The organism is Castellaniella sp. UC4447_H14 (assembly GCF_052978285.1).
This window is the reverse complement of the sequence record NZ_CM129666.1, coordinates 509,942-565,939: the sequence shown is the minus strand read 5'-3', so window position 1 is coordinate 565,939 and position 55,998 is coordinate 509,942. Positions and strand designations below refer to the sequence as shown.

56 protein-coding genes, 1 tRNA gene and 1 pseudogene (2 of these 58 only partly in view) are annotated in these 55,998 nt (G+C 63.8%); 21 read left to right on the top strand and 37 right to left on the bottom strand.

Annotated features, from left to right (window positions below):
- Positions 1-179, bottom strand: partial view of a recombinase RecA gene (gene recA / locus ACVCMJ_RS02830; protein ID WP_447079945.1) — the start only. Its footprint begins 895 nt before the window's first position; the window shows 179 of its 1,074 coding nt (coding positions 1-179); it begins with the start codon at positions 177-179; its stop codon lies off the left edge, out of view.
- Positions 180-449: 270 nt separating this feature from the next.
- Here recA and ACVCMJ_RS02825 point away from each other — a divergent pair, with 270 nt between their 5' ends.
- The 4 genes from ACVCMJ_RS02825 to ACVCMJ_RS02810 all read left to right on the top strand — a co-directional run bounded on the left by ACVCMJ_RS02825 (position 450) and on the right by ACVCMJ_RS02810 (position 5,469).
- Positions 450-1,151, top strand: a complete 702-nt coding sequence (locus ACVCMJ_RS02825) for a response regulator (RefSeq protein ID WP_447082647.1) — start codon at positions 450-452, stop codon at positions 1,149-1,151.
- 5 nt (positions 1,152-1,156) lie between these two features.
- Positions 1,157-2,602: a sensor histidine kinase gene (locus ACVCMJ_RS02820; protein ID WP_447079944.1), complete on the top strand. Its 1,446-nt coding sequence runs from the start codon at positions 1,157-1,159 to the stop codon at positions 2,600-2,602.
- A complete protein-coding gene (locus ACVCMJ_RS02815; RefSeq protein ID WP_447079943.1) occupies positions 2,599-4,281 on the top strand; it encodes an MFS transporter in 1,683 nt (560 codons plus the stop codon). The genes ACVCMJ_RS02820 and ACVCMJ_RS02815 overlap by 4 nt, the downstream gene beginning before the upstream one ends.
- A gap of 285 nt (positions 4,282-4,566) precedes the next feature.
- Positions 4,567-5,469: a recombination-associated protein RdgC gene (locus tag ACVCMJ_RS02810; RefSeq protein WP_447079942.1), complete on the top strand. Its 903-nt coding sequence runs from the start codon at positions 4,567-4,569 to the stop codon at positions 5,467-5,469.
- A gap of 59 nt (positions 5,470-5,528) precedes the next feature.
- Here the strand turns inward: ACVCMJ_RS02810 and ACVCMJ_RS02805 are convergent, their stop codons facing one another.
- The 6 genes from ACVCMJ_RS02805 to cysG form a co-directional block, all read right to left on the bottom strand.
- Entirely contained in the window at positions 5,529-6,821 is a 1,293-nt protein-coding gene (locus tag ACVCMJ_RS02805; RefSeq protein ID WP_447082646.1) for an aspartate carbamoyltransferase, read from the bottom strand.
- A gap of 94 nt (positions 6,822-6,915) precedes the next feature.
- The gene (locus ACVCMJ_RS02800) at positions 6,916-8,352 is read right to left on the bottom strand and encodes a tetratricopeptide repeat protein (protein WP_447079941.1); all 1,437 of its coding nucleotides are present in this window, start codon (positions 8,350-8,352) and stop codon (positions 6,916-6,918) included.
- A 90-nt stretch (positions 8,353-8,442) separates the two neighbouring features.
- Positions 8,443-9,774: a sulfate adenylyltransferase subunit 1 gene (locus ACVCMJ_RS02795; protein ID WP_447079940.1), complete on the bottom strand. Its 1,332-nt coding sequence runs from the start codon at positions 9,772-9,774 to the stop codon at positions 8,443-8,445.
- Entirely contained in the window at positions 9,774-10,688 is a 915-nt protein-coding gene (gene cysD, locus ACVCMJ_RS02790; protein ID WP_447079939.1) for a sulfate adenylyltransferase subunit CysD, read from the bottom strand. The genes ACVCMJ_RS02795 and cysD overlap by 1 nt, the downstream gene beginning before the upstream one ends.
- A 4-nt stretch (positions 10,689-10,692) precedes the next feature.
- Positions 10,693-11,424, bottom strand: coding sequence for a phosphoadenylyl-sulfate reductase (locus ACVCMJ_RS02785; RefSeq protein ID WP_447079938.1), 732 nt, complete (start codon positions 11,422-11,424; stop codon positions 10,693-10,695).
- Between the two features lie 106 nt (positions 11,425-11,530).
- Positions 11,531-12,967, bottom strand: a complete 1,437-nt coding sequence (gene cysG / locus ACVCMJ_RS02780) for a siroheme synthase CysG (protein ID WP_447079937.1) — start codon at positions 12,965-12,967, stop codon at positions 11,531-11,533.
- Positions 12,968-13,216: 249 nt separating this feature from the next.
- On the opposite strand from cysG, the gene ACVCMJ_RS02775 reads away from it, so the two are divergent.
- The 6 genes from ACVCMJ_RS02775 (at position 13,217) to ACVCMJ_RS02750 (ending at position 20,061) form a co-directional block, all read left to right on the top strand.
- Positions 13,217-15,073: an assimilatory sulfite reductase (NADPH) flavoprotein subunit gene (locus ACVCMJ_RS02775; protein ID WP_447079936.1), complete on the top strand. Its 1,857-nt coding sequence runs from the start codon at positions 13,217-13,219 to the stop codon at positions 15,071-15,073.
- Between the two features lie 76 nt (positions 15,074-15,149).
- On the top strand, positions 15,150-16,859 hold the full coding sequence (cysI, locus tag ACVCMJ_RS02770) for an assimilatory sulfite reductase (NADPH) hemoprotein subunit (RefSeq protein ID WP_447079935.1): 1,710 nt from the start codon (positions 15,150-15,152) through the stop codon (positions 16,857-16,859).
- An 83-nt stretch (positions 16,860-16,942) separates the two neighbouring features.
- Positions 16,943-18,331: an MFS transporter gene (locus ACVCMJ_RS02765; protein ID WP_447079934.1), complete on the top strand. Its 1,389-nt coding sequence runs from the start codon at positions 16,943-16,945 to the stop codon at positions 18,329-18,331.
- A 184-nt stretch (positions 18,332-18,515) separates the two neighbouring features.
- Positions 18,516-19,334 carry an SDR family NAD(P)-dependent oxidoreductase gene (locus ACVCMJ_RS02760; RefSeq protein WP_447079933.1) on the top strand — a complete coding sequence of 273 codons (819 nt, stop codon included), beginning with the start codon at positions 18,516-18,518 and terminating at the stop codon, positions 19,332-19,334.
- 156 nt (positions 19,335-19,490) lie between these two features.
- A complete protein-coding gene (locus tag ACVCMJ_RS02755; RefSeq protein ID WP_447079932.1) occupies positions 19,491-19,745 on the top strand; it encodes a hypothetical protein in 255 nt (84 codons plus the stop codon).
- A 91-nt stretch (positions 19,746-19,836) separates the two neighbouring features.
- Positions 19,837-20,061 carry a hypothetical protein gene (locus tag ACVCMJ_RS02750; protein ID WP_447079931.1) on the top strand — a complete coding sequence of 75 codons (225 nt, stop codon included), beginning with the start codon at positions 19,837-19,839 and terminating at the stop codon, positions 20,059-20,061.
- A 60-nt stretch (positions 20,062-20,121) separates the two neighbouring features.
- On the opposite strand, the gene ACVCMJ_RS02745 is transcribed toward ACVCMJ_RS02750, so the two are convergent.
- Together ACVCMJ_RS02745 and ACVCMJ_RS02740 are read right to left on the bottom strand one after the other, a co-directional pair.
- Positions 20,122-21,393, bottom strand: a complete 1,272-nt coding sequence (locus ACVCMJ_RS02745; RefSeq protein ID WP_447079930.1) for an O-acetylhomoserine aminocarboxypropyltransferase/cysteine synthase family protein — start codon at positions 21,391-21,393, stop codon at positions 20,122-20,124.
- A gap of 203 nt (positions 21,394-21,596) precedes the next feature.
- Positions 21,597-22,220: a TetR/AcrR family transcriptional regulator gene (locus ACVCMJ_RS02740; protein ID WP_447079929.1), complete on the bottom strand. Its 624-nt coding sequence runs from the start codon at positions 22,218-22,220 to the stop codon at positions 21,597-21,599.
- A gap of 130 nt (positions 22,221-22,350) precedes the next feature.
- Between ACVCMJ_RS02740 and ACVCMJ_RS02735 the strand changes: the two genes are divergently transcribed.
- From ACVCMJ_RS02735 to arsC, 5 genes and pseudogenes are all read left to right on the top strand, one after another.
- A complete protein-coding gene (locus tag ACVCMJ_RS02735; protein ID WP_447079928.1) occupies positions 22,351-23,652 on the top strand; it encodes an MFS transporter in 1,302 nt (433 codons plus the stop codon).
- A gap of 95 nt (positions 23,653-23,747) precedes the next feature.
- The gene (locus ACVCMJ_RS02730) at positions 23,748-24,086 is read left to right on the top strand and encodes an ArsR/SmtB family transcription factor (protein WP_447079927.1); all 339 of its coding nucleotides are present in this window, start codon (positions 23,748-23,750) and stop codon (positions 24,084-24,086) included.
- 12 nt (positions 24,087-24,098) lie between these two features.
- Positions 24,099-24,542, top strand: coding sequence for an ArsI/CadI family heavy metal resistance metalloenzyme (locus ACVCMJ_RS02725; RefSeq protein ID WP_447079926.1), 444 nt, complete (start codon positions 24,099-24,101; stop codon positions 24,540-24,542).
- A gap of 12 nt (positions 24,543-24,554) precedes the next feature.
- Positions 24,555-24,836, top strand: a pseudogene (locus tag ACVCMJ_RS02720) (arsenic resistance protein); the annotation flags it as partial.
- A 124-nt stretch (positions 24,837-24,960) separates the two neighbouring features.
- Positions 24,961-25,383: an arsenate reductase (glutaredoxin) gene (gene arsC / locus ACVCMJ_RS02715; RefSeq protein WP_447079925.1), complete on the top strand. Its 423-nt coding sequence runs from the start codon at positions 24,961-24,963 to the stop codon at positions 25,381-25,383.
- 273 nt (positions 25,384-25,656) lie between these two features.
- Here the strand turns inward: arsC and ACVCMJ_RS02710 are convergent, their stop codons facing one another.
- The gene (locus tag ACVCMJ_RS02710) at positions 25,657-26,568 is read right to left on the bottom strand and encodes a LysR family transcriptional regulator (RefSeq protein WP_447079924.1); all 912 of its coding nucleotides are present in this window, start codon (positions 26,566-26,568) and stop codon (positions 25,657-25,659) included.
- A gap of 108 nt (positions 26,569-26,676) precedes the next feature.
- Here ACVCMJ_RS02710 and ACVCMJ_RS02705 point away from each other — a divergent pair, with 108 nt between their 5' ends.
- Entirely contained in the window at positions 26,677-27,102 is a 426-nt protein-coding gene (locus ACVCMJ_RS02705) for a cupin domain-containing protein (protein ID WP_447079923.1), read from the top strand.
- Between the two features lie 75 nt (positions 27,103-27,177).
- Here ACVCMJ_RS02705 and ACVCMJ_RS02700 read toward each other — a convergent pair whose 3' ends face one another.
- From ACVCMJ_RS02700 to ACVCMJ_RS02685, 4 genes are all read right to left on the bottom strand, one after another.
- Entirely contained in the window at positions 27,178-28,455 is a 1,278-nt protein-coding gene (locus tag ACVCMJ_RS02700) for a TRAP transporter large permease (protein ID WP_447079922.1), read from the bottom strand.
- Positions 28,452-28,988 carry a TRAP transporter small permease gene (locus tag ACVCMJ_RS02695; RefSeq protein WP_447079921.1) on the bottom strand — a complete coding sequence of 179 codons (537 nt, stop codon included), beginning with the start codon at positions 28,986-28,988 and terminating at the stop codon, positions 28,452-28,454. Before ACVCMJ_RS02695 ends, ACVCMJ_RS02700 begins: the two co-directional genes overlap by 4 nt.
- 149 nt (positions 28,989-29,137) lie before the next feature.
- Positions 29,138-30,142 (bottom strand): TRAP transporter substrate-binding protein, encoded by a 1,005-nt coding sequence (locus ACVCMJ_RS02690; protein ID WP_447079920.1) that lies wholly within the window; start codon positions 30,140-30,142, stop codon positions 29,138-29,140.
- A gap of 60 nt (positions 30,143-30,202) precedes the next feature.
- Positions 30,203-31,195 (bottom strand): TRAP transporter substrate-binding protein, encoded by a 993-nt coding sequence (locus tag ACVCMJ_RS02685; protein WP_447079919.1) that lies wholly within the window; start codon positions 31,193-31,195, stop codon positions 30,203-30,205.
- 214 nt (positions 31,196-31,409) lie between these two features.
- On the opposite strand from ACVCMJ_RS02685, the gene ACVCMJ_RS02680 reads away from it, so the two are divergent.
- Positions 31,410-33,422 carry a PAS domain-containing sensor histidine kinase gene (locus ACVCMJ_RS02680; protein ID WP_447079918.1) on the top strand — a complete coding sequence of 671 codons (2,013 nt, stop codon included), beginning with the start codon at positions 31,410-31,412 and terminating at the stop codon, positions 33,420-33,422.
- Between the two features lie 52 nt (positions 33,423-33,474).
- Complete coding sequence (locus ACVCMJ_RS02675) at positions 33,475-34,065, top strand: response regulator transcription factor (RefSeq protein WP_447079917.1); 591 nt, start codon at positions 33,475-33,477, stop codon at positions 34,063-34,065.
- Between the two features lie 54 nt (positions 34,066-34,119).
- Here ACVCMJ_RS02675 and ACVCMJ_RS02670 read toward each other — a convergent pair.
- From ACVCMJ_RS02670 to ACVCMJ_RS02635, 8 genes are all read right to left on the bottom strand, one after another.
- Positions 34,120-34,196: transfer RNA gene (locus ACVCMJ_RS02670), tRNA-Pro, on the bottom strand.
- Between the two features lie 86 nt (positions 34,197-34,282).
- Entirely contained in the window at positions 34,283-34,840 is a 558-nt protein-coding gene (sufT, locus tag ACVCMJ_RS02665) for a putative Fe-S cluster assembly protein SufT (RefSeq protein ID WP_447079916.1), read from the bottom strand.
- Positions 34,841-34,861: 21 nt separating this feature from the next.
- The gene (gene sufU / locus ACVCMJ_RS02660) at positions 34,862-35,314 is read right to left on the bottom strand and encodes a Fe-S cluster assembly sulfur transfer protein SufU (RefSeq protein ID WP_447079915.1); all 453 of its coding nucleotides are present in this window, start codon (positions 35,312-35,314) and stop codon (positions 34,862-34,864) included.
- Positions 35,311-36,558 carry a cysteine desulfurase gene (locus ACVCMJ_RS02655; RefSeq protein ID WP_447079914.1) on the bottom strand — a complete coding sequence of 416 codons (1,248 nt, stop codon included), beginning with the start codon at positions 36,556-36,558 and terminating at the stop codon, positions 35,311-35,313. Before ACVCMJ_RS02655 ends, sufU begins: the two co-directional genes overlap by 4 nt.
- Positions 36,555-37,865 carry a Fe-S cluster assembly protein SufD gene (gene sufD / locus ACVCMJ_RS02650; protein ID WP_447079913.1) on the bottom strand — a complete coding sequence of 437 codons (1,311 nt, stop codon included), beginning with the start codon at positions 37,863-37,865 and terminating at the stop codon, positions 36,555-36,557. Before sufD ends, ACVCMJ_RS02655 begins: the two co-directional genes overlap by 4 nt.
- The gene (gene sufC, locus ACVCMJ_RS02645; protein WP_447079912.1) at positions 37,862-38,650 is read right to left on the bottom strand and encodes a Fe-S cluster assembly ATPase SufC; all 789 of its coding nucleotides are present in this window, start codon (positions 38,648-38,650) and stop codon (positions 37,862-37,864) included. Before sufC ends, sufD begins: the two co-directional genes overlap by 4 nt.
- 9 nt (positions 38,651-38,659) lie before the next feature.
- Positions 38,660-40,114, bottom strand: coding sequence for a Fe-S cluster assembly protein SufB (sufB, locus tag ACVCMJ_RS02640; RefSeq protein WP_447079911.1), 1,455 nt, complete (start codon positions 40,112-40,114; stop codon positions 38,660-38,662).
- On the bottom strand, positions 40,111-40,593 hold the full coding sequence (locus ACVCMJ_RS02635) for an SUF system Fe-S cluster assembly regulator (RefSeq protein ID WP_447079910.1): 483 nt from the start codon (positions 40,591-40,593) through the stop codon (positions 40,111-40,113). Before ACVCMJ_RS02635 ends, sufB begins: the two co-directional genes overlap by 4 nt.
- 202 nt (positions 40,594-40,795) lie before the next feature.
- Between ACVCMJ_RS02635 and ACVCMJ_RS02630 the strand changes: the two genes are divergently transcribed.
- Complete coding sequence (locus tag ACVCMJ_RS02630) at positions 40,796-41,311, top strand: sigma factor (protein WP_447079909.1); 516 nt, start codon at positions 40,796-40,798, stop codon at positions 41,309-41,311.
- Positions 41,308-41,844 (top strand): hypothetical protein, encoded by a 537-nt coding sequence (locus ACVCMJ_RS02625; RefSeq protein ID WP_447079908.1) that lies wholly within the window; start codon positions 41,308-41,310, stop codon positions 41,842-41,844. Before ACVCMJ_RS02630 ends, ACVCMJ_RS02625 begins: the two co-directional genes overlap by 4 nt.
- Positions 41,845-41,850: 6 nt before the next feature.
- On the opposite strand, the gene ACVCMJ_RS02620 is transcribed toward ACVCMJ_RS02625, so the two are convergent.
- The 11 genes from ACVCMJ_RS02620 to ACVCMJ_RS02570 form a co-directional block, all read right to left on the bottom strand.
- Entirely contained in the window at positions 41,851-43,131 is a 1,281-nt protein-coding gene (locus tag ACVCMJ_RS02620) for an ammonium transporter (protein ID WP_447082645.1), read from the bottom strand.
- A gap of 73 nt (positions 43,132-43,204) precedes the next feature.
- A complete protein-coding gene (gene glnK / locus ACVCMJ_RS02615; protein ID WP_447079907.1) occupies positions 43,205-43,543 on the bottom strand; it encodes a P-II family nitrogen regulator in 339 nt (112 codons plus the stop codon).
- Positions 43,544-43,818: 275 nt separating this feature from the next.
- On the bottom strand, positions 43,819-44,244 hold the full coding sequence (locus tag ACVCMJ_RS02610) for a MerR family transcriptional regulator (protein ID WP_447079906.1): 426 nt from the start codon (positions 44,242-44,244) through the stop codon (positions 43,819-43,821).
- Positions 44,241-44,549, bottom strand: coding sequence for an integration host factor subunit alpha (locus ACVCMJ_RS02605; protein WP_447079905.1), 309 nt, complete (start codon positions 44,547-44,549; stop codon positions 44,241-44,243). The genes ACVCMJ_RS02610 and ACVCMJ_RS02605 overlap by 4 nt, the downstream gene beginning before the upstream one ends.
- A 12-nt stretch (positions 44,550-44,561) precedes the next feature.
- A complete protein-coding gene (gene pheT / locus ACVCMJ_RS02600) occupies positions 44,562-46,967 on the bottom strand; it encodes a phenylalanine--tRNA ligase subunit beta (protein WP_447079904.1) in 2,406 nt (801 codons plus the stop codon).
- A 26-nt stretch (positions 46,968-46,993) separates the two neighbouring features.
- Positions 46,994-48,016 (bottom strand): phenylalanine--tRNA ligase subunit alpha, encoded by a 1,023-nt coding sequence (gene pheS / locus ACVCMJ_RS02595; protein ID WP_447079903.1) that lies wholly within the window; start codon positions 48,014-48,016, stop codon positions 46,994-46,996.
- 81 nt (positions 48,017-48,097) lie between these two features.
- Positions 48,098-48,457 (bottom strand): 50S ribosomal protein L20, encoded by a 360-nt coding sequence (gene rplT / locus ACVCMJ_RS02590; protein ID WP_447079902.1) that lies wholly within the window; start codon positions 48,455-48,457, stop codon positions 48,098-48,100.
- A gap of 13 nt (positions 48,458-48,470) precedes the next feature.
- Positions 48,471-48,668, bottom strand: a complete 198-nt coding sequence (rpmI, locus tag ACVCMJ_RS02585; protein ID WP_291771072.1) for a 50S ribosomal protein L35 — start codon at positions 48,666-48,668, stop codon at positions 48,471-48,473.
- A gap of 154 nt (positions 48,669-48,822) precedes the next feature.
- The gene (locus ACVCMJ_RS02580; RefSeq protein ID WP_447079901.1) at positions 48,823-49,083 is read right to left on the bottom strand and encodes an accessory factor UbiK family protein; all 261 of its coding nucleotides are present in this window, start codon (positions 49,081-49,083) and stop codon (positions 48,823-48,825) included.
- 29 nt (positions 49,084-49,112) lie between these two features.
- Entirely contained in the window at positions 49,113-50,651 is a 1,539-nt protein-coding gene (locus ACVCMJ_RS02575) for a YifB family Mg chelatase-like AAA ATPase (protein ID WP_447079900.1), read from the bottom strand.
- A gap of 236 nt (positions 50,652-50,887) precedes the next feature.
- Positions 50,888-51,088 (bottom strand): hypothetical protein, encoded by a 201-nt coding sequence (locus tag ACVCMJ_RS02570; protein ID WP_447079899.1) that lies wholly within the window; start codon positions 51,086-51,088, stop codon positions 50,888-50,890.
- Positions 51,089-51,745: 657 nt separating this feature from the next.
- Here ACVCMJ_RS02570 and ACVCMJ_RS02565 point away from each other — a divergent pair.
- Entirely contained in the window at positions 51,746-53,095 is a 1,350-nt protein-coding gene (locus ACVCMJ_RS02565) for an ammonium transporter (RefSeq protein ID WP_447079898.1), read from the top strand.
- Here ACVCMJ_RS02565 and ptsP read toward each other — a convergent pair.
- The 4 genes from ptsP to gshB all read right to left on the bottom strand — a co-directional run.
- Positions 53,084-54,775 carry a phosphoenolpyruvate--protein phosphotransferase gene (ptsP, locus tag ACVCMJ_RS02560; RefSeq protein ID WP_447082754.1) on the bottom strand — a complete coding sequence of 564 codons (1,692 nt, stop codon included), beginning with the start codon at positions 54,773-54,775 and terminating at the stop codon, positions 53,084-53,086. The two genes, ACVCMJ_RS02565 and ptsP, sit on opposite strands and share 12 nt — an antisense overlap.
- 94 nt (positions 54,776-54,869) lie before the next feature.
- Positions 54,870-55,139 (bottom strand): HPr family phosphocarrier protein, encoded by a 270-nt coding sequence (locus tag ACVCMJ_RS02555; protein ID WP_447079897.1) that lies wholly within the window; start codon positions 55,137-55,139, stop codon positions 54,870-54,872.
- Between the two features lie 16 nt (positions 55,140-55,155).
- Positions 55,156-55,572 carry a PTS sugar transporter subunit IIA gene (locus ACVCMJ_RS02550; protein WP_447082643.1) on the bottom strand — a complete coding sequence of 139 codons (417 nt, stop codon included), beginning with the start codon at positions 55,570-55,572 and terminating at the stop codon, positions 55,156-55,158.
- A protein-coding gene (gene gshB, locus ACVCMJ_RS02545; protein ID WP_447079896.1) for a glutathione synthase crosses the window boundary here: on the bottom strand, positions 55,572-55,998 show its 3' portion. 536 nt of this gene lie beyond the right edge of the window; the window shows 427 of its 963 coding nt (coding positions 537-963); its start codon lies off the right edge, out of view; the stop codon is at positions 55,572-55,574. The genes ACVCMJ_RS02550 and gshB overlap by 1 nt, the downstream gene beginning before the upstream one ends.

Below are 55,998 nucleotides of genomic sequence, written 5' to 3'. Positions count from 1 at the left end.
ACACCCAACGCCACGTCAAGGCCCAGCGAACCCGTGGAGACGACCTGGATGTCGTGCTCCACCTGGTTGTCGCCGTAGCGCATGATGGAGCCCTTGCCGAATTGCTTCTCGATTTGCGATAACGCCGCAGCCAGCGCTTTGGCGCGTTCGGTGTTGGCCTTGCCGGTGCGTTCGTCCATACGGAATTCCTTTTGAGAGTGAGGCTGCCGGTAAGCACCGCCGCGCGGGAACCAGACAGCACAGGTCGGGGAAATTATGGCATTAAATTATACTGTATGAAAATACAGTCGAGACAATTCGAGCCGGGCTGCGACTCCGCCCCCAAAAACAGCAAGCGTACAGTCCCACATCGTTAACCCTAAATGACCCATCGGGACGTCCGTGTCAGAATGAAAGCGTCCGGGGTGGACCCCAGACCACTTCCCTCATCCCTGAATGCCACACCCATCATGCGCATCCTGATTGCCGAGGACGACAGTATTCTCGCGGATGGGCTCTCCCGGTCGTTGCGCCACGAGGGCTATGCGGTCGACGTCGTCAACGACGGGTCCAGCGCCGATTCCGCTTTGCAACTGCAGACGTTCGATCTGCTGATCCTGGATCTGGGATTGCCCCGCGTCAATGGCCTCTCAGTGCTGCGCAAGCTGCGCCAGCGCGGCACACCGCTGCCCGTCCTCATCCTGACGGCCGCTGATTCCGTCGACCAACGCGTCGAGGGCCTGGACCTGGGGGCGGATGACTACATGTCCAAGCCTTTCGCGCTCAGCGAACTGGAAGCCCGCGTGCGAGCTCTGGTCCGCCGCCACGGCGGGGCGCGCGCTTCCGTCCTTCGCCACGCGCGGCTGGCGTTCGATCTCAATGGGCGGATCGCCACCATCGACGATGCGCCGCTGGAACTTTCCGCCCGCGAAACCAGCCTGCTCGAGATCTTCCTGTCGCGCAGCGGCCGGATGATCAGCAAGCACCAGCTCGTGGATCTGCTCTGCGAGTGGGGCGAGGAAGTCACCACCAACGCCATCGAGGTCTACATCCATCGGCTGCGCAAAAAGATCGAGCCGGCCGACGTCCACATTCTCACGGTGCGCGGCCTGGGATACTGCCTGGAAGCGGAGCGCCGCCCTCAGCCAGCCGACGCCATCGCGTCCGCCTGACCACCTTGCGGACGCCTCCCCAATCCGACCACAGCCGCCGGACCAGCCACCGGACGTTGCTGGGACGCATTCTGCTCTGGATGATCGTGCCGCTATTCATCCTGTGGACCGTCGGCATCGTCATTACCTATTTCATCTCGCTGAACCTCGCCAACTCGCCCTATGACCGCACGCTGGCCAGCCACCTCCGGCTGCTGCGCCACGAAGTCGAACAGCAAAAGATCTCCCAGGGCGTCATGCTGTCCGGTCCAGCGCGAACGGTACTGGCCGGCAGCTCGGACGAAATGCCCACGCGGTGGCAGATCCTGGATGCCAACGGTCACATGGTCGCGGGCGATCCGCGCGTCCCGACGCCGGGGAACTGGGGGTACGACATCGATGTCGTTCACTTCCGCAATGCCGACCTGAACCACCAATCCGTCCGGATGGCCTACGTCTGGGGCGGGCGTGATCGCGACGGCACGGGATTTCTGACGGTCGTCGCCGAACCCGGCGAGGCCCGCGCCACTCTGCAGCAGGAGATCCTCACCGGGATGCTCACGCCGCAGCTCATCATTCTGCCGCTGGCCGCCATGCTGGCGGGCCTGGGCCTGACCCAGGGGCTGGAACCGCTGAGCCTGCTGCAAGAACTGATGCGCCGCCGCAAGCCCAGCGACCTGTCTCCCCTTCGCGACGACCTGGCCCCGGCCGAAATCGTCCCTCTGATCGATGCCATGAACAGCGTGTTGCTGCGTCTGTCCGCGTCCATAGACTCGCAGCGGCGTTTCGTCGCCAACGCGGCGCATCAGCTCAAAACGCCCCTGGCCGGCATCCGCACGCAATGCGAGCTGGCCCTGCGCGAGCAGGATCCCGAGGAACTGAAGGCGAGCCTGCATCAATTGATCACCGGCTCACAGCGGGCCACCCGCCTGGTCAATCAACTGCTGTTGCTGGCGCGCGCGGAGTCCATCGATCCGAATCAGGCGCGGACGACGGAATCGCTGGACCTTGCGGCGCTGGCTGAGGACTGCACGGGCCAATGGGTCCAGACCGCGCTGGAACGCCATCTGGACCTGGGTTTCGAGGGAAGCGGCGAGCCGCTGCCCGTTTTCGGCAACCGTACCATGATCTGCGAACTGCTCAACAACCTGATCGACAACGCGCTGCTGTATACGCCTTCTGGAGGACAGGTCACCGTTCGGGCGTTGGCCGTCGACGACGATGTCTGCCTGGAGGTCCAGGACACCGGGCCGGGCATTCCGCCCGAGGAACGCTCGAAGGTCTTTGACCGTTTCTACCGCATCCTGGGCCAGCAGGCGGAAGGCAGCGGTCTGGGCCTCGCCATCGTCCACGAGGTCGCCGAACACCACCACGCCACCGTGGCCTTCCTGCCGCCCGGCAACCACCGTGACCCTGCCAGCGCCGGCACCCGTCTGCGCGTATCGTTTCCCCGTGACAGGACCCGCCCATGAATCGAGCCCGCCTCACGCCCCGGGATCCCGCGGCCGACCTCAACCGACCCATGACCCACGAGGAACGCCGCGTGGTCCTGGCCTCGTCGATGGGGACCGTTTTCGAATGGTACGACTTCTATGTGTACGGGTCGCTGGCCGCCGTCATTGCACGCCACTTCTTTTCGGGTCTGAACCCGACCGCCGGATTCATCTTCGCCTTGCTGACCTTTGCCGCGGGCTTCGCAGTACGGCCCTTCGGAGCCCTGGTCTTCGGCCGCCTGGGCGACCTGGTGGGGCGCAAGTACGCCTTCGTGGTCACCATCCTGATCATGGGGCTGTCCACCTTCCTGGTCGGCGTGCTGCCATCCTTTTCGTCGATCGGCACGGCCGCACCCATGATCCTGCTCGGACTGCGCCTGTTGCAGGGACTGGCACTGGGAGGCGAATACGGCGGAGCGGCCGTTTACGTTGCCGAACATGCCCCCAATCATCGGCGAGGCTTCTTCACGAGCTGGATCCAGACGACGGCCACGACCGGCATGTTCCTGTCGCTGGTCGTGGTGCTGGGCACGCGTGTCACGCTGGGCAGCGAGGCCTTCGAATCCTGGGGCTGGCGCGTGCCGTTCCTGATTTCTGTGCTGCTTCTGGTGATTTCGGTCTGGATCCGGCTGCGGCTGCACGAGTCACCCGCCTTCACCCGCATGAAATCCGAGGGTCTGCTGTCCCGCGCGCCCATCAAGGAAGCCTTCGGCCGCTGGCGCAACCTGCGCCTCATCCTCATCGCGCTCATCGGCCTGACAGCCGGCCAGGCGGTCGTGTGGTACACGGGACAGTTCTACGCGCTCTACTTCCTGACCGAGACTCTGGGCGTGGATGCCAACATCGCCAATATCCTGGTCGCGCTGGCCTTGATGCTCGCCTGCCCGTTCTTCCTGGTTTTTGGTGCACTGTCCGATCGCATCGGACGCAAGCCCATCATCATGGCGGGCTGCCTCATCGCCATCCTGACATATTTCCCGACCTTCAAAGGCCTCACGCACTTCGCCAACCCGGCGCTGGAGCGGGCCCATGCGAGGGCTCCCGTCTACGTAGTGGCGGACCCATCGAACTGCTCGCTGCAGTTCAACCCGGTCGGCATCACCGCCTTCACCAGTTCGTGTGACCTGCTGAAGTCCTTCATGGCGGACCACTCGGTGCACTACGTCAATCGGCCCGCACCGGCCGGCACCACCGCTTATGCGCTGATCGGGAATCAACGGGTCGACGCCTTCGAGGGCAGCCGCCTCTCCCGCGCCGAGTTCGCTCGGCGAGACCGGACGCTGCAGGCGCAGCTTCAGGATGCCGTGCGCGTCCACGGATACCCCGATCACGCCGACCCGACCCAGATCAACTACGTCATGGTGCTGGCGCTGCTGTTCTTCCTGGTGCTTCAGGTCACCATGGTCTACGGGCCGATTGCCGCCCTGCTGGTGGAAATGTTTCCCACACGCATCCGCTACACGTCCATGAGCGTGCCCTACCACATCGGCAACGGCTGGTTTGGCGGGTTCCTGCCCCCGGTCGCCTTTGCGACGGTGGCGACGACCGGCAACATCTATGACGGCCTCTGGTACCCGATCATTGTGTGCGCCATGACCCTGGTGGTGGGATTGCTTTTCGTCAAGGAGACACCGCATCAGGACCTGAACGCGATCTGATCGTGCCGCGAACACGCAGCATTCGGCCACGATCGCGTTCAGAATACCGTCAGCGGTTCGCCCCTAGAATGCAAATGCACGCCGGAAAGGCTGCCGGGTTCCTCTTCCCCTTGATGGCCCTGCCGCCACACTCCGCGTGCCGACATGGATGCATCCCCCGCGAGCCTTAACACTATGCATCCCTGATCGTCCTCCCGGCCCGGTCTGTCCGGGCCGTTTTTTTGAGCGCCCATCGGGTTCGCGTACAATCAAGGCCTTTTTTCCGCACCCGACTGCCGACCCATCATGTGGTTCAAGAACCTCAAGCTCTACCGCCTTGCCCCCAATACCCGTCTGACCGCCGCCGCGCTGGAATCCTCTCTGGAGTCCATGGCCTTTCGATCTGGCGGAAGCCAGGACAGCCAGGTATCGGGCTGGGTGTCGCCGCGCGACGACGGTGCGCTGGTCTACGAGATGAATGGCCAGATGCTGCTGCGGCTGCGCACGGAAAAAAAACTGTTGCCGACCACTGTGATCAACCAGGCCAGTCGCGCACGTGCGGTCGAAGTCGAGGAAAAGCAGGGCTACAAGCCGGGCCGCAAGCAAATGAAAGAGATCAAGGAGCAAATGACGATGGAGCTGCTGCCGCGGGCCTTCGTCATTGCCCACGATACGTGGCTCTGGATCGACACCGTGAACCGCTGGGCCGCCATCGACGCGGCCTCGACGGCACGCAGTGACGAGGTCCTGGGGCTGTTGGCCAAAACCCTGACTCCGTTTCCCATCGTGCCGCTGCATGTGGAGATGTCGCCTGCGGCGGCCATGACGCTGTGGCTATCCCAGGACGAGCCTCCGACCGGATTCACCGTCGATCAGGACACGGAGCTGCGCTCCACCGGTGAATCACGGGCCACCGTGCGCTACGTGCGCCAATCAATGGAACTCGATGAAGTTCGCCGGCACGTCCAAGCCGGCAAGCAGTGCACGCGCCTTGCCCTGACCTGGAACGACCGAGTGTCGTTCGTGCTCACCGAGGCGCTGGACGTCAAGCGGATCGCTCCGTTGGATGTGTTGAAGGACAACCAGGACGCGCAGGCAGCCAATGAAGCTGAACAGTTCGATGCCGACACGGCGCTCATGACGGGCGAGCTGGCCCGTCTGCTGGCCGACCTGGTGGACGCGCTGGGCGGCGAGCACGCCGCCTCCTGAGCATCCGGGCCGTCGGCGGCAGCCGCCAGTACGCAGCCGACCCGAATGCTCGTCCGAACTCAGTCTATCCCGTGAAAGACGCTGTCGTCCGGTCCGATATGCGACGGGGGCAGCCAAGTCACATCGCGCAACGAGTGCTGGACCAGGTTTTCAACACCCAGCAGAACGGCAAAGATGGCCATGCGCACCGGAATGCCGTTGTCGGTCTGGCGGAAGATCGCCAGCCGGGGGTCATGATTCAGGTCCGTGCTCAGGTCGTGCGCGCCTTCCCGGCTGTCGCGCGGCAGTGGATGCATGATGACCACGTCGGGTCCGCAGCAGGCATCCACGATGGCCTTGTTGACTTGAAACTCCTCTGAATAGCCCTCCATCTGCTCGCCGCTGAAACGTTCCTTCTGGACGCGGGTGGCATAGATGACATCGGCCCCCTTCAGCCCCTGCGCCAGATCGTGCGTCTGCTGGATGACATGATCATTGCGCGCGACGTGTTCCAGCACGTATTCGGGCATCTCCAGCCCTGGCGGCGATACCAGTGTGAACTTCATGCCGCGGTACAGCGCCAGCAATTTGATGAGCGAATGCACGGTACGACCGTATTTCAAGTCGCCTGCCAGGACGATATGCGCCCCATCGAGCAGTTTTCCCAGCCGCGAGAACTCGGTCAAAATGGTATAGAGATCCAGAAGCGCCTGGCTGGGGTGTTCCCCCGCGCCATCGCCGCCGTTGACGACCGGGATATTGGTCGCCGCCGCGAATTCCGCCACGGATCCTTTTTCCGGATGGCGAATCACCATGGCGTCCACGTAGCCGCTCATCACCCGGCTGGTGTCGTAGATGGACTCCCCCTTCACCATGGATGAAAAGGTGAACCCCGTCGTATCGCAGACGGAGCCGCCCAAGCGACAGAACGCCGCGCCGAAGCTCACCCGCGTACGCGTGCTGGCCTCGAAAAACAGATTGCCCAGCACAGCCCCTTCCAGGACCCGCGAAACCTTGTGCCGGCGAGCGATGGGCTGCATCAGATCCGCAACGCGGAAAAGATCCTCCACCGACTCGCGGCTGAACTGGTCGACCGACAGGAGCTGATGCTTGTTGTTGATCGCGATCCGCTCGCGCAGGGGCCCCGAACGTGCGCTTTGCGCATATTTTTGCAACAGGTCGCCATTGTCGACAATTTCGGTCACGAATCGTGTGACCACTTCGGGCATGGAACGGGCCTCCTGGGAACCTTCTGGCAACAGCCAGGTATCCAGGGCACGGCGCTTGACCCCGATCCGGGCCGCGAACACGTCACGAGTGAGGTTCAGGCGGCGCATGGCGTCGCGCAAAAAGACTTGCTGGGCTACGGCCATCATGGCTCCTATGTGCGCAATGCGCATATTTTGAGGACAGCCACGGCGAAAGGCAAGAAAAATTCATGCCTTGTGGGTTTTTAGCCCATTTGGATCATTTTCCCGAAGCCGCTGGGGTCGCATCGCCGCTGCGGGCGGCTTTCGGTACGCGATGGCCGGGCGCGAGGGCTGAAGCAAGGATTTGCCCGGGCAACAGGTCGTGGACGGAAGTCGGCGTGGTCACCAGAGAAAATGCGACGGACGGATCGCTCTTTTCCAGGAAGGCCTGAGCCTCGGCCGCAGTGGACGGTACGCTTTCAGGCCGCTGGTGCAAGGCGGAGGCGAGGAACCAGTGAATGGCTTCCGGGCTCTGCCAGGGCGATGCAGCCTTTTGCATGGCCGCCACGCCCACGCGGTACTGGGCCCCTGGATCGCCCTGCTTGGCGGCTGCCTGCAGCCACTGGGCGGCCTGGACCGGATCGGCCGTCAAGGCTCCCTCCAGACCCTGCGTATACAGCATCCCCAGGCAATACTGGGCTCGAGCCGAGCCGCCCTCAGCCTGTGTGCGATAAGTCTCCAGGCTGCTCGCCGCCTTCAGGTCACAGCTTTTGCTCTCGTTCTGATCCGCATTGTTGGCAGCCGTCAGCAAGAGCGTGACGGCCTGCATCGGATTCGCCTTTTCCACCCCGAAGCCCGTGGCGTACATGAGGCCCAACGTGGCACGCGCACGTTCACTCGCGTTCTTGGCCGCCTGTTCAAAGAGCTTCAAGGCCCGAGACATGTCCCTGTCGACCCCGTTTCCCTTCAGATACATGAGTCCCAGATTGAAATCGGCATTGGGATCTTTGGCGGCAGCCGCCTTCTCGTAAAACGCGACAGCCGTCGCCGGGTCCTTTTCCACGCCGGCGCCCAGGGCATACATGGCCCCCAGGTTCCCCAGTGCGCGCACATCGCGCCCCGAGGATGCGGCCAACCGGAACCAGTAGACCGCTTGAGCACCATCCTTCTTGACCCCCTCGCCCAGCGCATACATGCCGCCCACGCTGTTCTGTGCGGGGACGAACCCGTTTTGGGCGGCCGACAGATACCATTTGAAGGCCTGAGCATGGTCGCGCGGCACCCCCTGCCCCAGGTCGTACATCACGCCCAGATTGAACTTCGCCCGCGGAAAGCCGCGTTGCGCGGACGCATCATAAAGTTTCGCCGCGAGCGCGAAATCGATCCCCACGCCACGACCCTTGTCGTGCATGTAGCCCAAACCGTTTTCGCCAACGGAGTTGCCGGCGTCCGCGGCCTTTCGGAACCAGCTCGCAGCGTCTTCGACGCTGACATCCGCGCCGACACCATCCTGCAGCATCGCCCCCAGCATGGCCTGGGCATTGGAGGAGCCTTGCTTGGCAAGCCCTTGATATTGGGCGAACGCATCCTTGAAGTCGGACTGCAGGAAAGCGTCCACCGCTGCAGCCCGGACGGTGCCGGGCAGACACTGCAGCGCGACACACAACACGGTGCCGAGAACGCCGGATTCCAGTGCAATACGACTGCTACGCATACATTTGCTCCTCTACCACCCGATCGATCGGGAGGGACGCCACAATTCGTCCCCGCACCGACTCGGCACGGGTGATAGTGATAGCAGGCTTTACGCGTTGTGACTATCGGTACAAACAGCAACCCCCGTCCGGATCATGCCGGCGGCCGCGCTCTGGTGGCTGGCATCATCGATCAGAATGAACGCGCCTGTAGCGTGCTGGCTGTCATAGTCGTCCAGCGCGAGCGGATCCCGGGTCCGGATAAGCACCCTTCCGATGTCGTTGAGCCCCAGCGTCCCGCGCCAGGGCACGCTGCGCAGCTCGTGGATGTCGCGCCGAGCGGAAACCTCGACCACGCGCGCCTGGGTCACCCGGGACCCCTGCTTGAGCCAGTACCAGCGCGACGGATCCAGCGCCTGCCGGTCCAGCCAGCATAGATCCGCCTGAAACTGGCGCGACAGCTCGGGCTGCGAATCGGCATCCACGAGCAGGTCGCCGCGCGACACGTCCACGTCCCGATCCAGTACCACCGTGATGCTGTCGCCTGGGCGGGCCACCTCCAGCCGTTCGTCCCCACGCCACAGTTCGCGAATGTGTACCGCTTCGCCACCCGGGAGCACCTGGACCGCGTCCCCGACACGCCATGCGCCGCCCCGGAGCTGTCCCGCATAACCCCGGAAGGCCTGCGCGGTGCTGCCGTCGTGACGAATCACCCACTGCACGAAAAAGCGCGCGGCATCCGTTCCGGACCGGCCGTCCACCGGCAGTGACTCCAGCAGCGGCAACAGCGGCAACCCGTCATGCCAGGGCATGTGGCCGCTGGCGTGCACCACGTTGTCGCCGGTCAGCGCCGAAAGCGGCAGGCAGTGCAGCGCCGGGATCGCCAGGTGCCGCGCCAGGTCCTGGCAGGACGCCCGGATCCGTTCGAAGACCGCGCGATCCCAGCCGACCCGATCCATTTTGTTGACCGCCACCACGATGTGGCGCAGGCCCAGCAGCCGCGCCAACGTGGCGTGTCGCTTGGTTTGAGGGAGCAGCTCGCCATTCGCCGCCTGCACGGCATCGACCAGAATGAGAGCCACGTCGGCGGTCGAAGCGCCCGTTACCATATTGCGGGTGTATTGTTCGTGGCCGGGAGCATCGGCAATGATGAATTTGCGCGCCGGCGTCGCGAAATAGCGATACGCGACATCGATGGTGATGCCCTGTTCGCGTTCCGCTTCCAGGCCGTCAGTCAGCAGCGCCAGATCCACCGCGTGCGCGGGCGCGCGCGAGTAGCGCGAGCCTGAAATGGCCTTGAGCTGATCCACGAACACGCCCTTGCTGTCCAGCAGCAGGCGCCCGATCAGCGTGGATTTGCCATCGTCGACCGATCCGGCCGTCACCAGCCGCAGCACGCTGGTGTCCTGGCCCAGGGGCCAGCGTTCATTGACTGCATTCATCAGAAATACCCCCGCTTCTTGCGGCGTTCCATGGAAGCCTCCGAGACCCGGTCATCCATGCGGGTGGCGCCACGCTCAGTCAGCGTCGCGACGGCTGTTTCGGCAATGATGTCGGCTGGCGTAGCCGCTGTGGAGGCCACCGGACAGGTGCAGGACACATCCCCCACCGTGCGGAAACGGACGTCCAGTCGTTCGATCGTCTCGCCTTCACGCGCCGGCGTCAGCTCCGTCACGGGCGCCAGCAGGCCATTGCGGCGCACCACGTCGCGGGCGTGGCTGTAATACAGCGAAGGCAGCGACAGCCGTTCACGCTCTATGTATTGCCACACATCCAGTTCGGTCCAGTTCGAGATCGGGAACACGCGGATGTTCTCGCCCGGATGCACTTTCGTGTTGTACAGGTTCCAAAGCTCCGGGCGCTGGTTCTTGGGATCCCACTGGCCGAATTCGTCGCGGAAAGAGCAGATGCGCTCCTTGGCACGGGCCTTTTCCTCGTCCCGGCGCGCCCCGCCGATGCAGGAATCGAACCGGAATTCGGCGATTGCTTCCAGCAATGTCGTGGCCTGGGCGGCGTTCCGCGAATCGTTCGCGTGATGCAGAACGACGGTGCCGCGGGCAATGGAATCCTCCACCGTGCGGACGATCAGGGTCTCGCCCAACTCCGCCACCCGGCGATCGCGGAATGCGATCACTTCCGGGAAGTTGTGGCCGGTATCCACGTGCAGCAGCGGAAACGGGAACTTCCCGGGCCGGAAGGCCTTTTCAGCCAGCCGCAGCAGCACGCAGGAATCCTTGCCCCCCGAAAACAGCAGCACCGGACGCTCGCACTCGGCGGCGACTTCCCGCAGGATGTGGACCGCTTCGGATTCCAGCCAGTCCAGATGGGTTTGTTCAAGCAAAGTGGCAGTTTCCATGATTTCAGACAGGAGAATGAGGGGGATTTCGCGGGACGACGGTGGGTGCACGACCAGACCCGGCAGGCGCGACGTGCAGGCCGCACTCGCGGCTCTGGCGTTGTTCCCACCACCAGCGACCGGCGCGCAGGTCTTCGCCGGGGCGAACCGCCCGGGTACAGGGCTCGCAGCCGATGGAGGGGTAACCCCTATCGTGCAGCGGGTTGTAGGGCACACCCAGGGTACGCACCACGATCCAGACATCCTCCGTGGACCAGTCAGCAAGCGGATTGAACTTCTGCAATCCGAAGGATTCGTCCCACTGAGCTTCGGGCAAATCCGCACGGGTCATCGACTGCTCCCGACGCTGGCCGGTGATCCAGGCCGAATGCCCAGCCAATGCCCGGCGCAGCGGCTCGACCTTGCGAATCGCGCAGCATTCCTGGCGCAGCGCCACACTTTCATAAAAAGCGTACTCGCCGTGATCCGCCACATAGGCCCGGACAGAGACCGGGTCCGGATGCATCACCCGCACCTCCAGGCCGTATCGGTTCCGGACGGTATCGACCATGGCCAATGTTTCCGCATGCAGCTTGCCAGTGTCCAGCATGAAAACACCCAGTCGGTGCGGCAATTGCATCAACGCATGAATCAGCAGGCTGTCCTCCACGCCCATGGACGAAGCGAGCAACGCATCCGGATGAGCGCCGGCGATGCCGGCCAGCGTCGCCAGCAACGTCTCCCAGCGTGCAGCCACCCTGTCATCCAATCGGCCGTTCACCACTTCCACCCTCCGTCAGTACCGTTCACATCCCTGGCGCGCCTGCTGCCGTCTATTGGAGGCAGTCGCATCCCGCCTTCGTTCACGCAGCCACGGCATCGGGCTGACGCGCCGTCACGCAATCGGAAATACCGCCAGCAGCCAGGGTCTCGCCAAACCAGGACAACTTCCGTCCCAAGGCTGCGACCTCGCCCACGATCAACAGGGCGGGCGAGCGGACCGCGTGGCGGCCGGCGGCTGCCGCGATGCTGTCCAGCGATGCGTGAACCGCGCGCTGCCGTGGCCGCGAACCGTTCTCGACCAGCGCGCAAGGCGTGCCCGGATCCACCCCTTGGGCCATCAGTCGCGCGCTCAGCCCGCCCAAGCCTGCCACTCCCATGTAATACACCCGCGTCCGCGGGTCCCCGACATGGCCGTGATCTGCCTCGCCGGCGCGGCGATGGGCGGTCTCCAGGGTCAGGGCGCTGGCATGAGCCCGGTGCGTCAGCGGAATGCCCGCATAAGCGGCGCACGCCAAGGCCGCCGTGATGCCGGGGACCACTTCATAATCGATAGCGCGCGCACGAAGATATTCCAGTTCCTCGCCTCCTCGACCGAACACCAGGGGATCTCCCCCCTTCAGCCGAACCACGCAACGTCCCTTGCGGGCGTGACTCTCCATCAGGGCATGAATACGCTGTTGTGTCTTCTCGTGATCTTCGCCGGGCATTTTGCCTACCGCCACGCGCAATGCATCGCGCCGCGCCAGCGCAAGCACAGCCGGGCTGACCAGCCGGTCGTGCAGGATCACATCGGCCTCATTCAGTGCCCGCAAACCCCGCAACGTCAGCAGCCCCGGATCCCCGGGTCCGGCACCGACCAGCAGCACCCGGCCACGCACGAGCGCCGACGCTTCGGCCAGCGCCGCATCCAGGAGCTCCTCCGCCCGGTCGAGCCGGCCGCCGCGCAGTGCCGCCGAGACGGGCCCATCCAGCAACCAATCGTAGAAGCGGCGCCGGTCAGACACACCGGGCCGCGCCGCACGGATGGCGCCGCGCCGGCGCTGCGCCAGTCGACCCAACAGGCCGATGGCGGGATCAACCATCGCTTCGATCCGTTCCCTAAGGCGTCGCGCGACGACGGGCGCAGCGCCCCCTGAGGAAACCGCAATCGTGACGGGAGAGCGATCCACGATGGCCGGCACCTGGGCGCTGGACAGGGAAGCATCATCGACCACATTGCACCAGAGATGCCGAGCGTCGGCCGCGCGCGCAATCCTGGCGTTCAAGAGGGCATCATCCGTCGCCGCCACCACCATCCAGACGTTGGCAAGCTGCTCGGTTTCAAACTCGACTGAAAGCAGGTCGATTTCCGCCATCCGCGCACGAGCTTCGACCTGGGGACACGCCCGGGGAGCCACGACGACGATATGCGCGCCGGCCGACTTCAGCAGTTCGATCTTGCGATCGGCCACCAGGCCGGCACCGACCACCAGGACGACCTTGTCGCGAAGGTCCAGAAACAGCGGAAAGAGATTCATGGACCCATTCTAGGAACCCGTCCGCCGGTACAGAACGATCGTCTTGTTATGCCGTTATGCCGCCATAAGCACATGACAGAAACCCGCATGAACAAAGGATCTTCAGGCTTCATCCCGCTGACTGGAGGGATCGGCGAAAACTTATTTCCTTATGACGAATCATTCCTTCATCCGTCCGTTTCGACTCGATACCATCGTGGTTCACCAGTACCCCCCACTGGGCCTTTCATTGCCGATACGGAGTTCCACATGACACCAGCCAGTGAAGCAGCCATGAACGTGCTGCCCATCCCTGCGGAGAAAGCACAAACAGTCGCCCGGTTGATCCAGGGGCTGGACGGTCATGCGCTCGAATGGTTGTCCGGCTATCTGGCTGGGGCGGCTGCCCAATTGCGGCTGAGACAGGTCCCCGACGAGGCCGCTGCCGTGCCCAACGCCTCGGTCCCCACCGTCGAGGCACTGGCGTCGCTCACCATTCTTTATGGCAGCCAGACCGGAAATGCCAAGCGCACCGCTGAACAACTGGCCGCCGACGTCGAGGCGCAGGGTCTGCCCGTGCGGTTGATACGAGCCGACGCCTTTCGTACGAGTGAACTCAAAAAGCTCCAATTCCTGTACATCGTCATCAGCACACACAGCGTGGGCGATGCGGCAGAGCCGCCCGATGACGCACGCGGATTCTTCGACTTCCTGACCGGCCGTCGCGCGCCGCTGCTACCCGACCTGAACTACGCCGTCCTGGCGCTGGGCGATTCGTCCTATGCGGATTTTTGCGGCATCGGCCGGCGCATCGACGAGCGCCTGGCCGAGCTTGGCGCCAGGCGTCTGTTCGGGCGCGCCGACGCCGACGTGGACATCCCGTCCGTCGCCGGCCCGTGGGTGAAGCAGGCGCTGCAATACGCGCAGGAACGGCTGGCCAGGCCGGAGCGAAGCCGCCCTTCGCCAACGGCGGCCGGCGGCGTCGTGACCTTCCTGCGGCCCGTGCATACCGCTTGGACACGTGAACACCCCTTCTCCGCCGAAGTCCTCGCCAACCAGCGGATCGTGGGCAACGACAGCGAGAAAGATGTCCGCCACGTTGAACTCTCGCTGAAAGGCAGCGGCCTGCGCTACCAGCCAGGCGACGCGCTGGGCGTGTGGCCCACCCAGGCGCCGGAACTGGTCCAGCGCATCCTCGATGTATTGGCCCTGGATGGCACGACGGAAGTCACGCAGGGCGACGATCGCCTGCCGCTTTCCCAGTGGCTGGCACAACGGCGGGAACTGACGGTTCTGACGCGCTCGTTCATCGCCGCCCATGCCGAACGTGGCGGCCACGCCGACCTCCAGGTACTGCTGCAGCCGCAGTCCGCAGCCGAGTTCGTGCAACGGCTCAAACAGTGGCAACTGATCGACCTTCTGCGGAGATACCCCACGACGTGGGACGCCGAATGCCTGGTGGCGGCATTGCGGCCGCTGGCCCCACGCCTGTACTCCATTGCCAGCAGCCAGGAGCAAGCGGACGAGGAAGTGCACATCACCGTCGCGCACCTGGGATTCGCACGGGATGGAGAAGCGCGATGGGGCAGCGGCAGCCACTATCTATGCGACTTGGCCGAAGGTTCGCGGGCACCGGTCTTCGTCGAACCCAACGAGCGGTTCCGGCTGCCAAAGGATGCGGACAGCGACGTCATCATGATCGGTCCGGGCACTGGTGTGGCCCCATTCAGGGCCTTCCTGCAGCAGCGGCAGACGGCGGGTGCATCAGGCCGCAACTGGCTATTCTTCGGCAATCCCCACCGCCACAGCGACTTCCTCTACCAGATCGAGTGGCTGCAGGCGCTCAAGGACGGGACGCTCACCCGGCTGGATGTCGCGTTTTCGCGCGACCATGCGCAGAAGGTCTACGTCCAGCACCGGTTGCGGGAACATGGCGACCAGGTCTGGAGCTGGCTCAACGGAGGGGCTCATATCTATGTCTGCGGCGACGCCGAACACATGGCGCCAGACGTGCATCAGGCACTTGTCGAAATCGCAGCCGAACACGGCCACCAGTCGCGCGCCAGCGCCTCGGCGTGGCTCCAGAACTTGCTGAATGAAGGCCGCTACGCGCGCGACGTGTACTGACGACCGATTCATCCGTTTCTCATGTCGCGGCAAGCGACTGACGCGAATCCACGCCCACCGAACTTGCAGGATCCTCATGCCCCAATCCGCCACTCCTACCCAGCTTTCGCCGCTCGAACACATCAAGGCCGACAGCCGCTTTTTGCGCGGCACCATAGACAGGGGCCTGTCCGATCGGACGACCGGTGCCATCAGCGAACCAGACACCAAGCTGCTGAAGTTCCACGGCAGCTACCAACAGGACAATCGAGACGTGCGCGACGAGCGACGCCGGCAGAAGCTGGAACCCGATTACGGCTTCATGGTGCGCGTGAGACTTCCGGGCGGCGTATTGACGCCCCGGCAATGGCTGGATCTGGACGAACTGGCCAGCCGCCACGCCAGCAACGGCCTGCGCATCACGACCCGCCAGACCTTCCAGTTCCACGGTATCCACAAGGAATCGCTGCGCGACATGATAGGCGGCATCAACGCCGCCGGGCTTTCCACGCTGGCGGCCTGCGGCGACGACGTACGCAACGTCATCTGCTCGGTGAATCCCCTGCTGTCGTCGAGCCACGCCGAGGTCTATGGCTGGGCGTTGAAGATCATGAATCACGTCAAGCCGCATACCACGGCCTACCGCGAACTGTGGATAGACCGCAAGGAGACGACCAGCGACGGGGCCGGCGACGAAGAGCCGCTGCTGGGTCAGGCCTATCTGCCGCGCAAGTTCAAGTTCGGCATCGCCATCCCGCCCTACAACGACATCGACGTCTTCGCGCAGGACTTCGGCCTGATCGCGATTCTGGGAGCAGACGGTATCCTGCAAGGTTTCAACCTGGCACCCGGCGGCAGCATGGGCGCCACCGCCGGGGACCCCAAGACCTATCCCTCATTGGGCGATCTGATCGGATTCGTCACGCCGGATCAACTGCTGGAGACCTGCTGGCACGCAGTCGCCGTGCAGCGGGACTTCGGCGACCGGAGGGACCGCAAGCACGCCCGGCTGAAGTACACCATCGACGATCGCGGCCTGCAGTGGTTCCACGACGAGCTGCAGTCCCGACTGAGCTTCAGGATCGAGCCGCCGCGCCCCTACCACTTCGAACATAACGGCGATCGCTACGGCTGGACCCGCGGCGACGATGGACGCTGGCACCTGACGCTGCACATCCCGAGCGGCCGTATCCGCGACGACGAAGGCCATCCGCGCCAGACCGGAATGCGTGAAATCGCACGTATTCACAAGGGCGAGATCCGCATGACCTGCGATCAGAATCTCATCATTGCCGGGGTGGCGGCGAAAGACCGGTCCGCGATCAACGCGCTGGTCAGGCAATACGGATTGGATGACTACAAAAAGGCCAGCGGCCTGCGGCTGCATGCCTTGTCCTGCGTGGCGCTGCCTACCTGCGGCCTGGCCATGGCGGAATCCGAGCGATACCTTCCCCACATCCTGGACAAGCTGGAAGATCTGCTGGACAAACACGGACTGCGCGACGAACCCATTCACTTCCGGATATCGGGCTGTCCGAATGGCTGCTCACGCTCCTACATGGGCGAAATCGGTCTGATCGGGCGCGCCATAGGTAAATATGACCTGCGCATCGGTGCCGACCACATCGGCGAACGTCTCAATGCGGTCTACAAGGAAAACGTCGGTGAAGACGTGATCCTCGCCGCCCTCGACGAGGTATTCGGGCGCTTCGCCACCGAGCGCAAACGCGGCGAGCATTTCGGCGACTTCGTGGCCCGCGCGGCGATTGTCCAGCCCCCGGAGCGCCGGCCCGGCATTCGATACTGACACGATCCGCCCGCACCGCCCCAAAGGCGCGGTCGCGGGCAGGACGGGCGCCCATGCGCGGCTCGATGACGCTAAGATGTCGCATGCCTGCGCCCGCGACCGACACCCTCAAGCCCGTGAACCGCGGGCTGATCTTCACCATCATCGCTTTCGCGCTCATGATGATGTCGATCGACGCCACCATCGTTGCCACCGCGCTGCATGCGCTGCAGGAAGACTTGGGCGCGCCGATCAACTGGACGAGTTGGACCATCACTGCGTACTGGTTCGGCTATGTGGTGATGCTGCCGGTCAGCGGCCGGCTGAGCGAGCGCTATGGCCCACGCCGAATCTTTCTGCTGTCCACACTCGCCTTCGCGGTGGCGTCGCTATTGTGCGGCCTGGCCCCAAACGTCTACCTGCTGGTGCTGTTTCGCGCGCTGCAATCAGCGGGCGGCGCGGGTCTGACGCCCGCCGCCACGGGGATCATCGTCACCTGGTTCGGACGTTCGCGCGACCGGATGCTGGGGCTCTTTGGCGCCGTGTTTCCGGTTGGAGCCATGATAGGCCCCATTTTCGGGGGCTTGTTCGTCACCTACGCCAGTTGGCGCGACGTATTTTTCGTCAATGTCCCCATCGGCCTGATCATGGCATCTCTGGGGTGGTGGATCATCCCCAGGGACCGCCCTGCGGGCGGGCCGCGCCGTAGCCTGGACTTATGGGGAATGGCGTGGTTGGGCCTGGCTGTCGTGGCCGGCATGCTGGCCATCGGCATCCTGGGGAATCCGCAGGCCGGCCCGCTGTCATGGGACTTCATTCTGTCCGCGAGCGCCTGCACGCTGTTTGCCGGGCGATTCCTGCGCCACATCCGCTGGACTGCAGAGCCCTTCCTGGCGCCCCGCCTGATCTACGGCCAAGGGTTTGGCGCAACGAATTTCCTGAACGCCGTCTACGGCGGGGCCGCCTCCGGCGCGGTGACACTGATGCCGCTCTACGCTGCGACACGGTATGGCCTCGATGCGCTGGACGCCGGCACGCTCCTGATCGCGCAAGGCGTCGCGGCCATCACCTTTTCGACCGTTGCGGCCTACGTCCTGCGCTGGAGCGGTTACCGCCTGCCCTTCCATGCAGGCGGGCTGCTTATGGCAACAGGGTTATGGCTGCTGGCTCCTCTGCCCGGATTCGGATTCTCGGGATACAGCTGGCTCGCCACGGCGACCTGCCTGATCGGAGCGGGTGCCGGCATCATGGGGCCGGCCAGCCGGAACGCCTGCTTGCAGCTCGTGCCCGAGCAAGCCCCGACCATGGCGGCGCTACGAGCCACGGCGCAGGAACTTGGCGTCATCGTGACGCTGGCCATCATAACGGCCATCATGGCCCGCGCAGCAGCACCCAGCGACACGCTAGCCACGATCTACGCCGTCATGGCCCTGACCTGCCTTCTCATCCAGCCGATCATCCGCCGAGTGCCGGAACACCACGGCGCGTGGTGAACCGCCGTACAGTCCGCCCGGCTTTCGAACGCGGCCATCCCGGGGACGGCGGCGGCCCGTCTTCGCACGGTCCTGCCCCGACAGCGGGCGTCAGTGGTATCGTTGTCCCATCGTTCGGATCGGTTCCGCCCGAGTCCGATAACACGCCTTGCCGACATCATCAGCCGCTTCCATAGGAATATTCATGGCTTCGCAACCACTTGACGGCCCCTCGCATCGGTCCCCGCCCCCACAGGACCAGACACCTGCCCGAATCGCGCTCGTGACGGGCGCGTCGGCGGGATTCGGCTACGCCATTTCGACCGCGCTGTGCCGCAACGGGTGGATAGTGGTGGGCGCCGCGCGTCGGCTCGATCGCCTGAACGCCATCCGAAAGGAACTGGGCGAGAACTTCCATCCTCTCGAGCTGGACGTCACATCGACGACCAGCGTCGATCGCTCCGTCGCCGAAATGGCGGCAAATTTCCCGAACGGCCCGGATCTCCTGGTGAACAACGCCGGCCTCGCGTTGGGTGTCGGGCCCGCTCAACACGCCGACATGAATGACTGGGAACGGATGATCCTGACCAACGCCCTGGGGCTGAGCCGCATGGTCCACCGCTTCTTGCCGGGCATGATCGCGCGTGGCAGGGGCCACGTGATCAACATCGGCTCGGTCTCCGGGAACTACGCCTATCCAGGCAGCAACGTCTACGGCGGTACCAAGGCTTTCGTAAAGCAATTCAGCCTGGGACTGCGGGCTGATCTGTATGGCACACCCATTCGCGTGACCAACATCGAACCGGGCATGGTGAGCGGTACGGAGTTCTCGCTGGTTCGCCTGCACGGCGACGAAGCCAAGGCCACAGCCGTCTACCAGGGTGCCGGAGCCTTGCAGCCCGAGGACGTCGCTGACGCCGTGATCTGGGCCGCCCACCAGCCGCCCCGCGTCAATATCAACATCATCGAGCTCATGCCGGTTACCCAAAGCTTCGCGGGTACGCGTGTCTATCGAGGCCAATGAAGGGTTCCCCTGGCCTTGCCGGACGCTGATGTGATCTGACACTCTTTCCTCGGGGAACCGGCTCGTGGCAAAAACCGCGCCACCGGCCTGATCTCAGGCGGCGGTCAGCGTCGGCGAGCTACCATGGGCCTCTCCACGTCCTCATTGGAGCCGGTCTTGGCGACAAAAAGATCCATAGCGGGCATTCTGGGCGTGGTGCTGGTCCTGGCCGTCTGGGAAATTGCGGGCGCCATGGTCGAGCACCGCGACGTCCTGCACGAAGAAGGCGAGGATGCGATTCAACCGGCACCCATCGCGTCGGGTATCGCCCGCCCCACGCCGGCCAAGGACCCCGCCGTATCGGGAGAGCCGACCGCCTCCTCGGCACGCTCGGCGGCCCATGCAACCGGCCATCCTTCGAACCCTCACTGAGCGTCACGCCGATACGACAATATTAGGGTTAACCCTAGTTCAATGGTATGATAGAACCACTGGGCAAAAGCCCTGCTTTCACGAGAAGCACATGTTCTATCCTTACAAGTACATCGGCGAAACCCGCCTTACCGACGCGCTCGAGCGCGAACTGATGATCGAAGCCGAACAATCGTACAGCACCCGGTCCGGCGAAATGCGTCGCGCCGCGCTCCGTGGGGCCGCCACGATCTTGCGACGCTGGTTCACTGGCCACGGCAGCATGGCTTCCGCCTACTGGGTGTCCTTCCCCCCGGCAATCCGCCTGAGCCATTGAATCGGCGAGGCGCTGCTCGGGACATCGATACTCCTCCCGGGCAGCCCTGTCGCACAGCCGTCAGGCGCCAGCCAGCGCCTGGTCCAGGTCGGCGATCAGGTCGTCGACATGCTCGATTCCCACGCACAAGCGGATCAGGTCCGCGCTAACGCCGGCCGTCTTCAGCTCTTCATCGGTCAATTGCCGGTGTGTGGTCGTGGCCGGATGGCACGCCAGCGTCTTGGCATCGCCAATGTTCACCAGGCGCTTGATGAGCCGGAGGCGATCCATGAAGCGCGCGCAGGCCTCGCGCCCGCCCTTCACGCCAAAGCTGAACAGTGAAGCTGGAATGCCGCCATCCATGTAGCGCTGCGCCAGTTCATAGTCCCGATCTCCCTCCAGTCCCGCGAAATGGACCCAGCCCACCTTTGGATGGGCCTTGAGGTGGCGGGCCAGGGCCAGCGCGTTCTGGCAATGGCGCTCCATGCGTAGCGTCAGCGTCTCGATGCCCTGCAGGATCAGAAATGAATTGAACGGCGAAATGGCGCCCCCCGTGTTGCGCAGCGCCACCGTGCGTGCCCTGCCCGCGAAAGCCGCTTCCCCGAAGTCGTTCACATAGACCACCCCGTGGTAGGCGGGCTCGGGGTTGTTGAACTGCGGGAATCGCGGATTGCCCTTCCAGGCGAATTTCCCCGAATCCACCAGGACGCCGCCGATGCTGGTCCCGTGTCCGCCGAGATACTTGGTGGCGGCATGGACAATGATATCCGCGCCATGTTCGATAGGACGGCACAGAGCCGGCGTTGGCACCGTATTGTCCACCGCCAGCGGCACACCATGGGCGTGGGCGATGGCAGCCAGCGCAGCGACGTCCACGACATTTCCCGCCGGATTCCCGACGGATTCGCAATAGAGCAGTCGCGTACGGCCATCGATAGCGGCAGCGAAAGCCTCGGGATCGCGCCCATCCACCAGGCGCGCCTCGATACCGAGTTCACGCAAGGTGTGGCGGAAGAATGTGTACGTGCCGCCATACACCTGGCTGGTCGCCACGATGTTGTCACCCGCCTTTGCCAGCGTGAGCACACAGGCCGTGATCGCCGCCATGCCTGATGCGAAGGCCAGACCGGCTACCCCGCCCTCCAACTGGGCCACCCGCTCTTCCAGCACCGCCGTCGTGGGGTTTTGAATGCGGGTATAGATGTTCCCGGCCACCTTCAGATCGAACAGGTCGGCACCGTGCTGCGTATCGTCGAAGTAGTAGCTGGTCGTCTGGTAGATCGGCACGGCAACCGAATGGGTCTCGGGGTCCCCGGCAAATCCGCCGTGAATGGCGATCGTTTCCCGTTTCATTGTGGCGGCTCCTGGCATAAAGGCGGTGGGTCGAGCCCACGGTCAGAAGACATCATTCTGACATGGATGTTCATGATTCGGGGTCATATGCACCAAAGCGCCGCTTCGATGCGCGCTGCCGCGATTGATGGACGGACACGGCAGCCGCCGCAACCTATGGCTCCTGGGGTCTTCTCCCGCAGCGGCCCGGCCGCGGGCTCGACCTACCCCAGACTTGCGTCGATCAGGCGCGCCGCCACGCCCGCCAAATGCCGCACCGGCCCGCTCGCGCCCAGAATCTGGCTGGACGTATACGCACCTTCCAACAATAGCTGAAGGCCATCTCCCAGCGCGTCGGGGTCTCGCGCGCCCATCTGGCGCGCCATGTCGGCCAGGCGCTCGCGCACCTTTTGCTTGTTGGCCACAGACACCTGGCGAGCGGGATGATCGGGATCGGGATACTCGACGCAGGCGTTGGTCAGGCCGCAGCCCCGGTACCCCGGCAAGCCGGTGCGCTCCGCAAGTCCGGTGAAATAGGCCAGGATCTGCGCACGCGGATCCCCGGGGTGTTGGTCGACTGCCGCGTCGAACCGGCGCCAGAATTCGACCTCGTAATCCCGCAAATAGGCTGCGGCCAAATCGTCCTTCGACGCGAAGGTCCGGTAGAGGCTGGGCTTGGTCACGCCCGCCTCGGCCACGATGGCGTCGACTCCCACGGCCCGAATGCCCTGGTGGTAGAACAGGTCCCGTGCGCTGCGGCGAATGCGGTCGGCCGCCCGAGGCGGTTTAGCCTTCGGTTCCCGTCCCTGCGCTTTCGGCCGTGTCTCGGCCTGCTGCGATTTTGTCATGGTGCGTCTCCCTGGCCCCCGTCTGCCACACGCCGGAGCCAGAACATTCAAAGCTCCGAAAACGACTTGACGGTATGACCAACCGGTCCGTATTATAGATCGCACTTAACGTACCGGTCAGTAACATACTATGCACCCTGCCGCTGATCCCACGCACTCTATCCCCATTCCCCGACTCGGCCAGCGCTACGCCTTCGTCGTGGTGGGCGTCATCTTCCTCTGTCTGCTGTTCTCGGCCGGACTGCGCGCTACACCGAGCGTGCTCCTGGACCCGTTGGAAAAATCGTTCGGCTGGAGCCGCACGACCACCTCGCTGGCGGCCGCCATCGGCATTTTCCTGTACGGCATGGTGGGCCCTTTCGCCGCCGCTGCCATGGACCGTTTCGGCCTGCGCCGCGTGGTGCTGACCGCCCTGATCATCATGGCTGCATCTTCCGCCGCCAGCGCGTTCATGACCCAGACCTGGCAACTCATCGCCTTGTGGGGCTTCTTCTCCGGCATAGGGTCTGGCGCCGTAGCCTCTGTGCTGGGCGCCGCCATCGCCAACCGCTGGTTCGTCAGGCATCGGGGGCTGGCCATGGGGATTCTCACCGCCAGCACGGCTACCGGCAACCTGATCTTCCTGCCGGTGCTGGCCGCGCTGGCGTCGTCCAGTGACTGGACGCGCGCCGTCTGGGCCGTTGCCGCCGCCATGCTGGTCATGGTGCCGCTGGTCTGGCGGCTAGTGCCCGACCGCCCCGCCGACGTTGGCCTGCTGCCCTACGGCAGCAACCCGGCCAACCCGCCCGCGCCTGCCGCGCCGCACCCCGGATTGATCGCCGCCGCCTTCGGCGCCCTCCGGCGCGCCAGCCGCACAGGCACGTTCTGGTACCTGTTCGCCACCTTCTGGGTCTGCGGATTCACTACCAACGGGCTGGTGGGCACGCACCTGATCGCGATGTGCGGCGACCATGGCATTGCCGCCGTCCAGGCTGCGGGTCTGCTCTCGCTGATGGGCGTATTCGATCTGGTCGGCACCACCGCTTCGGGCTGGCTGACCGACCGCTACGATCCGCGCGTGCTGCTCTTCGTCTACTACAGCCTGCGCGGCATCTCGCTGATCATCCTGCCCTACACGGACTTCTCGTTCTACGCCCTGTCCCTGTTCGCCGTGTTCTACGGCCTGGACTGGATTGCTACGGTGCCGCCCACCTTGCGTCTGGCGACCGATGCCTTCGGCGAGCGCGATGCCGCCGTGGTGTTCGGCTGGATCGTCGCCGGCCACCAGATTGGCGCCGCCACGGCAGCCTGGATGGGCGGTTTCGTGCGCCAGGCCACTGGCAGCTACCTGACGGCCTTTGTGCTTTCGGGCGCTACTGCGATCGTCGCCGCGGTGATTGCACTGCTGATCAAGCGGCAGGGAGGCGCGACGCCAGAGCCGGTTGCTGCGTGAGCAACTGTCTTGCAAGTCAAGCCTTTCAAGCGAGCAGGCGTGATTCAACAATGATCGCTTCACTATTGGTTCAATAATTGTTGTATTATTAAACAATGAATGAAGCCCAAACTGTTTCCGCCCTCGGCGCCCTGGCTCATGCCCAGCGCCTGCGCGTGTTCCGCGCCCTAGTCATCGCCGGCCCAGAAGGGCTGACGCCCAGCGTCATGGCTGAACAACTCGATGTGGCCCGCAGCGCGCTGTCCTTCCACCTGAAGGAATTGACCCATGCCGGCCTCATCACGGTTGAGCAGCAGGGCCGCAACCTGATCTACCGCGCCGACTTCTCGCAGATGAATGGGCTGCTCGGCTACCTGACTGAGCATTGCTGCCAGGGCGGCACCTGCGAAGTCACCGAATCTCCTGATTTCTCCCGCTCCTGCACTTCCTGCTGAAAGGACTCCGCCATGAAACGCTTCCACGTCCACCTGCACGTCGATGACCTGAACCGCAGCATCGGGTTCTATTCGCAACTGTTCGCCGCATCGCCAGCCCGCGTCGAAGCCGATTACGCGAAATGGATGCTCGAAGACCCTCCGGTGAACTTCGCCATCTCCACGCGCGGCAGCAAGCCAGGCATCGACCACTTGGGCATCCAGACCGACGATGCCCACGAGCTGGCCGTGCTCAAGGCCCGCGCTGAAGCGGCCGACATGACGCTACTGGATGAGGGCACCACGACCTGCTGCTATGCGCGCAGCGAGAAGCACTGGGTCACCGACCCGCAGGGCGTAGCCTGGGAGCATTTCCATACACTGGGCAATATCCCGGTCTTCAACGAAGCGCAGCACTCCGCACCCGCAGCTGCCCCGGCGTGCTGCTCGGGCGCCTCCCGCACTTCTTGCTGCTAACGCGAGCCACCCATGACCCAAGCCATCACGGCCGGCCGCGTGTCGGCCATCCCCGACATGAGCGTCTTCGAACGCTTCCTGACCGTCTGGGTACTGCTGTGCATCGTCGCCGGCATCGCCCTGGGCCAATTCGCACCCGGCGTGTTCCAGGCTATCGGCCGCATGGAGATCGCTCAGGTCAATTTGCCCGTGGGCCTGTTGATCTGGGTCATGATCATTCCGATGCTGCTCAAGGTGGACTTCGGCGCCCTGGGCCAGCTCAGGCACCATTGGCGTGGCATCGGCGTGACGCTGGCCACCGTGGTCGGCGTGCTGATTGAGGTGCCCGTGATGCTGCTGGTCGTGCGTGTGGTCAACCGCTCGCGCGGCTGGTACGAGTGCAGCCCGAACCCCCTCACCCGATAACGAGGACATCTCAATGAGCGCCATCACGATCTATCACAACCCCGCCTGCGGTACGTCGCGTAACGTGCTCGCCATGATCCGCAACAGCGGCGAGGAACCCACGGTCATCGAGTACCTGAAGACCCCGCCCGACCGTGCCACGCTGGTCAAGCTGCTGGTCGATGCGGGCCTGAGCGTACGCGAAGTACTGCGCGAGAAGGGGACGCCCTATGCGGAACTCGATCTGGGCAACGCCAAGTGGACGGATGACCAGTTGCTCGATTTCATCGAGCAACACCCCGTCCTCATCAACCGGCCCATCGTCGTCACACCGCTGGGAACGCGCCTGTGCCGCCCCTCGGAAGCCATACTGGACATCCTGCCGCAGCCGCAGCGCGGCGCATTCAACAAGGAAGACGGCGAGGCGGTCGTGGACGACAAGGGCCATAAGGTCTGATATCTACTGTGTGGATGGTGAGCGGTCTGAATATCTACTATTCTCACATTTACCATGATGGAACTCCCAGATAGGGACCCGATGGCGTGCGAATGCGCCAACTTCTCCATTATTGACGGTAGCAGGCGTACGAAACAACGTAAGTCGAAAGATAACGCCGCTATCAAAACGCTGCTGGCAGTCATTCAAAGCACTGGCCTTCACTTGGCCGTCACTCGCGCCGCGCATGTCGCGGCGCGACCCAGAACCCCCAGGTGCCGACAATCGCAGCTACTACCCCGCCTCCCATGGCGCCAGGGGCTTGAAACGCTGCTGCACAAAATCAATGAACGTGCGTACCCGCTTGGGCATGGTGCGATTGGGCAGATAAACCAGATAGATGCCGACGTCGGGCAGCACCTGGTAGCTGGTGAGCAGCGGGGCCAAGCGTCCCAGACGCAGGTCGCTTGCCACCACGTAAACGGGCAAGGCGCTCAGCGCAAGCCCCGACAGCACCGCGGCATGCGCAGCATCCATGTCATCAGTCTCGAAACGTATATTGACCGGCACGCTGTACCGTTGTCCATCGCGGGCCAAAGTCCACACACCCTTCGGAGCGATCGGTGGGAACAGCACGCCGTCATGCGCCGCCAGGTCTTCGATCGTGTCAGGCGTACCGCGACGCGCCAGATACGAGGGCGACGCGCATATGATCTTGCGATTCACGGCCAGCCGGCGGGCCACCAGCTGGGGATCGGGCATCAGCGACATGCGGATGCCGATGTCATAGCCCTCGTCCCCCAGCTCCACAGTGCGGTTGCTGCAGGACAGCTTGATGCGGATCTCCGGATACTTGAGCTGGAAATCGCCGATCACCGGCATCAGGTAGCGCAGCGCAAACGCCTGCACACAGGTCACGCGAACCAGCCCCGCGAGCGCCGATTGCGATTGCGTCAGCCGCCTCTCTGCATACTCGGCCTCATGAACGATACGGCGGCAATGCTCGTAAAAGATCGCCCCCGCTTCGGTCAGGCTGAGCCTACGGGTCGAGCGATTCAGCAGCTTGACCGAAAGCGACTGCTCCAGTGCGGTCACTTCGCGGCTGACCAGCGACTTGGACAGCCCCAGCTTGATCGCCGCCGCCGAGAAACTGTTGGCCTCGACCACCTGGGCGAAAACACTCATCGCTGCCAGACGTTCCCTCATTACCGTCACTCTCGCAACAATCAGTTGACTGGAACTGCATTTATCTTGGCTGAACAACGATATAGATTATGAACCATCTCACCACCGCAACCAACCAGGAATCCAATCATGAGCGCAACCAGGATCGACATTGGCGAACTGAGCATCGACTATCTCATCGACGGTTCGCAGAATGCAGGCATGGGCATTTTTGAACTGACCGTCGGACCCGGCTCGACCACGCCGCCCCCGCACAGTCACCGGGACAACGAAGAGATCGTCTACGTCTTGAGCGGCACGCTGCGCTACACCGTCGGCGCCGACACACGAGACCTCACGTCCGGGCAAACCATGCATACGCCCAAAGGCATGGTCCACGGGTTCTCGAATCCGTTTCCAGACGCCGCACGCGCCCTGATCATCATGTCTCCGGACATCGGCGCCCAATACTTCAAGGATGTGGCTGCCGTCGTGGGAGCAGGCGGCCCGCCGGACAAGGCCGCCCTGATGGCGATCATGGGGCGGTACGGACTGTCGCCGGCGGCTCACGCCTGATTCCGCGACCTTGCCGTCGGGATCCGTCGTGCACCGCCGGTTCAGGGGCTGGCGCCCGTGTGTCAAAAGCAAAGCTTAGTGGAACAGACCCGGCAGCCAGAGGCTGACGATGGGCACGTAGGTGATGAACACCAGGTACACCAACAGAATGGACAGCCAGGGCAGCGCTGCGCGGATCACCTGGCCGATGCTCATCTTGGTGATGCCCGCCGTCACGAACAGGTTCAAGCCCACGGGCGGCGTGACCATGCCGATTTCCAGATTGACCACCATGATGATGCCCAGGTGCACCGGATCGATACCCAGCTGCATGGCGATCGGGAACAGGATCGGGGCCAGGATCAGGATGATACCGGTGGGCTCCATGAACGCGCCGGCCACCAGCAGCAGAATGTTGACCACGATCAGGAACTGCCAGCTGCTCATGTCCCAGGCGATGATCTGCTCGGCGATGGCCTGCGGAATGCGTTCGGTGGTCAGCACGTGGGCGAACAGCAGCGCATTGGCGATGATGAACATCAGCATGATGGTCACCTTGGCCGCGTCGACCAGAACTTCCGGCACCTGCGTCATGCCGATGTCGCGATACACGAACACGGCGATGAAGAACGCGTAGATGGCTGCCACGGCAGCCGCCTCGGTCGGGGTGAAAATACCGCCATAGATGCCGCCCAGGATGATGACGATCAGCAGCAGCCCCCAGATCGAATCGCGCGCCGCTGCGCCGACTTCAGCCACGCTGGCGCGCGGCTGGCGAGGCATGTTGCGCATGCGCGCGACCACGTAGATGGCCACCATCAGCAGCAGGCCCAGCAGCAGGCCGGGCACGACGCCGGCCATGAACAGCGCGCCCACGGACGTTTCCGTGACCGCGCCGTAGACCACCATGACGATGGACGGTGGGATCAGGATGCCCAGCGTGCCGGCGTTACAGATCACGCCGGCGGCAAAGCCCTGGCTGTAGCCGGCCCGCACCATGCCGGCGATCACGATGGAGCCCACCGCCACCACCGTGGCGGGCGAGGAGCCCGAAACCGCGGCAAACAGCACGCAGGCCATCACTGAGGCGATCGCCAGCCCGCCGTGCAGATGGCCCACCGAGGCGATGGCGAAGCGGATCATGCGCTTGGCCACGCCACCCGTGGTCATGAAGGCCCCGGCCAGGATGAAGAAGGGAATGGCCATCAGGGTGAAGTGCTCGGAGGTCTCGTAGAGCTTGAGCGACAGCGAGGCCAGCGAGTCGGTGCCGAAGGCCATGATGGTCAACAGCGAGGACAGACCCAGGGCGACCGCCACGGGCATCCCCATGAACATGAACAGGAATAGCAGGACGAACAGGGCGGTGGTTGTCATTTTTGGTCTCCGGCGTCGTCGCTGCGGTATTTCATGGCATCGGCGACTTCATCGCCCAGCAGGGAGGCATGATCGCCCTTGAGCAGGTGCCAGAGCACCTCGCCAAATCGGTAGATCAGCAACAGAAAGCCCAGCGGCATGACCGCGCGCGGGACCCACTGAGGAATGGGCAGGTCCTGAGCCATGATGCCGATCATGTAGATCTTGCTGACATAGATCCAGCTACCGTAGAGCACGATGGCGGCATAGACGATGCACAACAGCGTGCTGACGATCGCCAGGTAGCGCGCGGGGCGCGACGAAAGCAGACGCACGAAAGCGTCCACGCCGATATGCGCGCCCACACGCACGCCATAGGAAATACCCAGAAAAATCAAGGCGCCGAAGAAGTACATCGTCAGTTCGAGCGCCCAGACGAAGCTGTAGTTGAAGACATAGCGAGCGACCACCTGGGCGAAGGTCACCACGGTCATCGCCGCCAGCAGAAAGGCGATCAGGCCTTCCTCGATGTGTTCCAGCCTGTTTTTCAACATGGTAAGGAAATCCTTGTGTCGGAACGGGAAGCGGCTGCGGAAAAGCGGCCACAAGAGCGATACGAGGACGCGGTCGGCCAGAAGGCCGACCGCGTTGTGCGACACGGTGGCTGACGCCTATTCATGCGACAACCGCCAATCTGCGATCATCAAGTCCCGTTGGACGCTCGCGCCTTTGCAATCAGGTCTTCACCGATCTGGCTGGAGAACTTCGTCCAGACGGGACGAACAGCCTCACGCCATGCGGCGATGTCCCGCTTGCTCAAGGTCTGGATCTTGGCCTTGCCGGCCTCGGCGATGCGCTTCTGGTCGCGGTCGTTGATCTCGGAAGCCAGCTTGTTGGCATGTTCCGTGGCGCCCGCCATGGCGGTCTTCAGCGCACCGCGAACGTCCTCGGGCAGGCCGTTCCACCAGCCGGAGTTGGTGATGACCATGTAGTCCAGCGCACCGTGATTGGTGACGGCGATGGTCTTCTGCACTTCGTGCAGCTTTTGCGAGTAGATGTTCGACCAGGGGTTCTCAGCACCGTCCACCACGCCGGTCTGCAGGGCCTGGTAGACCTCGGAGAAGGCGAGTTTCTGCGGATTGGCGCCCAGCTGACGGAATTGGGCTTCCAGGACGTCGGACGACTGGATGCGGAACTTCAGACCCTTGACGTCTTCCGGACGGACCAGCTGGTCCTTGTTGGTGGACATCTGCTTCATGCCGTTATGCCAGTAGGCCAGGCCCTGAATGCCCTTGGATTTCATGGAGTCCAGCAGCTCCTGGCCGGAGGAACTGGCCTGGAAGCGGTCCAGAGCGGCCACGTCGTCAAACATGAAAGGCAGATCGAAAACCTGCAGCTTCTTGGTGTAGCGGTCGAACTTTGCCAGGGACGGAGCAATGATCTGGACGTCGCCCAACAGCAGAGCTTCCATTTCCTTGCCGTCGCCAAACAGCTGCGAGTTGGGGAATACCTGCACCTGCACCTTGCCAGGCAGTGCAGCTTCGGCGAGTTCCTTGAACTTCAGGGCGCCTTGGCCCTTTGGAGTGTTTTCGGCCACGACGTGGCTGAACTTGATGACGACAGGCTTGTCGGCAGCCAAGGCGCTCGCGGAAAAGGCCAGCGCAAGGCACACGCCCAGGGTCTTGATGAAGGGGATACGGATGCTCATGGGAAGGTCTCCTTGTTTTATGGTAGTGACAGAAGGGAAAACTGCTTGGTCATGTGGGTGTTAGGGGGCCGCGACAGTACGCCGGATGCTGGCGATCAATTCCGCGCCAATATGGGCTTCCATAGCGGTGCTGACGGTCGCCAACGCCGTTTTCCAGGCATCGAGTTCCTGCTCCGTGAGGAGCCGGATCTGCGTCTTGCCCGATTCACGGATCGCCGCCAGGGCCCGGTCGTTTTCTTCCTGTGCGATCGAATCGGCATAACTCGTCGCCTCCCGCATCGCGCCTTCAAGTTCCCGGCGGATGTCGGGAGGAAGGCCTTCCCAAAACTTCCGGTTGACGATCACGGCATACCCCAGGTAGCCATGATTGGACACGGTGAAGTACGGCTGCACCTCCTGCATGTCCTGCGTATAGAAATTGGAGGGCGGGTTTTCGGTGCCATCGACGACCCCCGCCGCCAGCGCATCGTGGACCTCGCCGAACGCCAGCGTCATCGGCTGAGCGCCCAAGGCCCGCATCTGAGCGTCGAGCACCCGGGACGGCTGAATGCGCATCCGCAAGCCTGTCATATCGGAAGGCACGCGCAAAGGGCGGTCGGCTGAAAAAGACTTGAAGCCGTTATCCCAGAACGCCAGGCCGATGACGCCCCTGAGTCGCAAACGCTGCAACATGCCCTCGCCGATCGGGCCCTTCGTCACCCGATGCAATGCGGCCCGGTCAGGGAACAGGAAGGGCAGATCGAACACCTGGAACTCTCGCGCACCCAGCGGTCCGAGTTTGGACAGAGACGGTGCGATCATCTCAACGGCGCCCAGCTGCAAGGCTTCCAACTCCTCGCGGTCCCGATACAGCTCGCTATTGGAATAGATACGTACGCGGACGCGTCCCCCCGTAGCCTGCTCGGCCAACTGGCGAAAGCGTTCAGCCGCCTTGCCCTTGGGGGCGTCCGAGGCAACGACATGGCTGAATCTGATCAGGATAGGCTCCTGCTGCGCGTGTGTCGCTTGGGAGCACGTCACTGCGCAGGCGAACAGGAAGGCGAGCAATCTCATTGCTTGAGCGGGATCGAGGTCTCGGGAGCTGAGGGATCAAAAATACGTCGCCATTGTCTGCAACCCGGGCGAGCGATTCAACTGTGGAAATCCACAATCGGGCGTCGGAGGCGGCACGGTACCGCCCCAGCCTGCTCAGCTACACTGGAGCGCATCAAATCGGTACGGCCTCAGGCTCCGCCCCTTCACCCGGATGACTGATCCCCTCTTCGGCATGAGCTCTCTTTCGTCCTACGTTCCCCTCGCCCGCCGCCGTACCTGGCAATGGCTGGTGCCGATCCTGTGCGTGCTGCTCTTCCTGGCCACCGCAATCTGGCTCCCGCGCCAAGCTCAGCAGATGGAAGCCACGGAACGCCAGGAACAACTGATCGCCGACACGCTGTGGGTCGAGCAAACCATCCGCTTTCAACTGGGGCGCAACGAAGACGACATCCGGTCGCTGGCCAACGCCATTGCCGTCAACGATCTGGCGGGCGCCAAGCTGCAGGACCGAATGCACTTCCTGCAGCGCACGCATCCCGAACTGAAGCGCATCATTTGGATGGCGTCCGATGGCCAAGGAACAGCATCGGACCACAAAGGCGCTCTTTCCCTCGCCGACCTGCCAGAGACGCTGCGTGCGAAGCTCGACCGTGCACGCAACACCAACACACCGGAATACACGCAACCGATCCCGCCCGGCGACGAAGGGCGCGGCGTCTCGATGGACTATCTCTTTCCCGTCCACCATGACGGGCGCTATGTCGGTTGCGTGATCGCCACCTATTCCCTGAACGGCATCCTTGAACAGATGGTGCCCTGGTGGTTCGCCCAAAAGAACGAAATCCGCCTGACAGACCGCCACGAGAACACGCTCGGGCAGCGCGCGGCCGGCGGCGCCGGGCGCGGCGTCTATACCTACGCGCACGATCTGAACTTGCGCTATGCGGACATTACACTGCGCACCGACAGCGTCCGGGGCGCTCCGAACCTGCTGTCCAACTTGCTAGTCATCATCATCGTCGGCCTGACGCTGGGTCTGTTCTGGAGTCTTGCCGCGCTATGGCGCGACATCAACCGCCGAATGGCCGTGGAACGGGCATTGCGCGAACAGATCGCCTTTCGCACCGCCATGGAAGATTCCCTGGTGACTGGCCTGCGGGTATATGACCTGAACGGCAGAATCACCTACGTGAACCCCGCATTCTGCCGCATGATCGGCATACAGGCCAAAGAACTGATCGGGTGCTCGCCCCCCATGCCGTACTGGGCGCCGGAAGTCATGACGGAATATCAAGACCGCTTCGAGCAGCGCCTGGCGGGCGCGATCAGTCCCCAGGGATTCGAAACGGTCTTTTTGCGCAACCGCACCGAACGCTTCCCGGTTCTGGTGTATGAGTCTGCGCTGGTTGACGAGAACGGCCAGCAGACTGGCTGGATGAGTTCGATCCTGGATATTTCAGACCGCAAGCGATTCGAAGAGCTGAACCGGCGTCAGCAGGAAAAGCTCCAGGCCAGCGCCAGAATGGTGACCATGGGGGAAATCGCCTCGACCCTGGCTCACGAGTTGAACCAACCCCTGGCCGCCATCACGAGCTATACGACCGGTGCCCTGAACCTGCTGAACGATCCGGCCGAGCATCCCGACGACGCCAGCCTGGGCCGCATCCGGGGCGCACTGGAAAAGGCCAATGCGCAGGCGCAACGCGCGGGGCACATCATCCGCAGTGTTCATTCATTCGCCAAGCGGCGCGAACCGCACCGGGAAACGGTCGACCTTCCCGCCCTGATCGCGGACGTCGTCCAACTAGCCGAGCTGCAAGCCAGCCAGCACTTCATCACGATCAAAGCCGATATCGGACTGGACACGCCAACGGTGCTGGCCGATCCGATGATGCTGGAGCAGGTGCTGCTCAATCTGACTCGCAACGCCATCGAAGCCATGCGGGACGTGGAACGCGAGCGCCGCGTCCTGCGGATTGGCGCCAGCACGAATCCGCTCGTTTCCGGCAGTGTTACCATCAGGGTGACCGATCATGGATGCGGCATCCCGGAATTCGCCCGAGACCGCCTGTTCTCGCCCTTTTTTTCCACCAAATCCGACGGCATGGGCATGGGCCTAAAAATATGCCGAACGGTCGTGGAATTCCACGGCGGCACCCTGGTCTACGAGGACAACCCGGGTGGCGGCACTATCTTCCGCTTCTCGCTACCCGAATCCGCTGTCGCTGAAAACATGAAAAAATAGGGTTGCCGGGCTACTCGAAGGCCCGGTGCCCCCGGAAGAGGGAGACAGCAAGGTGCTGCACATCGTCGACGATGAAGAAGCAATACGGGACTCACTGGTCTGGCTGGCAGGTTCCCGCCGGATCAAGGCCGCAGGCTATGACAGTGCCCGTGCATTTCTCGACATGCTGGGCGAAGACTACGCTTTCAGGCCGGAAGGCGACTGCCTGTTACTGGACATGCGGATGCCGGACACGAGCGGCGCGCGGCTGTTCGACACTCTGGCGGCGCGGGGGCTGACAGGGCGCATGCCCGTCATCTTCCTGACCGGCCACGGCGACGTGCCGATGGCCGTCGACAGCCTGAAACGCGGTGCGTTCGATTTCTTCGAGAAACCATTCAACGACAACACGCTGATGGACCGGGTGCAGGAAGCGCTGCAAGCCTCGCTGGACGCTGGGGACCAGGCCCTGGTACAGACGCGCCTGGCCTCGCTGTCATCACGCGAGCGCGAAGTCATGGACCTGATCCTGGACGGCAAGATGAACAAGGTGATCGCCGACATGATGGGCATCAGCATGCGTACGGTGGAAGTGCACCGCTCGCACATCCTGGCCAAGATGCACGTGCGCACCGCCGTGGAACTGGCGCGGCTGCTGAAATAGCATCCAGAAAAAACACGGGTCTACAGACCGGAATCTGTAGACCCGTGGTAATGCTGGTCGGGACGGCGGGATTCGAACTCGCGACCCCTTGCACCCCATGCAAGTGCGCTACCAGGCTGCGCTACGCCCCGAAAGACTGCGATTCTAGCACAGAAACAGGCGCTGATTTGACGGTCGGATCGCGTACGCACCCGCGGCCCGGGCAGCGCCCGCAGTGCTATAGCAAGCCGAGTTGCAGCTTGGCCGGTTCGCTGATCATGTCGCGGCTCCAGGGCGGATCCCAGACCAGATCAACCATGGCCTCGTCCACGCCCTCAATGTTGAGCAGCTTGTTGCGAGCTTCATCGGAGATCATGGTGCCCATGCCGCAGCCGGCCGCCGTCAGCGTCATCTGCATCTCGATCCGGAAGCGCTCGGGGGCGCCGGCGGGTTCCACCTTCAGGCTGTAAACGAGCCCGAGGTTCACGATGTCGACCGGGATTTCCGGGTCATAACAGGTGGAGAGCACTTCCCAGGCTGCATCTTCGACGAGCTCGGCGGTGATCGGCCCCTCGTGCGTGTGTTGCACGTCTTCGGTGGGCTCGAAGCCCAGCGCGTCGCCGTCCTTGCCCTCGATCCGATACAGATTGCCTTCCACCATGACGGTGTAGGTGCCGCCCAATTGCTGAGTGATCGTGGCGTCGCACCCCGCCTCGATGGTCACCGGCGACCCGTAGGGCACCGTGACGGCCGGGCAATCCCGGCTGACAACTACTTCCTGACGATCGAAGCCCATTGCATTACCTTAGATTCATGTTCATTCAGTCACAGCCATGTCGCCCGCCCGGGTGATGGCGTTATGCAGAGTGTGCCAGGCCAGAGTGGCGCATTTCACGCGCGACGGGAACTCGCGCACCCCTGAGAGCGCCTCGAGCTTGCCCAGATCACAGTCCGGGTGGGCCTCGGTCAGCATGGCGTGAATGTCGCGGAACAAGGCCTCGACCTCTTCGACCGGCTTGCCGCGCACCGCTTCAGTCATCAGCGAAGCCGATGCCGTGGAAATCGCGCACCCGTGGCCGATGAAGCTGGCTTCCTGCACCACGCCATCCTTTACCTGTACGAACACCGTGAGCTGGTCGCCGCAGAGGTGGTTGTAGCCATTGGCCTGGTGCGACGCGCCTTCCATCACCTGAAAATTTCGAGGATGGCGGTTGTGATCAAAGATGACCTCCTGATAGAGATCGCTCAGGCCGTCGCCGGATTCCCTCATCGATCGACTCCAAACAGTTTCTGCGCCTTTTGCACGCCGGCCACCAGCGCATCGATGTCGCGGCTGTCGTTGTACAGCGCCAGCGATGCCCGGGCCGTGCCGGGGATGCCGAAGCGCGTCATGAGCGGCATGGCGCAATGGTGTCCCGCGCGGATGGCCACGCCTTCGGTGTCCAGGATGGTGCCCAGGTCGTGCGGGTGGATGCCGTCGACCAGAAACGACAGGATGCCGGCCTTGTGCGGCGCGGTGCCCACGATGCGAACCCCGGACAGCGCCTGCATGCGTTCGGTGGCTTCGGCCAGCAGAACCGCCTCGTGAGCCGCTATGCGGTCCAGGCCGATGTCCAGCACATAGTCGATGGCCGCACCGAGCACCACGGCACCGGCAATGTTCGCCGTGCCGGCCTCGAAGCGCTGCGGACCGTCGGCCCAGGTGCTGCGCTCGAAGCTGACGGTGCGGATCATGTCACCGCCGCCCTGCCAGGGGGGCAGCCCGGCCAGGATGGAGCCGCGCACATACAGGGCGCCGATGCCCGTCGGGCCGTAGATCTTGTGACCGGAAAATGCGTAGAAGTCACAGTCCATGGCCTGCACGTCCACGCGGGCGTGCGCAACGGCCTGGGCGCCATCGACCAGCGCCAGTGCGCCCACACCGTGCGCCATGCGAATCAGATCATCGACCGGGTTGACGGTCCCCAACGCATTGGACACATGGGCGATCCCCACCAGGCGGGTGCGCGAGTTCAGCTGGTTGCGGAAGTCCTCGACATCCAGTTGACCGTCGTCCAGCACGCGCGCATGGCGCAAGACTGCGCCGGTTCGCTCGCACAGCAACTGCCAGGGCACGATGTTGGAATGGTGCTCCATTCCGGTCACCAGGATCTCGTCGCCCGGCTTCAGGGACAGGCCCCACGTCTGGGCCACCAGATTGATGGACTCCGTCGTGCCGCGTGTGAAGACGATGTCGCGCGCACTGGGCGCGTTCAGCAACCGCCGCACGGCCTCGCGGCCCTCTTCGTAGCGATCCGTGGCATGCTGCGACAGCCAATGCACGCCCCGGTGGATGTTGGCATTGGACTGTTCATAGAACTGGCTCAGAGCCTCGATGACCACACGCGGCTTTTGCGTGGTCGCCCCGTTATCCAGATAGGCCAGGCGGCGGCCCCGGACGGGCCGCGCCAGGATCGGGAAATCGGCGCTACGGTCCAACAGGCCGGTTTCCAGCGCACTCACGGGCGCGTTCATGCTGCTTCCTCCATGAAGGATCCGCCCGGCAACAAGCCGCGCAAGGCACGTTCCACATGATGGCGGACCTCGGGCAACTCGATGCGAGCCACGCTGGACGCCGCGAATGCGTACGTCAGGATATCGCGCGCATGGGCCTCGTCGAGCCCGCGCGCCCGCAAATAGAAAAGGCTGTCCGCGTCGATCTGGCCCACCGTCGCGCCGTGCGCGCACTTGACATCTTCGGCGTAGATTTCGAGTTCCGGCCGGGCATCGGATTTGGCCAGACGCGACAACAGCAGGCTGTCGGTGCGCTGGATGGCATCCGTGCCATCCGCCCCTTCGGCGACCAGGATCTTGCCGCAGAACACGCCATGGCCGGTATCCGCCATGATGCCGCGATAGTTTTCGTGGCTCACGCAATTGGGCTTTTCGTGCGCGATCAATGTGTGATGATCCACGTGCCGGCGCTGGTTCACGTAATACAGGCCGTTGAACATGGTCTCGCAGCGCTCGTCGGCGAAATGCGTGATGATGTCGTTGCGCGCGAGCCGCGCGCCCAACGACATGGAATGCGAGCCGAAGTACGAACCATGGCCCTGGGTGGCTTCTATTTCGCCCAGATGCCACGCCTGTTCGGATTCCTGTTGCAGCTTCAGGTGCGTCACACGCGCGTCACGACCGAGCTGCACGCGCGTCGTAGCATGACAGAAATTCGCCGCCCCCGGAACCCCGATGTAGTGTTCCACCACCGTCGCCTGGGCGCCCGCTTCTGCCACAATCAGGTGACGCAGGAAATGCGCGGCCTTGGGCGAAGCCGCCACGCAGACGATGCGAATGGGCTGTTCCGCAACGGCGGCGCGATCCAGGCGGATCCATGCGCCATCGCCGGCCAGCGCCAGATTGAGGGCGCTGGTGCCATAACCCTGTTCGACGCGGCCGTAGACGGCCTCGATGGCCTCCGCGTCCTGTGTCCAGGACGCCGACAATGCAGCCACCGTCACTCCTGCGGGCAACGAACCGACGTCCGACAATTCGGCATCGTATGCGCCATCGACGAAGACCAGCCAGTGACCCGTCTCGCCGGCTTTCAGCTCGGTCACCTGCTCGGCAACCGATTGACGGCCGCCGTCCTCGAAACCCTGTGCCGCCAACGGCGAGAGCGACGTATGGCGCCACGCCTCGATGCGCGGGGTGGGCCAGCCTTCTGTCATGAACCGGTCCAGTGCCTGACGCCGCAATGCGGCCAGCCAGGGAAGCCGTGCCCCCGGCAGGCCCCCCGACCGCTGGCCGAACGCATCGGCCCAGGGCTGCAGTTCGGTACTCATGCCGCCGCTCCCCGACCCATGGCACGCCGCGGCGCGGCAGTCTTGGCCTCATCGAGCCAGCCATAGCCCTTCGCTTCAAGCTCAAGGGCCAGTTCCTTGCCGCCCGAGCGCACGATCTTGCCGCGGGCAAGCACATGCACGAAATCGGGCACGATGTACTCCAGCAAGCGCTGATAGTGCGTGATGACGATCATGGAACGATCCGGCGAACGCAGGCGGTTCACGCCGTCGGCCACGACCTTCATGGCATCGATATCCAGGCCGGAATCAGTCTCGTCCAGAATGGCGAGCCTGGGCTGCAGCAGCGACATCTGCAGGACCTCGTTGCGCTTCTTTTCGCCGCCGGAGAAACCTTCGTTCACCGAGCGGTACAGGAACTCGTCCTTCATACCGACCCGCTTCATTTCCTCCTTGGCCAGTTTCACGAAATCCATGGCGTCCAGCACCGGTTCACCCCGTTTGCGCCGAATGGCGTTCAACGAGGCGCGCATGAAATACGCGTTGGACACGCCCGGGACTTCGATCGGATACTGGAACGCCAGGAAGATGCCGGCGCGCGCGCGCTCTTCGACCGGAAGGGCCAACAGATCCTGGCCATCGAATTCCACCGTGCCTGCCGTGACCGTATAGTCCGAGCGGCCCGTGAGCACCTGCGACAGCGTGCTCTTGCCGGCCCCATTGGGCCCCATGATGGCGTGGATCTCGCCCGGGTTGATGTCCAGGTCCAGGCCGCGGAGAATCTCCTTGCCTTCGACCGTTGCGTGCAGATTTCTGATTTTCAGCATGATGGCTCCTTAACCGACGCTGCCTTCCAGGCTCACGCCGAGCAGATTCTGCGCTTCGACGGCGAACTCCATGGGCAATTCCTTGAAGACTTCCTTGCAGAAGCCGTTGACGATCATCGACACGGCGTCCTCGGCCGACAGGCCGCGCTGCATGGCATAGAACAATTGATCCTCGGCAATGCGCGAGGCGGTTGCCTCATGCTCCACGTTCCCGGTCGGATTCTGGACCTCGATCGTCGGGAAGGTATGCGCAGCGCACTGCTTGCCGATCAACAGCGAATCGCACTGCGTGTAGTTGCGTGCGGATTCTGCCTTGGGCGTCATGCGCACCAGGCTGCGGAAGGTGTTGCTGCCGTGCCCGGCCGAGATCCCCTTGGAGATCACGGTGCTGCGCGTGTTCTTGCCCATGTGCACCATCTTGGTGCCCGTATCGGCCTGCTGATAATGGTTGGACACGGCGACCGAATAGAATTCGCCCACCGAGTCGTCCCCGCGCAGGATCACGCTGGGGTACTTCCAGGTGATGGCCGAGCCGGTTTCCACCTGGGTCCATGAAATGCGCGAGCGCGCGCCGCGCGCGTCGCCGCGCTTGGTGACGAAGTTGTAGATGCCGCCCACGCCGTTCTCATCGCCCGGATACCAGTTCTGCACGGTGGAATACTTGATCTTTGCATCTTCCAGCGCAACCAGCTCGACCACGGCCGCGTGGAGCTGGTTTTCGTCCCGCATGGGCGCCGTACAGCCTTCGAGATAGCTGACCACCGCCCCCTCGTCGGCAATGATGAGCGTGCGCTCGAACTGCCCGGAATCCGCGTTGTTGATGCGGAAATAAGTGGACAGCTCCATCGGGCACTTGACGCCCTTCGGGATATACACAAAAGAGCCGTCGGAAAACACTGCCGAATTCAGCGCCGCATAGAAGTTGTCACCCGGCGGCACCACCGACCCCATGTACTGCTGGACGAGACCGGGATGCGAGCGCACCGCCTCCGAAAACGAACAGAAAATGATGCCCACATCGGCGAGCTGCTTGCGGAACGTCGTTGCCACCGACACGGAGTCGAACACCGCATCGACGGCCACACCCGCGAGCTTGGCGCGCTCGTGCAACGGCACGCCCAGCTTTTCGTAGGTTTTCAGCAGTTCCGGATCGACTTCGTCCAGGCTCTTGGGGGCGTTTTCGTTGGACTTCGACTTCGGGGCCGAGTAATAGCTGATGTCCTGGAAATCGGGTTCCGGGAAGTGGACCTTCGCCCAATACGGCGGGGTCATCTTCAGCCAGGCGCGATAAGCCTTCAGACGCCACTCGAGCATGAACTCGGGCTCGTGCTTGATCGCGGACAGGCGGCGAATCACATCCTCGTCCAGGCCCTTGGCGAAGGTCTCCGATTCAATTTCGGTGACAAACCCCGCGTCGTAGCCACGATCGAGAAAGGAATCGAGCTTGTCGTTCACAGTACTCATTTGGACAGACTCCAGTTCGGAACATTCTTAACGGCCGGCCGCACTCCGGCTTGGGCGGCGGCAGGCATGGGCAAGTCTTGTGCAATCATGTCGGCGACGGACACCGATTCCAGTGTGTGCCGCACGACAGCGTTGATCCGCTGCCAATAGGGACGAATCCGGCAGGCGGCCTCCACGGTGCAAACGCCCGGCAGCGCGGTGCACTCGGTCAGGCCGAATGGCTGTTCTTCAAGCGCATCGATGATCTGGGCGATGTTGATGTCCTGGGCAGCCCGCCCCAAGCGATAGCCGCCGTGGGCGCCCCGGGTACTGGCCACCAGTTCGTGCTGCGCCAATAGCTTGAGGACCTTGCTCACGACGGGCTGGCCCAGCCCAAGCGCGCCGGCGAGATCCGCTGCGCTGCAGACGTGTGTCGGAGCGGCTGCCATGTGCGTCAGCACCAGAATCCCATAGTCGACGATCTTGCTGATCCGCAGCATCGGTCCATCCGAGATTAAGCCTAAGGAAACAAAATAGTACTGCTTTGGTACGGTTTAGGTCAAACCCTAATGTGCCATGTGATGGGCCATCTCCACAGCGCATACAATAGGCAAATTCCTGAACGATTCACGGTGTTCACCCATGGCGGTGCTCCATGCGCGTCCCGCGACGGGGGCACACCGGCACTCAACAGATCGAAGCATGACCGTCTCCGTCTTTGACTACGAGGCCGAGCTCTCCGCCTGTGCGGCCGGAGATCGTGCCGCCTTCCTGGCGCTGTACACCCAGGAATCCCCCGCCATGTTCTCACTGGCCCGCCACATGGTTGGAGCCGCCGCCCCGGACGTCCTGCATGAGGCCTTTGTCCTCATCTGGCGGAACGCCGCTGGCTACAGTCCTGCGTTGGGAACCGCGCGAGCCTGGATGTACAGCATCCTGCGATACCGGGCGCTCAAGCGCCTGCGCGATGATCGTGTATCCGGCGGCCGGCTGGCGGACGACGCGCCCCTGCCCGTTCTGCAACCCCGGCCGGAATCGGGCGTGGTCGCCGGCGCCCTGGCCGCCTTGCCGCCGCCGCAGCTCGAGGCGCTCCTGCAGGCCTACCTGCATGGGGGCGATTATGCCCATATCGCAGACCGGCTGGACCGCTCCGAGCCCGACATCCAGGTCTCGATAGAGTCCGCATTGGCCTGCATCGACGAGGCGGTGTGCGCATGAAGCCGCAGCGCTCTTACTCCGATCCCGAAATCGCGTGCTACGTGCTGGGGCTGGACCTGCCGGACCAGGCTGAAGGAATACAGGCCCTGCTCGCTCGCGACGACGCCGCGGCAGCCCGCGCGCTGAAATGGGAAGCCTACCTTCTGGGCATCGTGGATGCGCTGCCGGCCACCCGGCCGCCGGACGAGATACTCGAGCGGATTCAACAGACATTGGGAATGACGTTCGAACCCGCCGCGCCCGCGCCGGTGCTCGGCGAATCACGCGACCGGCCGCGCCCTTTCGCCGAGCGAACCCGACAGGCTCCGTGGCCCGACTGGCTGCATCACCCGGCCTGGCCACACGGCCTGTCGACGCTGCGGACGAAGCTGTGGACGAAGCTGAGGGCCACCCGGCGGCCCTCGAAGCGGGTCGTGTGGATAACGGCGGCCGCCGTGGTGGTGATCGTGGGTTTCGCTGCGCTGTTGATCGGCGCAAGCCTGCACACGACGCCGCGCACCGTCGTCCATCAGACTGTCACGACGGCGCACTAGGCGGGATCAGCGGGTGTATGCCATCTCGCCATGCGAGGTGATGTCCAGACCTTCCCGCTCGTCTTCTTCCGACACCCGCAAGCCCACCATCAGATCCGCGGCCTTGTAGGCGATGAAGGCTGCCGTTCCCGACCAGACGACGGTGAGCAGCACACTTTTGACCTGCACCCAGACCTGGGCCGCCATGGCGAAGGTATCGGGGCTGGGCCCACCGGTACCGCCCAGCGCCTTCGAGGCAAAGACGCCCGTCAGGATGGCTCCCGCGATTCCGCCAAGGCCGTGCACGCCGAATACGTCGAACGCATCGTCGGCACCCAGCAAGCGCTTGAGGCCGCCCACCCCCCATAGGCACAAGGGGCCGACCACCAGGCCCAGGACGATGGCTCCCAGCGGGCCGACGAAGCCGGCCGCCGGCGTGACCGCGACGAGGCCGGCCACCGCGCCGGTGGCCGCACCCAGCATCGACGACTTGCCTTTGTGCAGCGTTTCACCGGTCAGCCAGGACAGCGCTGCGGCAGCCGTCGCCAACACCGTATTGATGAAGGCCAGACCGGCAATCCCGTTGGCCGCACCCGCTGAGCCCGCATTGAAGCCGAACCATCCTACCCACAGCAGCGAAGCTCCCGCCATGGTCAGCGCCAGACTGTGAGGCGTCATGGCATCCCTTCCATAACCGGTGCGCTTGCCCACCATATAGGCCCCCACCAACGCGGCGACACCCGCGTTGATGTGCACCACGGTACCTCCGGCAAAATCCAGGGCGCCGTCCCGGCCCAGCAAGCCGCCCCCCCAAACCATATGCGCCATGGGGATGTAGCTCAAGGTGAACCACAAAGCCGCAAAGATAAGGACGGCCGAGAACCGGGCCCGCTCCGCAAACGCCCCCACCACCAGAGCAACGGTGATGGCGGCAAAGGTCCCCTGGAACGCCACGAATACGTACTCGGGAACCGTGGGCATCGCGCCAGAGAGCGTCCCGGGCGATATGCCCATCAGGAACAGCCTCCCCGCGCCGCCGAGAAACAGCCCCTGGCCGCCAAACGTGAGGCTGTAGCCATACAGCGCCCACAGCACGCTGATCAGCGAGAAAATCGCGAAGACCTGCACCAGCACGGACAGCATGTTCCTGGAGCGCGCCAGGCCGCCGTAGAACAGCGCCAGTCCCGGGAGGGTCATCAGAATGACCAGCAGCGTGGAGGTGAGCATCCAGGCGGTGTCACCCGAGTTCAGTTCGGGCATGGCCGCACCGCCCGCCGACTGGGCAAAGACCAGCGAGGTCGAAGCCATCAGCACCAGTCCCAGCATCGAAGCAGTCAGTTTTCTCATGGCAATTCCTTTCCTGTTCCAGCCAATGGGTCGGTTACAAGGCGCCCTCACCGGTCTCGCCGGTGCGGATGCGAATGACCTGCTCCAGCGCAGAGACGAAAATCTTGCCGTCGCCGATCTTCCCGGTACGCGCGGCCACCTCGATGACTCCGACGACACGTTCGACCAGCGCGTCGCCCACCGCGACCTCTATCTTCACCTTGGGCAGGAAGTCCACGACGTACTCGGCCCCGCGATACAGTTCGGTGTGGCCCTTCTGTCGGCCGAAACCTTTGACCTCGGTTACCGTGATGCCCTGCACTCCGACGTCTGAGAGCGCTTCACGCACTTCGTCAAGCTTGAAAGGCTTGATGATGGCAGTCACTATCTTCATGGCGGGCTCCATGGTCGCACCTGTGGTTTGGTGAATGGGCAACTTCTTTCAAGCAGAACCCATGCCAGGTGCGGGGCAAGCGCCTTGCCCGGTCCATGGCGTCATGCCATGGCATGCCGATCGCGACTTTTTTACAGAGGTTTTACGAATGGCCAAAGGCGACCAGGGCGGCACGCAGGCTGCTAAGTACCGCTCGGTACAGGGTCCGCCGCCGGGCGGATGGTGGTATGCCAGGCACCGCTTTGGTGCAGGCGGCGCTCAGCAGGCGCCCGCGCTCACAGGTCGAGGCGACCTTCAGCGGGCTGAGGGGTCATCTCCGCGCCCTCCAGGGCCTGAGCGAGCCCGTCGCGCGCAGCTGTCAGATCCGCACGCAGCGCCTGCAACTCGGCACCTGACAAGCGCACTGCGGCCTCCTGGTCGTGCGGAACTTCGTTGCCCTCGCCCAGGCGATTGCGTGCCCCCGCAATGGTGAAGCCTTGTTCATACAGCAGATCGCGAATGCGGCGCACCAGCAGAACCTCGTGGTGCTGGTAATAGCGCCGGTTGCCACGCCGCTTCACCGGCTTGAGCTGAGCGAATTCCTGCTCCCAATAGCGCAGGATGTGTGGCTTCACACCGCACAACTCACTGACCTCGCCAATCGTGAAGTACCGCTTGGCGGGGATGGGCGGCAAAGACACCGGAGAAACAGCCAGCGTCATACGTCGCCCCCGGTCGCGGCAATGCCGTCTTTCAGCTTCTGGCTGGCATGAAAGGTCACCACGCGGCGTGCAGCGATCGGAATGACTTCCCCGGTCTTCGGGTTGCGTCCGGGACGGGGGGGCTTGTGACGCACCTGGAAACTGCCGAAACCGGAAAGCTTGACCTCAGTCCCCCGGATCAGGGCATCGCGTACCTCGGAGAAAAAGGTATCGACGACGTCCTTGGCTTCGCGCTTGTTCAGGCCCACTCGCTCGAACAGCAGTTCCGCAAGCTGGGCTTTGGTCAATGTCCGATCCGTTTCCACCAGTGAGTCCTCCTACGAGCGCAATTGGGCGCCATGTGCTTGGGCTAGCGCTTGCGTCAAACGCTGCATGCAATATTCGATCTGGCGATCGTCCAGCGTGGTATCCCGCCCCTGAAACCAGAAGCGCAAGGCCAGACTGCGCTGATCGCCGGATCCAGCATCCCGCCAGATGTCGAACAGTTTAATGTCTTTCACGACCCCGAGGGCTTCATCCGCGGACACCTGGTGTTCAAGTGTATCAAGGACCGCCTGCCAGGACAGCTTTGCGTCCACCCAGATGGCCAGGTCCCGCACGACCGTCGGTTGACGCGACAGCTCGGCCGGCACCGGGAAGGCGCGCCGGGCGATGCCGGCCGTGTCGATCTCAAACACCACAGGAGCATGGCCGAGATCCAGCGCCTGCACCCACTGGGGATGAACCTCGCCCAGCCAGCCGATGGGCTGACCGTCGAGCACCAGGCGGGCGCTGCGGCCCGGGTGCAGCGCGGGGTGCCGGGCCGGCTCGCAGCGCAGGCCCGCCGCCCGCACGCCCAGCAGTGAAACCAGATCATGCTTCACGTCAAAAAAGTCCGCCGGACGCGTGGCAACGCCCCATTGCTCGGGAACAGCCGGGCCCCAGGCGGCGCCCGCCAGATGGGTGGGCTGGGCCACGCCAGCCACGGACAGATCGCCATCCTGCACCGAAGCATCGCGCGCGAAGACGCGGCCCACTTCGAACAGCCGCACGCGGCTCTGGCGGCGCTTGGCGTTATGCGCGATGTTGTCCAGCAGGCCGCCAATGAGACTGGAACGCATCACGGCCAATTGGCTCGCGATAGGGTTGAGCAACCGGATCGGCTGTTCGTTACCGCAATAGTCGCGCTCCCAGGCTTCCTCGACAAACGAGAAATTGATCACTTCCTGGTAGTCCAGTGCAGCCATCTCGGCGCGCATGGCATGCAAGCCATACAGCGTTTCGGGAGGAACCCGCATCCGCGCCGGAGCCACTGGGGGCTCATCCGGGATCTGGTCGAACCCGTGGATCCGGGCGACTTCCTCGATCAGGTCCTCTTCGATGGTCAGGTCGAAGCGCGCGGCAGGCGGCGTGACCACGAAGTCGTCATCATGCTGACAGAATGCCAGGCCCAGGCGCGAGAAAACGTCAGCCACCGCCGTCGCCGGCAAGCTCAGCCCCAAAACCTTGTTGCAACGCGACAGCCGCATGCGGACGGGTTCGCGCGCGGGCAGTTTTACGATCTGATCATCGAGCGGGCCCGCGTGGCCGCCGCAGATGTCCAGAATCATCGCCGTCATGATCTCCAGGTGCGCCGGGATCGTGGAAAAATCCACGCCGCGCTCGAAGCGGTGACCCGCCTCGGACGTCAGCTTGTAGCGGCGCGGACGGCCCATGATGGCCTCCGGCCACCAGAACGCCGCTTCGAGATAGACGTCCGTGGTCTCCAGCGTCACGGCGGAGGCCTGCCCACCCATGATGCCGGCGAGACTTTCAAGCGCGGAATCACCCGCAATGACCCCCACGTCGTGTGCCAACGTGATGGTCTCACCGTTGAGCAAATCGAGCTTTTCCCCATCCCGGCCCCAGCGCACGGTCAGCCCCCCGCGAATACGCGCGAGGTCAAAGACATGAGTAGGTCGCCCGAGCTCCAGCATGATGTAATTGGAGATATCGACCAGCGCCGACACCGATCGCTGCCCGGCGCGCTCGAGGCGCGACTTCATCCAGCCGGGCGTGGCCGCGCGCGCGTTCACGCCTTTCACGACGCGGCCGGCGTAGCGGCCGCACAGATCGGGCGCCTCGATCCGCACCGGCAGGTGGTCGCCCAGCGTGACTGCGACGTGCGGGACTTCGGGCGTCTTCAACGCGCACCCGGTCAGTGCGGCGACCTCGCGGGCCACACCGGCAATGGACAGGCAGTCGGCACGGTTGGGCGTAAGCTTGAGCACATAGATCGTATCGTCCAGATCCAGTGCTTCGCGCAGATCCTGGCCGGGTTCCAGATGGGCCGGGAGCTCCAGCAGACCCGCATGATCCTGGGACAGGCCCAGCTCGCGCGCCGAACACAACATGCCATTCGAGATCACTCCGCGCATCTTCACCGGCGCAATGCGCACCCCGCCGGGCAGCTCGGCCCCGATGCGCGCCAGCGGCACGACCAGACCCGCGGCGGCATTGGGCGCGCCGCAGACGATCTGCAACGGCTCGCCCGAACCGTCGTTCACGCGGCAGACGTGCAGCTTGTCCGCATTGGGATGGTTTTCGACAGCCTCTATGCGGGCCGCCACGACCCCCGAGAACGCCGGGGCGTAAGGGTCGGCGTCTTCCACCTCCAGGCCGGCCATGGTCAGGCGATGCGCGAGCGCCTGGCTGTCGATATCAGGATTGGCCCACGTGCGCAGCCAAGATTCTGGAAATTGCATGATTCGGATTCCGTATCGACAAAGGGCTAGACGTTGAACTGGCGCAGAAAGCGCAGGTCACCCTCGAAAAACTGGCGCAAATCATTGACGCCATATCGCAGCATGGTGAGACGCTCCAGTCCCGAGCCGAAGGCAAACCCGATGTAGCGTTCCGGATCCAGGCCGAAATTCCGGACGACCTGCGGATGCACCTGGCCGGAACCCGAAATTTCCAGCCACCGCCCCTGATTGGGACCCGAGGTGAACATCATGTCGATTTCCGCCGAAGGCTCGGTGAACGGGAAGAAGGAAGGCCGAAAACGGAGCGTCAGATCATCGGTCTCGAAAAAGGCGCGCAGAAAGTTCGTGTAAACGCCTTTGAGGTCCGCAAAGGAGATGTTTTCGGCAATCCACAGACCTTCCACCTGATGGAACATCGGCGAATGCGTGGCATCGCTGTCCACGCGGTAGGTACGGCCCGGCGCAATGACCTTGATGGGGGGCTCGTTCATCCGCGCATAGCGAACTTGCATGGGACTGGTATGTGTCCGCAGCACCAGCGGGAGCCCATGGCCATCCTGCATGTCCACATAGAAAGTGTCCTGCATGGAACGCGCCGGGTGGTTCTCGGGATTGTTCAACGCCGTGAAATTGGTCCAGTCATCTTCGATCTCGGGACCGTCAGCCACGTCAAAGCCGATGGAACGGAAAATCTGCTCCACGCGCTGCCACGAGCGGATGACCGGATGAATACCCCCGGTACCCCGGCCACGGCCGGGAAGGGTGACATCGATGGTTTCCGCAGCCAGACGCTCGTCCAGCCGCGCCTGTGCGAGCTGCGCCCGCCGCTCGCCGAGCAAGGTCTCGACCTGCTGCTTGGCCTGGTTGATCTGCGCACCCCGAGTCCGCTTTTCTTCGCCTTGCAGAGCGGCCAGCCCCCTCAGCAAGGCGGTGAGCGATCCCTGTTTGCCCAGGAAGGCGGCCTTTTCGTTTTCCAGCGTGGCCGCATCCCGAGCCTGCGCGAAGCGGGCCTGGGCCTGTTCAATGAGCGAGGCGAGCGTAGTGTCCATATCCATTGCTTCCAAAACACAAACGGAGCCCGATCGAGCTCCGTTTGCGATGAGACAGAATCGAAAACGAAACTGTGTCGATCAGGCGGCCAGCGCGGATTTCGCCTGGGCCACGACAGCGGCAAAACCCGCCTTGTCGTGAACGGCCATATCAGCAAGAACCTTGCGGTCCAGCTCGATGGAAGCCTTGCGCAGACCCGCAATGAACACGCTGTAGGTCACGCCGAGTTCACGGCAACCCGCATTGATACGGGCGATCCACAATGCGCGGAAGGTACGCTTCTTGTTGCGGCGATCACGATAGGCGTACTGGCCGGCACGCATGACGGCCTGCTTGGCAACGCGGAACACGTTTCCGCGGCGGCCGCGATAACCCTTGGCGGCCTGAATGACTTTTTTATGGCGTGCACGAGCCGTGACGCCGCGTTTGACGCGAGGCATATGAAATCTCCGATCAGGCGAAAGGCAACATCGCCTTCACCGAGGCAACGTTGGTTTCATGGACAGCGGCTGAACCACGCAATTGGCGTTTGCTTTTCGTGGTTTTCTTGGTCAGGATGTGGCGTTTGAACGCCTGACCCCGCTTCAACGATCCACTGCCGCGCATCTTAAAGCGCTTGGAGGCGCCTTTTTTGCTCTTCATCTTGGGCATGACAACACTCTGTTGACTTGGCAAATCCAGGTGATCCGGCATTCGGATGCTTTTCGGACCCGGCATTCGCACAAAATTGATGGCCAAAGCGCGCAACGAGCGCAAAGGCCATTGCTTCTCGAAAAACGAAAGAAGCCCTTGATTATAGGACGATTTATTCGGGCTTGTCGACCGGGAATCCCGCGGGGTCTTCCAGCGCGCGGATCCGGGCCTCGAGTGCGTCGACGCGCCTCAAGGCGCGCGACAGCAGTTCGGCCTGGACATCGAACTCCTCGCGGGTGATGAGATCCATCCGTGCGAAGGTCTGTGTCATGAACGCCCTCATGGTGCGTTCTATATCCGCCGCCGGTGTCTTCGCCAGCAGTTCGGACATGTTCTTCTGGAAATCGTCGAACCATTGGTTGGGTGGAATCATGGCAGTCTCCTGACGCGGAAAGTCCTATTTTACCCGGTCATGATCCTGCCGCCGGCGCACGCAGCCGCATCAGGCCGGAACCGCATCGACGCGGCGACGTGGCTCGCCAGAACCTGGGGCTCCCCCGCCAGATCCGCGAGAGTCCGGGCCACTCGCAGGATGCGCTGCGTGGCCCGCGCCGACCAGCCCCAGCGCTCCACGCCACGCGCGAGCAACGCCTGACTGTGGGCGTCCGGTTGTGCGTACGTCTCCAGTCCCGCCGGATCGAGCTGGGCATTGAGACAGTGCTGGCGCTCGTGCTGGGCAGCGCGCGCCAGAAGCACGCGCTCGCGCACGGTCCGCGTGGACTCGCCTGGCGGCGATTCGAACCAGCGCGGTTCGGATACCAACGCCACATGCAGATCGATCCGGTCGAGCAAAGGCCCCGACAGCCGACTGCGATACTGAAGTACGCGCTCAGGGGTGCAGCGGCAGGCTTGGCGCGCATGGCCCAGGTATCCGCAAGGACAAGGATTCATGGCAGCCACCAACTGGAACCGGGCCGGAAACTGGCAGCTTCCGGCGGCACGCGCAATGGTGACATGACCCGTCTCCAACGGCTCGCGCAGGGCTTCCAGCGCCCGCCGTTCAAACTCCGGCAGCTCATCGAGAAACAATACGCCCCTGTGGGCCAGACTGATTTCGCCGGGCCGCGGATGTGCGCCGCCCCCCACCAAGGCCGGCATGGACGCCCCGTGATGCGGCGCACGGAAGGGAGGCACCCGCGACAGATGCTTCAGCGGACGCACCAGGCCATGAACGGCGGCCACTTCCAGCGCATCGCGCGCAGAAAGCTGCGGGAGCAGCCCCGGCAGCCGCTGAGCCAACATGCTCTTGCCGACGCCCGGCGGACCGCAGAACAGCACGCTATGACCGCCGGCGGCCGCCAACTCCAGGGCACTGCGTGCGGCGCTCTGGCCCCGAACGTCGGCCATGCAGGGAGTTTCAGTCGGCTGATCGCCGGACCAGCCCGCTGGCTGTGCCTCCGCAAGCGGCGTCCGGCCCCGGAAGTGCTCCGCCACCGCGATGAGGCTGGGCGCGGACAGCACGCGCAGGTCCGGCACCAGCGCCGCGATCGAAGCGGCCTGAGGCGCCATGATGAGTACGGCATCCGGGTCGTCCTGTGATACCGACAGCGCAATCGCCAGCGCGGAATGGGCGGCCACCACGGTGCCGGTCAATGATAGTTCGCCCGCAAGCACGATGTGGCGCACGTCGGGTGCGTCGCCGGCATCATCCACAATTTGCCCGGATGCCAGCAGCACGCCAAGCGCAATCGGCAGATCGAATCGGCCGGAATCCTTGGGCAGGTCCGCAGGGGCAAGATTAGCCGTGATTCGACCGGCCGGGAAGTCGAACCCGCTGCTCAGAATAGCCGAACGGACGCGATCGCGACTTTCACGGACCCCGGCACCCGGTAGCCCTGTGAGCGAGAACGACGGCAGCCCGCCGCCCACATGGACCTCGACCTGGACGGGCGCGGCCTGCAAGCCAAATAGCGTCCGGCTGGACAAGACGGCAAGCGACATAGAGTCCTCACGACAGGCGTTCGCGGCGCGGTTCCAATAGGTGGCCAATGTAGAGCGCCTGCGGCTGCCTGTCCCTCCACATGGGACGCATTCATCCATCAGGGACGATCCTCCCGGATGGTTCGGTCCAGCCGGCCTCAAAAAAAGGCGCCCGAAGGCGCCTGTGTCACATCGGAAGATTCACATCTCCCGGGCCAATCCAGCGGCCCCGGTTTCAGCCGCAAAGGCCGGTAGCGCTATTTCTTCTCGCTACGACCCATGCTGTCCTGGATGGCTGCGTCAGCCTTGGCCGCGCCTTCCTTCACGGATTCCCGGGCGCTGTTCGCCGCCTCACCAGCTGAGTGAGCGACCTGACTCGCCTTGTCGGCGATCACATCACCCGCCGCTGCGACCTTTTCCTTGGCGGCAAGCGCCGTATCCTTGATCTTGTCGGTCATGGACTGCTGGTCAGCAGGAGCGCTCTGATTTTGAGGCGCCGGGGGCGTCGGGGCCGCAGGCGCTGCAGGCGCCGGCGTGGGGGCCGTTGACGGCGCGGGGGCGGCCGGAGCCGGGGCTTTTGCGTCGTCGCTCTTGGAGCAGGCGGCCAATAGGCTCAGAGATGCAACGACAGCAGCCAGAGTCAGCGATTTGCGCGATGTTTTCATGATCTTCCCTATTCAAAAAGTCCGCTTTCGTGATTCAGCGGTTCATTCGCAGGACGGCCTGTTTCAGCCGGCTTAGTTACAATTCTAGTGACCCCCTTGCACGGGTAAACCCTGATATGTAATCGCTGGTTTCAGGAAATGGCGAGGTGGAGCGCTACTGGGATCGGCCCCCCCAAGGGAAAAGGCGTCGGCCATCCCGGCCGATGCTTCCAGAAAGTTGAACAACTGGACACAAAACGCGCACGCGGACAGCCCATATGCGCCGGCTTCCGACATCAGGCCCGACGCGCTGGAGCACATTGATCCGGGTCTCCGAGCAGGCGCGGCCGCCCGGCATTTTGCGCGCCTCGATAGATGGGCCCCGGATACCCGCCTCTCGGCGAAGTCTTTCGAAAGCTGGCATGGCCTCTGCTTGTAAAGCAGCATACTGACCCCCGAGGATCCGTGATCATGGACAAGAGCGACGTCGTCTGGACGATGGTTTCCACCCTGCTGGTCTGGCTCATGTGCCTGCCCGGACTGGCATTGTTCTACGGCGGACTTGCCCGCAAGCAACATGTGCTTTCGGTAATGAGCCAGACCCTTGCGGTCTCCGCGCTCGTCACCCTGCTCTGGTTCCTCTATGGCTATTCACTCGCGTTCACGCCGGGCTCCGGGGTCCTGGGGGGAGTGCATCACCTGTGGATGGCAGGCCTGTATCAGCCGCTCTCCCCCCACCCGCTGAAGCTCCTGGGCAGTATTCCGGAGCTTCTGTTCGCACTTTTCCAGGCGACCTTTGCAGCCATCGCCTGCGCGCTGATCACCGGCAGCCTGGCCGAGCGCACCCGTTTCGCCGCCGTCCTGTGCTTTACCACGATCTGGTTCACGGTGGGCTATCTGCCGATTGCCCACATGGTCTGGGCCAATGATGGCTGGCTGCACCAACTCGGTGCACTCGACTTTGCCGGCGGCACCGTCGTGCACGTCAGCGCCGGTTCGGCGGGACTGGTGGCGGCCTATCTGGTGGGTCCTCGACACGGTTATGGACGCCGCGCCATGCCGCCCCACAGCCTCCCGCTGAACCTGACGGGCGGCGCTCTGCTTTGGATCGGCTGGTTCGGGTTCAATGGCGGATCCGCGCTGGCGGTGAACGAACAGGCCGTGCTGGGGCTGTTCAATACGCTGCTCGCGCCGGTTGCCGGCGTCCTGACCTGGCTGCTCGTGGAACGGCTGACGCACGGAAAAGCCTCTCTGCTGGGGGCCACATCGGGCGCCATTGCCGGCCTGGTGGGCATCACGCCGGCCGCCGGCTTGGTCGCGCCTGGTGCCGCCCCGGTGATCGGGGCGCTGTCCGCCTGGGCGTGCTTCTATGGTGCCACGGCCCTGAAACGGCGGCTCGGCGTGGATGACCCGTTCGACGTCTTCGGCATCCACGGCATCGGCGGCATCGTCGGAGCCATGTTGACCGGCGTGTTCTATTCCGGCACACTCGGCGGCCCCGGCCCGTCTGGCTTATGGGCCATCCTGCGCCAGACCGGGCTGCAGGCCGAAGCCGTGGGCGTGAGCCTGGTGTGGGCGGGCGCGGCTGCGGCCATGGCGGGGGTCGCCGTGCATTACCTGATGGAAATGCGGCCCAGTATCGAAGACGAGCACCAGGGCCTGGACGAGGTCGACCACGGCGAAGTGGCTTACCCGGGGAGCTACGATTGGCACACCTCGCTGGCCGTTCCGCCGGAGCGCTGGGTGGAGCCGGAGCCCGCCGGGCTGGACCACGTGGCGCCTATCGAGGCGCAGCCGCAAATGGAACGCTCAAAGCGTTAAACCCGCGAGATCAATGCGTTCGGCCCGATTCAGGGCCGACGCCACCTTGACGCGCAGGGCATTGGTATGCGCGTGACGGATCTCCTTCTTGACGTCCAGAAGCTGCTGGGGATGCATCGAGAACCCCGTCAGACCCAGCCCCAGCAACATCCGAGTCAGCCTCACGTCACCGGCCATCTCGCCGCAGATCGACACGGGCTTGCCCGCCCGTTCGCCGACGTTGATGGTGTGCGCGATCAGGCGCAAGACGGCCGGATGCATGGGGTCATAGAGCGCAGCCACGTCCTTGTCTCCCCGGTCGATCGCGAGCACGTACTGGATCAGGTCGTTGGTGCCGATGGACAGGAAGTCCAGCACCTCCGCAAAAGGTTCGATCGCGATGGCCATGGCCGGTATTTCCACCATGGCGCCAATCTGGACATGGGCGTCGTGCGGCACACCTGCTGCGCGCAGCGCTTGGGCGGCGCGATCCAGCGCCCTGCGCGCCGCCTGGAGCTCCTGCATGTGGGAGATCATCGGAAACAGAATGCGCACCGGACCATGCGCGGCCGCGCGCAACAGCGCCCGCAGTTGCGTATCGAACAGCTCCGGATTGGCCAGGCAATAACGGATCGCCCGCAATCCGAGGGCAGGATTGGCCGCCACGGTTGCCTCGCCATCCAGCGTCTTGTCGGCACCGATATCCAGCGTCCTGATCGTCACGGGCCGACCCGCCATCGTGCGCACGACGGAGGCATAAGCCTCGTATTGTTCTTCTTCGCCCGGGAGTTCCTTGCGTCCCATGAACAAAAACTCGCTGCGAAACAGGCCAATGCCTTCGGCGCCAGCCGCCAGTGCATCGGCCGCTTCCTCGGGGAGCTCGATATTGGCTTCCATGCAGATCTGCACGCCATCCAGCGTCACAGCCGGCGCAAAGCGCAGCGCCTTCAGTTCGTCGCGCTCGCGCTGGTAGGCGGACTGCCGTTCGCGATACTCCACCAGGACCGATGGAGGCGGGTTCACCAGCACCATGCCTTCCAGGCCATCGACGATGAGCCAGTCACCATCCCGCACCAGCGTGCGCACCGACCCCATGCCTACCACGGCCGGCACATTCATGCTGCGCGCCACAATGGCGGTATGCGACGTCGCGCCGCCGAGGTCCGTCAGGAATCCGGCAAACTTGCCGCCGCGCAGCCGCATCATATCGGCCGGCGAAATATCACGTGCCACCACGATGAGGCTACCGTCGGAATCCACCGAATCCAGGTTCGGCAGCCAATGGCCCGAACCGGAGAGCACCCGAAGCACCCGCTCGATCACCTGACGGACATCTGCGCTACGCTCGCGCAGATAGTCGTCCTCCATTGCGGCGAACTGCTCGGCCAGAAACTGGCCCTGGGTCGTCAGCGCCCATTCGGCGTTGTACTGGCGCTCGGTAATGAGCTGACACACCGACGGCACCAGCATGGGATCCTGCAACAGCATGGCATGCACCGAGAGCAGCACCCCCAGCTCGCGCGGCGCGTCCGGCGGCAGCGCCTCGGCCATCAGGTGCAGATCGCGCACGGCGGTTTCCACGGCGGCATTGAAACGCTGTCCCTCGCGCTCGACGTCTTCGGGAGCAAGCCGATAGTGCGCGACCTCCAGCGCCGCGGCGCTCATGACCACGGCACGCCCGATAGCATAACCGCGCACCACCCCCTGGCCGTACAAGCACAGGGTGGACGACATGGACTCCGAAGAAGATGCGCTCACGCGTTCGACAACCGCTTCCATGGCTTCGTAGCCCCGCTTATTCCGATTCCCCGAATTTGCGGCCGAACAACGCGCTGATGTCCGTGAGCGCCTGTTCCTGATCAGCGCCATTGGCATCCACCCGGACGGTCACACCCAAGCCAGCAGCCAGCATCATTACCCCCATGATGCTCTTCGCGTTGACCCGCTGAGCACCCCGCGAAATGAAGATTTCGCTCTGGAAGCGAGCCGCAAGCTGCGTCAGCTTCGCGGCGGCACGCGCATGCAGACCAAGCTTGTTGGTGACGACCAGATCAATGGATGGCATGTACTCGAGCTCCTGGCTAGCATTCTGGCGGGGGTTCAGCGTTCACAATACCGCGCAGCGCCCCCTGACGCACGCGCTCGCTGAGAGAATCGGGGTTTTCCTGCTGATCCGTCAAGGCCTTCAGCACCATACAGGCGTTCGTGCCGGTCAGGAGGTGCACGATATAGCCTTCCTCGAGAGCCCGGCGTTGCGCGGCGGCCGCAATATTGAAGGGGGTCGCACCATACAGATCGCACAGGATCAGGGCCGGTGTTTCCTGCCCGCCCGCATGCAGCCACTGCAGTACCCGTTCGGATTCCGGTACCGGATCTGCGTCGGGCTCGATGTCGAAGACCTGAAGGTCCGGCGTGCGCCCCAGGATATGGGCCGCGCACGCGTCAAAAGCCGCGCCCAGCGGCTTGTGCATGATCAGTGCAATCCGGGTGGTGACCATCACGCCGCCTCCACAGCCTGCTCCAGTGCCTCCACGAAGCAGGCTGCGACATCAAAACCGGTCTGCTCCGTGATCTCCACGAAGCAGGTTGGGCTCGTCACATTGATCTCGGTGATGCATTCCCCGATCACATCCAGGCCAATCAGGAGCAGACCACGCGGGGCCAACGCCCGGCCGACCGTCCGCGCCATCTCGCGGTCATGATCCGTAAGCGGCTGGGCCACGCCATGACCGCCCGCCGCCAGATTCGCGCGCGTCTCGCCCTTCCGGGGCATGCGCGCCAGCGCATGGGGGATGGGCTCGCCGGCGATGATGAGAATGCGCTTGTCGCCGTGAACGATCTCCGGGATGTAGCGCTGCGCCATGATGGTCCGCGTACCCAGGTCCGTCAGCGCCTCGAGGATGGCGCCCCGATTGGGCTCGTCC

Bases quoted from the DNA above. Each gene is read 5' to 3' on its own strand.
- sufU (WP_447079915.1), bottom strand. From the start codon at position 35,314: ATGAGGGAATCCGGCGACGGCCTGAGCGATCTCTATCAGGAGGTCATC.
- sufT (WP_447079916.1), bottom strand. From the start codon at position 34,840: ATGGGCTTCGATCGTCAGGAAGTAGTTGTCAGCCGGGATTGCCCGGCC.
- ACVCMJ_RS02735 (WP_447079928.1), top strand. From the start codon at position 22,351: ATGCACCCTGCCGCTGATCCCACGCACTCTATCCCCATTCCCCGACTC.
- ACVCMJ_RS02565 (WP_447079898.1), top strand. From the start codon at position 51,746: ATGGACAAGAGCGACGTCGTCTGGACGATGGTTTCCACCCTGCTGGTC.
- ACVCMJ_RS02550 (WP_447082643.1), bottom strand. From the start codon at position 55,572: ATGGTCACCACCCGGATTGCACTGATCATGCACAAGCCGCTGGGCGCG.
- pheT (WP_447079904.1), bottom strand. From the start codon at position 46,967: ATGCAATTTCCAGAATCTTGGCTGCGCACGTGGGCCAATCCTGATATC.
- ACVCMJ_RS02745 (WP_447079930.1), bottom strand. From the start codon at position 21,393: ATGAAACGGGAAACGATCGCCATTCACGGCGGATTTGCCGGGGACCCC.
- ACVCMJ_RS02795 (WP_447079940.1), bottom strand. From the start codon at position 9,774: ATGAATGCAGTCAATGAACGCTGGCCCCTGGGCCAGGACACCAGCGTG.
- ACVCMJ_RS02815 (WP_447079943.1), top strand. From the start codon at position 2,599: ATGAATCGAGCCCGCCTCACGCCCCGGGATCCCGCGGCCGACCTCAAC.
- glnK (WP_447079907.1), bottom strand. From the start codon at position 43,543: ATGAAGATAGTGACTGCCATCATCAAGCCTTTCAAGCTTGACGAAGTG.
- ACVCMJ_RS02570 (WP_447079899.1), bottom strand. From the start codon at position 51,088: ATGACCGACAAGATCAAGGATACGGCGCTTGCCGCCAAGGAAAAGGTC.
- ACVCMJ_RS02730 (WP_447079927.1), top strand. From the start codon at position 23,748: ATGAATGAAGCCCAAACTGTTTCCGCCCTCGGCGCCCTGGCTCATGCC.
- rpmI (WP_291771072.1), bottom strand. From the start codon at position 48,668: ATGCCCAAGATGAAGAGCAAAAAAGGCGCCTCCAAGCGCTTTAAGATG.
- ACVCMJ_RS02710 (WP_447079924.1), bottom strand. From the start codon at position 26,568: ATGAGGGAACGTCTGGCAGCGATGAGTGTTTTCGCCCAGGTGGTCGAG.
- ACVCMJ_RS02610 (WP_447079906.1), bottom strand. From the start codon at position 44,244: ATGACGCTGGCTGTTTCTCCGGTGTCTTTGCCGCCCATCCCCGCCAAG.
- ACVCMJ_RS02555 (WP_447079897.1), bottom strand. From the start codon at position 55,139: ATGCCATCCATTGATCTGGTCGTCACCAACAAGCTTGGTCTGCATGCG.
- ACVCMJ_RS02630 (WP_447079909.1), top strand. From the start codon at position 40,796: ATGACCGTCTCCGTCTTTGACTACGAGGCCGAGCTCTCCGCCTGTGCG.
- ACVCMJ_RS02705 (WP_447079923.1), top strand. From the start codon at position 26,677: ATGAGCGCAACCAGGATCGACATTGGCGAACTGAGCATCGACTATCTC.
- cysG (WP_447079937.1), bottom strand. From the start codon at position 12,967: ATGAATCTCTTTCCGCTGTTTCTGGACCTTCGCGACAAGGTCGTCCTG.
- ACVCMJ_RS02580 (WP_447079901.1), bottom strand. From the start codon at position 49,083: ATGATTCCACCCAACCAATGGTTCGACGATTTCCAGAAGAACATGTCC.
- ACVCMJ_RS02575 (WP_447079900.1), bottom strand. From the start codon at position 50,651: ATGTCGCTTGCCGTCTTGTCCAGCCGGACGCTATTTGGCTTGCAGGCC.
- sufB (WP_447079911.1), bottom strand. From the start codon at position 40,114: ATGAGTACTGTGAACGACAAGCTCGATTCCTTTCTCGATCGTGGCTAC.
- ACVCMJ_RS02800 (WP_447079941.1), bottom strand. From the start codon at position 8,352: ATGCGTAGCAGTCGTATTGCACTGGAATCCGGCGTTCTCGGCACCGTG.
- ACVCMJ_RS02740 (WP_447079929.1), bottom strand. From the start codon at position 22,220: ATGACAAAATCGCAGCAGGCCGAGACACGGCCGAAAGCGCAGGGACGG.
- ACVCMJ_RS02625 (WP_447079908.1), top strand. From the start codon at position 41,308: ATGAAGCCGCAGCGCTCTTACTCCGATCCCGAAATCGCGTGCTACGTG.
- pheS (WP_447079903.1), bottom strand. From the start codon at position 48,016: ATGGACACTACGCTCGCCTCGCTCATTGAACAGGCCCAGGCCCGCTTC.
- ACVCMJ_RS02620 (WP_447082645.1), bottom strand. From the start codon at position 43,131: ATGGCTTCGACCTCGCTGGTCTTTGCCCAGTCGGCGGGCGGTGCGGCC.
- ACVCMJ_RS02690 (WP_447079920.1), bottom strand. From the start codon at position 30,142: ATGAGCATCCGTATCCCCTTCATCAAGACCCTGGGCGTGTGCCTTGCG.
- ACVCMJ_RS02805 (WP_447082646.1), bottom strand. From the start codon at position 6,821: ATGGCCGTAGCCCAGCAAGTCTTTTTGCGCGACGCCATGCGCCGCCTG.
- ACVCMJ_RS02765 (WP_447079934.1), top strand. From the start codon at position 16,943: ATGCCTGCGCCCGCGACCGACACCCTCAAGCCCGTGAACCGCGGGCTG.
- ACVCMJ_RS02695 (WP_447079921.1), bottom strand. From the start codon at position 28,988: ATGTTGAAAAACAGGCTGGAACACATCGAGGAAGGCCTGATCGCCTTT.
- sufD (WP_447079913.1), bottom strand. From the start codon at position 37,865: ATGAGTACCGAACTGCAGCCCTGGGCCGATGCGTTCGGCCAGCGGTCG.
- ACVCMJ_RS02810 (WP_447079942.1), top strand. From the start codon at position 4,567: ATGTGGTTCAAGAACCTCAAGCTCTACCGCCTTGCCCCCAATACCCGT.
- cysD (WP_447079939.1), bottom strand. From the start codon at position 10,688: ATGGAAACTGCCACTTTGCTTGAACAAACCCATCTGGACTGGCTGGAA.
- arsC (WP_447079925.1), top strand. From the start codon at position 24,961: ATGAGCGCCATCACGATCTATCACAACCCCGCCTGCGGTACGTCGCGT.
- ACVCMJ_RS02775 (WP_447079936.1), top strand. From the start codon at position 13,217: ATGACACCAGCCAGTGAAGCAGCCATGAACGTGCTGCCCATCCCTGCG.
- ACVCMJ_RS02750 (WP_447079931.1), top strand. From the start codon at position 19,837: ATGTTCTATCCTTACAAGTACATCGGCGAAACCCGCCTTACCGACGCG.
- rplT (WP_447079902.1), bottom strand. From the start codon at position 48,457: ATGCCTCGCGTCAAACGCGGCGTCACGGCTCGTGCACGCCATAAAAAA.
- ACVCMJ_RS02760 (WP_447079933.1), top strand. From the start codon at position 18,516: ATGGCTTCGCAACCACTTGACGGCCCCTCGCATCGGTCCCCGCCCCCA.
- cysI (WP_447079935.1), top strand. From the start codon at position 15,150: ATGCCCCAATCCGCCACTCCTACCCAGCTTTCGCCGCTCGAACACATC.
- ACVCMJ_RS02700 (WP_447079922.1), bottom strand. From the start codon at position 28,455: ATGACAACCACCGCCCTGTTCGTCCTGCTATTCCTGTTCATGTTCATG.
- ACVCMJ_RS02680 (WP_447079918.1), top strand. From the start codon at position 31,410: ATGAGCTCTCTTTCGTCCTACGTTCCCCTCGCCCGCCGCCGTACCTGG.
- sufC (WP_447079912.1), bottom strand. From the start codon at position 38,650: ATGCTGAAAATCAGAAATCTGCACGCAACGGTCGAAGGCAAGGAGATT.
- ACVCMJ_RS02725 (WP_447079926.1), top strand. From the start codon at position 24,099: ATGAAACGCTTCCACGTCCACCTGCACGTCGATGACCTGAACCGCAGC.
- ACVCMJ_RS02655 (WP_447079914.1), bottom strand. From the start codon at position 36,558: ATGAACGCGCCCGTGAGTGCGCTGGAAACCGGCCTGTTGGACCGTAGC.
- ACVCMJ_RS02825 (WP_447082647.1), top strand. From the start codon at position 450: ATGCGCATCCTGATTGCCGAGGACGACAGTATTCTCGCGGATGGGCTC.
- ACVCMJ_RS02685 (WP_447079919.1), bottom strand. From the start codon at position 31,195: ATGAGATTGCTCGCCTTCCTGTTCGCCTGCGCAGTGACGTGCTCCCAA.
- ACVCMJ_RS02635 (WP_447079910.1), bottom strand. From the start codon at position 40,593: ATGCTGCGGATCAGCAAGATCGTCGACTATGGGATTCTGGTGCTGACG.